The organism is Streptomyces sp. NPDC056738 (assembly GCF_042790435.1).
In the GTDB taxonomy this organism is placed as follows: domain Bacteria; phylum Actinomycetota; class Actinomycetes; order Streptomycetales; family Streptomycetaceae; genus Streptomyces.
The window spans coordinates 689290-745870 of the sequence record NZ_JBHTZF010000002.1; the positions used below are offsets into that span (position 1 = coordinate 689290).

52 protein-coding genes and 1 pseudogene (1 of these 53 cut by a window edge) are annotated in these 56581 nt (G+C 71.3%); 26 read left to right on the plus strand and 27 right to left on the minus strand.

Annotated features, from left to right (window positions below; genetic code table 11):
• Nucleotides 1–206: 206 nt before the first annotated feature.
• Nucleotides 207–1397, minus strand: a complete 1191-nt coding sequence (locus tag ACFRIC_RS06720) for an epoxide hydrolase family protein (RefSeq protein WP_382780420.1) — start codon at nt 1395–1397, stop codon at nt 207–209.
• Between the two features lie 190 nt (nt 1398–1587).
• Here ACFRIC_RS06720 and ACFRIC_RS06725 point away from each other — a divergent pair, with 190 nt between their 5' ends.
• On the plus strand, nt 1588–2991 hold the full coding sequence (locus ACFRIC_RS06725; RefSeq protein ID WP_382780423.1) for an FG-GAP-like repeat-containing protein: 1404 nt from the start codon (nt 1588–1590) through the stop codon (nt 2989–2991).
• A 34-nt stretch (nt 2992–3025) separates the two neighbouring features.
• Here ACFRIC_RS06725 and ACFRIC_RS06730 read toward each other — a convergent pair whose 3' ends face one another.
• Nucleotides 3026–3403, minus strand: coding sequence for a winged helix-turn-helix transcriptional regulator (locus ACFRIC_RS06730; RefSeq protein ID WP_382780425.1), 378 nt, complete (start codon nt 3401–3403; stop codon nt 3026–3028).
• A 107-nt stretch (nt 3404–3510) separates the two neighbouring features.
• Between ACFRIC_RS06730 and ACFRIC_RS06735 the strand changes: the two genes are divergently transcribed.
• A complete protein-coding gene (locus ACFRIC_RS06735) occupies nt 3511–3876 on the plus strand; it encodes a DoxX family protein (protein WP_382780428.1) in 366 nt (121 codons plus the stop codon).
• A gap of 116 nt (nt 3877–3992) precedes the next feature.
• On the opposite strand, the gene ACFRIC_RS06740 is transcribed toward ACFRIC_RS06735, so the two are convergent.
• Nucleotides 3993–5165 carry an amidase domain-containing protein gene (locus tag ACFRIC_RS06740; protein WP_382780430.1) on the minus strand — a complete coding sequence of 391 codons (1173 nt, stop codon included), beginning with the start codon at nt 5163–5165 and terminating at the stop codon, nt 3993–3995.
• A gap of 90 nt (nt 5166–5255) precedes the next feature.
• Between ACFRIC_RS06740 and ACFRIC_RS06745 the strand changes: the two genes are divergently transcribed.
• The 3 genes from ACFRIC_RS06745 (at nt 5256) to ACFRIC_RS06755 (ending at nt 7734) form a co-directional block, all read left to right on the plus strand.
• Nucleotides 5256–6212 carry a GlxA family transcriptional regulator gene (locus ACFRIC_RS06745; protein WP_382780433.1) on the plus strand — a complete coding sequence of 319 codons (957 nt, stop codon included), beginning with the start codon at nt 5256–5258 and terminating at the stop codon, nt 6210–6212.
• A gap of 117 nt (nt 6213–6329) precedes the next feature.
• Nucleotides 6330–7328 (plus strand): type I glyceraldehyde-3-phosphate dehydrogenase, encoded by a 999-nt coding sequence (gene gap / locus ACFRIC_RS06750; RefSeq protein ID WP_382780437.1) that lies wholly within the window; start codon nt 6330–6332, stop codon nt 7326–7328.
• A gap of 88 nt (nt 7329–7416) precedes the next feature.
• On the plus strand, nt 7417–7734 hold the full coding sequence (locus tag ACFRIC_RS06755; protein WP_151467267.1) for an antibiotic biosynthesis monooxygenase: 318 nt from the start codon (nt 7417–7419) through the stop codon (nt 7732–7734).
• Nucleotides 7735–7792: 58 nt separating this feature from the next.
• On the opposite strand, the gene ACFRIC_RS06760 is transcribed toward ACFRIC_RS06755, so the two are convergent.
• From ACFRIC_RS06760 to ACFRIC_RS06780, 5 genes are all read right to left on the minus strand, one after another.
• Nucleotides 7793–9169 (minus strand): hypothetical protein, encoded by a 1377-nt coding sequence (locus ACFRIC_RS06760; protein WP_382780441.1) that lies wholly within the window; start codon nt 9167–9169, stop codon nt 7793–7795.
• Nucleotides 9166–10461 (minus strand): glycosyltransferase, encoded by a 1296-nt coding sequence (locus tag ACFRIC_RS06765; RefSeq protein ID WP_382780444.1) that lies wholly within the window; start codon nt 10459–10461, stop codon nt 9166–9168. Before ACFRIC_RS06765 ends, ACFRIC_RS06760 begins: the two co-directional genes overlap by 4 nt.
• 153 nt (nt 10462–10614) lie before the next feature.
• A complete protein-coding gene (locus ACFRIC_RS06770) occupies nt 10615–11148 on the minus strand; it encodes a hypothetical protein (protein ID WP_382780446.1) in 534 nt (177 codons plus the stop codon).
• An 8-nt stretch (nt 11149–11156) separates the two neighbouring features.
• Nucleotides 11157–11672, minus strand: coding sequence for a SigE family RNA polymerase sigma factor (locus ACFRIC_RS06775; RefSeq protein ID WP_382780448.1), 516 nt, complete (start codon nt 11670–11672; stop codon nt 11157–11159).
• A gap of 129 nt (nt 11673–11801) precedes the next feature.
• On the minus strand, nt 11802–13139 hold the full coding sequence (locus tag ACFRIC_RS06780; RefSeq protein WP_382780450.1) for a flavin-containing monooxygenase: 1338 nt from the start codon (nt 13137–13139) through the stop codon (nt 11802–11804).
• A gap of 256 nt (nt 13140–13395) precedes the next feature.
• Here ACFRIC_RS06780 and ACFRIC_RS06785 point away from each other — a divergent pair, with 256 nt between their 5' ends.
• The 4 genes from ACFRIC_RS06785 to ACFRIC_RS06800 all read left to right on the plus strand — a co-directional run bounded on the left by ACFRIC_RS06785 (nt 13396) and on the right by ACFRIC_RS06800 (nt 17713).
• Nucleotides 13396–14046, plus strand: a complete 651-nt coding sequence (locus tag ACFRIC_RS06785) for a TetR/AcrR family transcriptional regulator (RefSeq protein WP_382780453.1) — start codon at nt 13396–13398, stop codon at nt 14044–14046.
• The gene (locus ACFRIC_RS06790) at nt 14046–15758 is read left to right on the plus strand and encodes a GMC oxidoreductase (RefSeq protein WP_382780456.1); all 1713 of its coding nucleotides are present in this window, start codon (nt 14046–14048) and stop codon (nt 15756–15758) included. The genes ACFRIC_RS06785 and ACFRIC_RS06790 overlap by 1 nt, the downstream gene beginning before the upstream one ends.
• Nucleotides 15755–16570: an acetoacetate decarboxylase family protein gene (locus ACFRIC_RS06795; protein ID WP_382780458.1), complete on the plus strand. Its 816-nt coding sequence runs from the start codon at nt 15755–15757 to the stop codon at nt 16568–16570. The genes ACFRIC_RS06790 and ACFRIC_RS06795 overlap by 4 nt, the downstream gene beginning before the upstream one ends.
• A 216-nt stretch (nt 16571–16786) precedes the next feature.
• Nucleotides 16787–17713 (plus strand): SGNH/GDSL hydrolase family protein, encoded by a 927-nt coding sequence (locus tag ACFRIC_RS06800; RefSeq protein WP_382780461.1) that lies wholly within the window; start codon nt 16787–16789, stop codon nt 17711–17713.
• A 75-nt stretch (nt 17714–17788) separates the two neighbouring features.
• Here ACFRIC_RS06800 and ACFRIC_RS06805 read toward each other — a convergent pair whose 3' ends face one another.
• Entirely contained in the window at nt 17789–19231 is a 1443-nt protein-coding gene (locus tag ACFRIC_RS06805) for a cellulose binding domain-containing protein (protein ID WP_382780464.1), read from the minus strand.
• A 298-nt stretch (nt 19232–19529) separates the two neighbouring features.
• Here ACFRIC_RS06805 and ACFRIC_RS06810 point away from each other — a divergent pair, with 298 nt between their 5' ends.
• On the plus strand, nt 19530–20417 hold the full coding sequence (locus ACFRIC_RS06810; RefSeq protein WP_382780467.1) for a GntR family transcriptional regulator: 888 nt from the start codon (nt 19530–19532) through the stop codon (nt 20415–20417).
• A 21-nt stretch (nt 20418–20438) separates the two neighbouring features.
• Here the strand turns inward: ACFRIC_RS06810 and ACFRIC_RS06815 are convergent, their stop codons facing one another.
• Both ACFRIC_RS06815 and ACFRIC_RS06820 read right to left on the minus strand, forming a co-directional pair.
• A complete protein-coding gene (locus ACFRIC_RS06815) occupies nt 20439–21212 on the minus strand; it encodes a crotonase/enoyl-CoA hydratase family protein (protein ID WP_382780470.1) in 774 nt (257 codons plus the stop codon).
• 64 nt (nt 21213–21276) lie between these two features.
• The gene (locus ACFRIC_RS06820) at nt 21277–21609 is read right to left on the minus strand and encodes a cytochrome P450 (protein ID WP_382780472.1); all 333 of its coding nucleotides are present in this window, start codon (nt 21607–21609) and stop codon (nt 21277–21279) included.
• Nucleotides 21610–22863: 1254 nt separating this feature from the next.
• Between ACFRIC_RS06820 and ACFRIC_RS06825 the strand changes: the two genes are divergently transcribed.
• Nucleotides 22864–23691 (plus strand): alpha/beta fold hydrolase, encoded by an 828-nt coding sequence (locus tag ACFRIC_RS06825; RefSeq protein WP_382780475.1) that lies wholly within the window; start codon nt 22864–22866, stop codon nt 23689–23691.
• 88 nt (nt 23692–23779) lie between these two features.
• On the opposite strand, the gene ACFRIC_RS06830 is transcribed toward ACFRIC_RS06825, so the two are convergent.
• Nucleotides 23780–26629: a SpoIIE family protein phosphatase gene (locus tag ACFRIC_RS06830; protein ID WP_382780478.1), complete on the minus strand. Its 2850-nt coding sequence runs from the start codon at nt 26627–26629 to the stop codon at nt 23780–23782.
• A gap of 253 nt (nt 26630–26882) precedes the next feature.
• Between ACFRIC_RS06830 and ACFRIC_RS06835 the strand changes: the two genes are divergently transcribed.
• Nucleotides 26883–28118: an AI-2E family transporter gene (locus tag ACFRIC_RS06835; RefSeq protein ID WP_382780481.1), complete on the plus strand. Its 1236-nt coding sequence runs from the start codon at nt 26883–26885 to the stop codon at nt 28116–28118.
• Nucleotides 28119–28280: 162 nt separating this feature from the next.
• On the opposite strand, the gene ACFRIC_RS06840 is transcribed toward ACFRIC_RS06835, so the two are convergent.
• Nucleotides 28281–28727: an SRPBCC family protein gene (locus ACFRIC_RS06840; protein WP_382780483.1), complete on the minus strand. Its 447-nt coding sequence runs from the start codon at nt 28725–28727 to the stop codon at nt 28281–28283.
• A 285-nt stretch (nt 28728–29012) separates the two neighbouring features.
• Nucleotides 29013–29591 carry a hypothetical protein gene (locus ACFRIC_RS06845; RefSeq protein ID WP_382780485.1) on the minus strand — a complete coding sequence of 193 codons (579 nt, stop codon included), beginning with the start codon at nt 29589–29591 and terminating at the stop codon, nt 29013–29015.
• A 138-nt stretch (nt 29592–29729) separates the two neighbouring features.
• Between ACFRIC_RS06845 and ACFRIC_RS06850 the strand changes: the two genes are divergently transcribed.
• The 4 genes from ACFRIC_RS06850 to ACFRIC_RS06865 all read left to right on the plus strand — a co-directional run bounded on the left by ACFRIC_RS06850 (nt 29730) and on the right by ACFRIC_RS06865 (nt 31823).
• Nucleotides 29730–30230, plus strand: a complete 501-nt coding sequence (locus ACFRIC_RS06850; protein ID WP_382780488.1) for a molybdenum cofactor biosysynthesis protein — start codon at nt 29730–29732, stop codon at nt 30228–30230.
• A 146-nt stretch (nt 30231–30376) separates the two neighbouring features.
• Nucleotides 30377–30739: an ArsR/SmtB family transcription factor gene (locus tag ACFRIC_RS06855; protein ID WP_382780491.1), complete on the plus strand. Its 363-nt coding sequence runs from the start codon at nt 30377–30379 to the stop codon at nt 30737–30739.
• Complete coding sequence (locus tag ACFRIC_RS06860) at nt 30736–31272, plus strand: SRPBCC family protein (RefSeq protein WP_382780495.1); 537 nt, start codon at nt 30736–30738, stop codon at nt 31270–31272. Before ACFRIC_RS06855 ends, ACFRIC_RS06860 begins: the two co-directional genes overlap by 4 nt.
• Nucleotides 31269–31823 (plus strand): TIGR03086 family metal-binding protein, encoded by a 555-nt coding sequence (locus ACFRIC_RS06865; RefSeq protein WP_382780499.1) that lies wholly within the window; start codon nt 31269–31271, stop codon nt 31821–31823. The genes ACFRIC_RS06860 and ACFRIC_RS06865 overlap by 4 nt, the downstream gene beginning before the upstream one ends.
• Nucleotides 31824–31877: 54 nt before the next feature.
• Here ACFRIC_RS06865 and ACFRIC_RS06870 read toward each other — a convergent pair whose 3' ends face one another.
• Entirely contained in the window at nt 31878–34181 is a 2304-nt protein-coding gene (locus ACFRIC_RS06870; protein ID WP_382780501.1) for an FUSC family protein, read from the minus strand.
• Between the two features lie 480 nt (nt 34182–34661).
• Between ACFRIC_RS06870 and ACFRIC_RS06875 the strand changes: the two genes are divergently transcribed.
• Nucleotides 34662–36731: a serine/threonine-protein kinase gene (locus ACFRIC_RS06875; protein ID WP_382780504.1), complete on the plus strand. Its 2070-nt coding sequence runs from the start codon at nt 34662–34664 to the stop codon at nt 36729–36731.
• Between the two features lie 91 nt (nt 36732–36822).
• Nucleotides 36823–37905 carry a MerR family transcriptional regulator gene (locus tag ACFRIC_RS06880; RefSeq protein WP_382780507.1) on the plus strand — a complete coding sequence of 361 codons (1083 nt, stop codon included), beginning with the start codon at nt 36823–36825 and terminating at the stop codon, nt 37903–37905.
• Between the two features lie 12 nt (nt 37906–37917).
• Here the strand turns inward: ACFRIC_RS06880 and ACFRIC_RS06885 are convergent.
• Nucleotides 37918–38172: pseudogene (locus ACFRIC_RS06885) on the minus strand (deoxyxylulose-5-phosphate synthase); the annotation flags it as partial.
• A gap of 370 nt (nt 38173–38542) precedes the next feature.
• On the opposite strand from ACFRIC_RS06885, the gene ACFRIC_RS06890 reads away from it, so the two are divergent.
• A complete protein-coding gene (locus ACFRIC_RS06890; protein WP_382780510.1) occupies nt 38543–39430 on the plus strand; it encodes a lamin tail domain-containing protein in 888 nt (295 codons plus the stop codon).
• 185 nt (nt 39431–39615) lie between these two features.
• On the opposite strand, the gene ACFRIC_RS06895 is transcribed toward ACFRIC_RS06890, so the two are convergent.
• From ACFRIC_RS06895 to ACFRIC_RS06915, 5 genes are all read right to left on the minus strand, one after another.
• On the minus strand, nt 39616–40638 hold the full coding sequence (locus ACFRIC_RS06895; protein WP_382780513.1) for an ABC transporter permease: 1023 nt from the start codon (nt 40636–40638) through the stop codon (nt 39616–39618).
• A complete protein-coding gene (locus tag ACFRIC_RS06900) occupies nt 40635–41597 on the minus strand; it encodes an ABC transporter permease (protein ID WP_382780516.1) in 963 nt (320 codons plus the stop codon). The genes ACFRIC_RS06895 and ACFRIC_RS06900 overlap by 4 nt, the downstream gene beginning before the upstream one ends.
• Nucleotides 41590–43152, minus strand: coding sequence for a sugar ABC transporter ATP-binding protein (locus ACFRIC_RS06905; RefSeq protein ID WP_382780519.1), 1563 nt, complete (start codon nt 43150–43152; stop codon nt 41590–41592). Before ACFRIC_RS06905 ends, ACFRIC_RS06900 begins: the two co-directional genes overlap by 8 nt.
• A 1-nt stretch (nt 43153) precedes the next feature.
• Complete coding sequence (locus ACFRIC_RS06910) at nt 43154–44254, minus strand: ABC transporter substrate-binding protein (RefSeq protein ID WP_382780521.1); 1101 nt, start codon at nt 44252–44254, stop codon at nt 43154–43156.
• Nucleotides 44255–44397: 143 nt separating this feature from the next.
• Nucleotides 44398–45411, minus strand: a complete 1014-nt coding sequence (locus tag ACFRIC_RS06915; RefSeq protein ID WP_382780524.1) for a LacI family DNA-binding transcriptional regulator — start codon at nt 45409–45411, stop codon at nt 44398–44400.
• A 159-nt stretch (nt 45412–45570) separates the two neighbouring features.
• Between ACFRIC_RS06915 and ACFRIC_RS06920 the strand changes: the two genes are divergently transcribed.
• Nucleotides 45571–48174, plus strand: a complete 2604-nt coding sequence (locus ACFRIC_RS06920; protein WP_382780527.1) for a PA14 domain-containing protein — start codon at nt 45571–45573, stop codon at nt 48172–48174.
• A gap of 237 nt (nt 48175–48411) precedes the next feature.
• Nucleotides 48412–49614, plus strand: coding sequence for an MFS transporter (locus ACFRIC_RS06925; RefSeq protein WP_382780530.1), 1203 nt, complete (start codon nt 48412–48414; stop codon nt 49612–49614).
• Between the two features lies 1 nt (nt 49615).
• On the opposite strand, the gene ACFRIC_RS06930 is transcribed toward ACFRIC_RS06925, so the two are convergent.
• Nucleotides 49616–50086, minus strand: a complete 471-nt coding sequence (locus tag ACFRIC_RS06930) for a hypothetical protein (RefSeq protein ID WP_382780533.1) — start codon at nt 50084–50086, stop codon at nt 49616–49618.
• Nucleotides 50087–50460: 374 nt separating this feature from the next.
• On the opposite strand from ACFRIC_RS06930, the gene ACFRIC_RS06935 reads away from it, so the two are divergent.
• Nucleotides 50461–50916 carry a hypothetical protein gene (locus ACFRIC_RS06935; protein WP_382780535.1) on the plus strand — a complete coding sequence of 152 codons (456 nt, stop codon included), beginning with the start codon at nt 50461–50463 and terminating at the stop codon, nt 50914–50916.
• Between the two features lie 253 nt (nt 50917–51169).
• On the opposite strand, the gene ACFRIC_RS06940 is transcribed toward ACFRIC_RS06935, so the two are convergent.
• Nucleotides 51170–51775 carry a hypothetical protein gene (locus ACFRIC_RS06940; RefSeq protein ID WP_382780537.1) on the minus strand — a complete coding sequence of 202 codons (606 nt, stop codon included), beginning with the start codon at nt 51773–51775 and terminating at the stop codon, nt 51170–51172.
• 197 nt (nt 51776–51972) lie between these two features.
• On the opposite strand from ACFRIC_RS06940, the gene ACFRIC_RS06945 reads away from it, so the two are divergent.
• From ACFRIC_RS06945 to ACFRIC_RS06955, 3 genes are all read left to right on the plus strand, one after another.
• On the plus strand, nt 51973–52500 hold the full coding sequence (locus ACFRIC_RS06945) for an SMI1/KNR4 family protein (RefSeq protein ID WP_382780541.1): 528 nt from the start codon (nt 51973–51975) through the stop codon (nt 52498–52500).
• A gap of 159 nt (nt 52501–52659) precedes the next feature.
• Nucleotides 52660–53076: a hypothetical protein gene (locus ACFRIC_RS06950; RefSeq protein WP_382780543.1), complete on the plus strand. Its 417-nt coding sequence runs from the start codon at nt 52660–52662 to the stop codon at nt 53074–53076.
• A gap of 111 nt (nt 53077–53187) precedes the next feature.
• Nucleotides 53188–53484, plus strand: coding sequence for a hypothetical protein (locus ACFRIC_RS06955; RefSeq protein ID WP_382780546.1), 297 nt, complete (start codon nt 53188–53190; stop codon nt 53482–53484).
• A 69-nt stretch (nt 53485–53553) separates the two neighbouring features.
• Here the strand turns inward: ACFRIC_RS06955 and ACFRIC_RS06960 are convergent, their stop codons facing one another.
• Entirely contained in the window at nt 53554–54084 is a 531-nt protein-coding gene (locus ACFRIC_RS06960; protein WP_382780549.1) for a GNAT family N-acetyltransferase, read from the minus strand.
• Nucleotides 54085–54138: 54 nt separating this feature from the next.
• Entirely contained in the window at nt 54139–54615 is a 477-nt protein-coding gene (locus ACFRIC_RS06965; RefSeq protein WP_382780847.1) for a MarR family winged helix-turn-helix transcriptional regulator, read from the minus strand.
• A 150-nt stretch (nt 54616–54765) separates the two neighbouring features.
• Here ACFRIC_RS06965 and ACFRIC_RS06970 point away from each other — a divergent pair, with 150 nt between their 5' ends.
• Nucleotides 54766–55140, plus strand: coding sequence for an HGxxPAAW family protein (locus tag ACFRIC_RS06970; protein WP_382780552.1), 375 nt, complete (start codon nt 54766–54768; stop codon nt 55138–55140).
• Between the two features lie 204 nt (nt 55141–55344).
• Here the strand turns inward: ACFRIC_RS06970 and ACFRIC_RS06975 are convergent, their stop codons facing one another.
• Entirely contained in the window at nt 55345–55857 is a 513-nt protein-coding gene (locus tag ACFRIC_RS06975) for an SMI1/KNR4 family protein (RefSeq protein ID WP_382780555.1), read from the minus strand.
• Nucleotides 55858–55951: 94 nt separating this feature from the next.
• Nucleotides 55952–56581, minus strand: partial view of a PP2C family protein-serine/threonine phosphatase gene (locus ACFRIC_RS06980; protein ID WP_382780559.1) — the 3' portion only. 486 nt of this gene lie beyond the right edge of the window; 630 of the gene's 1116 nt are visible here — the last part of the coding sequence; its start codon lies beyond the right edge, outside the window; the stop codon is at nt 55952–55954.

The following is a 56581-nucleotide window of genomic DNA, read 5'->3' on the forward strand; positions in this document are numbered from 1 at the left end:
GCGTCCTCCGATTGTGAGGGTCGGCGGGTTCCCGCGCGTATTGAATCCGCAGGGTTCTTCCTCCCGGAGCCGCGAGGTCCGTCCCGGCGTGGGCGAGCGCCGACAGAATGGTGAACAATGCCAAGTCGTTGAATAGGTGAGTAATCCCGCGGGCGAGGCGGTCCGTGCGAGCGGGCCGCCTCGCCGGGCGGGGTGGGGCCGGTTCGTCAGGTGGACCGCGGCCGGCCCTCGGCCGCGGCCCGGTAAGGGCGGAAGAACGCGCGCAGTTCCTCCGCGTAGAGCTCGGGTTCCTCGAACGGGGCGAAATGCCCGCCGCGGTCCGGCTCGGTGAGGCGTGCGAGACGCGTCGTGCGCTCCAGCCACGACTTCGGCGGACGCACCAGGTCGCCGGGGAACAGCGAGAAGCCGGAGGGCACCTCGACCCGGCGGGCCAGTTGGGCGGGCGGGATCGCCGCGTTGGCCCGGTACATGCGCATCGAGGAGCCGATCGTCTCCGTGAGCCAGTACAGGGTCACGTTCGTGAGGATCTCGTCCTTGGTGAAGGAGCGCTCGACGTCACCGTCGCAGTCGCTCCAGGCCCGCAGCTTCTCGACGATCCAGGCGGCGAGCGCGGCCGGTGAGTCGCTGAGCCCCACGGCGGCCGTCTGGGGCTTCGTGCGGTGCATCGCGGCGTACGCGCCCTCCCCGGCGCCCCAGGCCGCCGCCTCCTTCATCCAGGCGCGCTCCTCGGGCGTGAGCAGCGCCGGGTCTCCGGCGAACACGGGCAGACCACCGTCCATGCGGTGGACCGCCACGACGCGGTCGGGATGATCGAGCGCCAGGTAACGGCTCACATGGCTGCCGATGTCGCCGCCGGCCGCGCCGAAACGCCCGTACCCGAGGACGTCCATGAGCTCGGCCCACAGACCGGCGACGGCGATCGAGTCCAGGGGCGGACCGGTCGGCCGGTCGGAGTGTCCGTAGCCGGGCATGTCGGGCACGATCACGTCGAAGGCGTCCGCCGGATCGCCGCCGTACGCGCCGGGATCGGTGAGCAGCGGGATCACCTTCGTGTACCGCCAGAACGAGTCCGGCCAGCCGTGGCTGAGCACCAGCGGCAGCACCGGCCCGGCCGGTGCGACGGCCCGGGCGTGCACGAAGTGGATCCCGAGCCCGCCGAGCCGGACACGGAAGCGGGGGAGCCGGGCCAGCTCCGCCTCCCGCGCCGGCCAGTCGAACCCGTCGGCCCAGTACGCGACGAGCTCGCGCAGGTATCCGAGGTCCGTCCCCAGCGACCACCCGGCGTCCTCGGGGGCGTCCGGCCAGCGTGTCGCGCGCAGCCGCCGCCGGAGGTCGTCGAGCGCGGCCGGACCGGTCCGCGCGGTGAACGGCTCGGGGCGAGGCGGGAGATCGGGCATGGACCGCATCCTAGGGAGCACGCCCGGCGCTGCGCGGACGCCGCGGCCGTGCGCCCCACCGGACGGTCGCATCGCGGTGAATCGGGAGTGAAGGCACGGCGTACAACCTTCGGTGCCGGGTGCGGGTCTTGTCGGGCACCGGACGTCGGGACGCCCGGCGCGTGATCACCGTCCTCCTAAGGGGTATGCCTTGTCCTCGCGAAAGCTCCGCCTGTCCGTGGCCGCCGCGGCGGCCGTCGCCCTGTCCGCCACGGGCGCCGCCCCCGTCGTGGCCTCCCCCGACAACGCCTCGGCGAGCGCCGGCACCGCCGCCGTTCCGGGGTCGGTACGGGCCGACTTCGACGGCGACGGATACCTCGACGTGGCGATCGGCGCCCCCGGCGGCACCGTCAACGGCCGCGCCGGGGCGGGATACTTCACGGTCGTCTACGGCATGGGCCAGGGCCCCGACGGCGTCAAGCGCCAGGTGATCAGCCAGAACCGCTACGGAATCCCCGGCACGGCGGAGGCGGGCGACCGCTTCGGCAGCGACCTGACCGCCGCGGACCTCGACGGCGACGGCTACACCGACCTGGTCGTCGGATCCCCGGGCGAGGACGTCGGCAGTGCCCGGGACGTCGGACGGCAGACCGTGCTCTGGGGGAGCGTGGGCGGGCTCATCACCGCGGCCGTCGCCGGCGAGGGCAGGGCGGCGACCAGGGCCGGTGACTTCGACGGGGACGGCCACCTGGACCTCGCGACGGCGTACGAGACGCGGTACGGGCCCATCAGCCGTGCCGGCGTCCCGGCCCGCACCGGCCCGCTGGTCGACACGGACCTCCGTATCGGCGTGATGGCGGCGGGCGACGTGGACGGCGACGGCCGGACCGACCTCGTCGTCAGCGGCGGTTCGTGGGACTCGGACGGCGGGACGGTCCCGCCGCTCCACCTGCGACTGCTGCGGGGCACGAAGGACGGTCTCGTGGCGGGCCCGCTCATCGCGGCCGCCGACACCGTGTCCGCGGACAGCGTCGCCCTCGGCGACGTCGACAACGACGGCCGCCTGGACGTCGTCTTCGGCCGCAGCACCGCCCCGGGCGGCGGACTCGTGGGCGTCGTACGGGGCACGGAGGGCGGTTTCGCGGCGCGGGCCACCCTGATCGGCCAGAACACGCCGGGCGTGCCCGGCACGGGGGAGAGCGGCGACCGTTTCGGTACCGACGTCTCCGTCGGCGACGTCACCGGTGACGGATACGCCGACGTCGTCGCCGGGGTGCCGGGCGAGGACCACGCCGGACGGACCGACGCCGGCACCTTCGCCGTCCTGCGCGGTAGCCGCACAGGGCTGTCCGGCGCCGCGGTCCAGGTCTTCAGCCAGAACACGGCCGGGGTGCCCGGCACGGCCGAGAACGGCGACGCGTTCGGCGGCGGCACCGCCGTCGTCGGCGGGTACGTCGTCGTGTCCGCGCCGAAGGAGAACGGCGGTTCCGGGAGCGTCTGGGTCTTCCCGGGCACCGCCGCGGGCATCACGGCGACCGGATCGGTGAGTTACGGACCGCACACCCTCGCCGCGCCCGAGCCCGGCGCGCACCTGGGCGCCGCCTTCCAGCGCTGAACCCGGCGGCGACACCCCCTGACCCCCACCGGCGTCACCCCGCCCGGTCCTCGTAAGCGGCCCTGCTGGCCTCGATGTCCGCGATGTGCTCCATCGCCCAGCCGGCCAGCGCGAGGGCGGGCGGAATGAGGCTCTCCCCGGTGGGGGTCAGCGCGTACTCGACGCGGGGCGGGACCTCCGCGTACGCCGTCCTCGACACCAGGCCGTCGCGCTCCAGGTTCCGCAGGGTCAGCGTCAGCATCCGCTGCGAGATGCCGGGGATCTGCCGCTGCAGGTCCGTGAAGCGCAGCCGGCCCTGGTCGAGGGTCGTCACGATCAGCAGGGTCCACTTGTCGCAGATCCGGTCGAGGACGGCGCGGATCGTCCGGCCGCCGTCGCCGCGGATCATGCAGGTGTGCTCGTACTGCGACACGACAACTCCCTGTGGGTAGCGCACATCCATGTGCCTTTTGCAGGCCCCCCGACAGTGACTCATCATGGGGCAACTTACGCCTGGTAACCATTGTGCGAGGGGCCGCCATGAACATCGCCTACTGGATCGTCGCAGCGCTGCTGGCGGCCTTCTACGTCTACGCCGGAGGCATCAAGATCCTGCGGAGCCAGGAGCGGTTGCGGCCCATGATGGGCTGGGTCGACACCATACCGATGCCGGTGGTCAGGCTCATCGGGACGCTGGAGGTCCTCGGCGCGGCGGGCCTGATCCTGCCGCCGCTCACCGGGATCGCGCCCTGGCTCGCCGTCGCCGCCGCGACGGGGCTCGTCCTGATCCAGGTCGGCGGCATCACCGTCCACGTCTCGCGCGGCGAGGCACGGATGACCGGACTCAACTTCGCTCTGCTGGCCGCCGCCGCGGCGGCCGTCTGGCTCGGGACCACCTGGCTCTGAGGTCCGCGGTGAACGGCGGGCCGGAGCCGACCGCGATGAGCGCGACGCCCGCGGAACGCGAAGGGCGGGAGCCCGGCACGTGGTGCCCGGCTCCCGCCCCCTGAGGACGCGACCGCTCAGGTGCGGTAGGCGTAGTACGCGGCGTTCGGGTACGACGCGATGATGCTCGCCAACGACCGGTTGTAGGTGTTGGTCGAGTGGTACGACACGTACGGCACACCCTGCGGGCTGCGGTACGTGACGATCATCGTGTGGTCCTTGGACCCGTCCTTGTTGAAGTCCATCTGGATGACGTCGCCGACGTCCGCCTGATAGACGTTCGCGAGGTTCGTGGTCCGCTTCGAGGACAGGGCGAACCACGAGAACTCGTTGACGCCGACGAACGAGTCCGACTGGATGTCGGCGTTGCCGAACCACTTGTGGAAGTCGTTCACGTAACCGGGAACGTGCTTCCAGCCGCCCGCCTTCAGGGACTGGCTGACGAAGTTCGTGCAGTCTCCGCCCGCGCCCTCCCCGTTGAAGTTGGGGTAGGCGGGGTTGTAGTTCTTCCAGTACTTCGCGGCGTACGCGGCCATCGCCTTGTAGTCGTAGCCGGAAGCCGTGAAGTTCTTCGGCTTGGCCGGCGCCGGCCTCGTGATGGCGGCACGGGTCGCCGAGGGCGGCGTGGTGTCACCGGTCATCGGCGTGGCGACGAACGTCGTGGCCTCGACCTGGTTGACCGCGACCCCGTCGTCCGTGTCCTGGACACCCGTGAGCTGCCAGTCGCCCTTGCGGTCGGCCTTGAAGGTCAGCGTGTGGTGCGCCTCGAAGCCGGTGGTCTTCGGCTCGGTGCCCGTCGCCTTGTCGTAGGCCAGGGTCGTCGTCTCGGTGACGTCGACCGTGGCGTCACGGCCCTTCACGCGCGTACGGTCCAGCGACACCGTGGTGTTGGCCGAACGGTACTTCTCGCCGAGCTCCGCCAGACGGGCCTTGCGGCTCTCCAGCTTCGTCAGCGCGGACTTCTCGGCACGCGACTGGGCCGAGGACAGGCGTACGTCGCCGGAGAACCGCGACGTCTTCCGCTGCGTTCCGTCGTCGCCCACCAGGGCGTCGGTACGGTCGGTGAAGACCGCGTCCGCGAGGCGCTGGAAGGTCGCCTTCGTGGCCGCGTCCACCTTGGGATCGGCGTTGACACTCGCCGCGCCCGCGGACCAGTTGGGCAGCAGGGCTGCGCCGGCGACGACCGAGGCGGCCGCCGCGGTGACTATGGTTGCGCGTTGCCGCTTACGGCTCAGTTTCCTTGATTTCAATGGGGATCCCCTCTACACCGGTATTCGATACCGGAGCCGCATCCTCGCACGGCGTGTGTGTCTCCTGTGAAGGGGGTTACGCTCTTCACCGTGTCGGCATCTCCCTTGCACCGCGTCGCCGTTCTCGTGCTCGAGGGGGCCAAACCCCTCGATGTCGGCATCGCCGCACAGGTGTTCACGACCCGGGCGAGCATGCCGTACGAGGTCCGGGTGTGCGGCGCGGAGCCCGGACTCGTCACCGGCGGTGACGGCCTCTCGTACCACGTGGCCCACGGCCTGGAGCAACTCGCCTGGGCCGAACTCGTCTTCGTCCCCGGCTACCGGTCACCGGACCGCGATGACCCGCCGCCCGCCGTCGTCGACGCGCTGATCGGGGCCCACGAGCGGGGCGCCCGCCTCGCGGCCATCTCGACGGGCGCGTTCGCGCTCGCCGCCACGGGGCTGCTCGACGGCAGGCGGGCCACGACGCACTGGCACTACACACGGGCGCTCGCGGCGAAACATCCGCTCGTCAACGTCGACGAGAACGTCCTGTTCGTCGACGAGGGGAGCGTCCTCACGTCGGCGGGCGCCGCCTCCGGGATCGACCTGTGCCTCCACATCCTGCGCGGCGACCTCGGGGTGGCGGCCTCCAACCACGCCGCCCGCCGCCTCGTCGCGGCCCCCTACCGCAGCGGCGGCCAGGCGCAGTACGTCCCGCGCAGCGTCCCCGAACCGCTGGGCGAACGGTTCGCGGCCACCCGCGAATGGGCCCTGCACCGGCTCGACGAGCCGCTCTCGCTGGAGGCGCTCGCCGAGCACGCGGCCGTCTCGCCGCGCACCTTCTCCCGGCGCTTCGCGGAGGACACGGGATACACGCCGATGCAGTGGGTCATGCGCGCCCGCATCGACATGGCCCGCGAACTCCTGGAGCGTTCGCAGTGGAGCGTCGAGCAGATCGCCGCGGGCGTGGGACTCGGCACCGGGGCCAACCTGAGGCTGCACTTCCACCGGATCCTCGGGACCTCCCCGAGTGAGTACCGGCGCACCTTCACCAAGGGCGAATAGTCCGCCACGGACCGTCCCCGGCCGGCTGGCGCGATCCTTGCGGACCATGGCGATCTCGCCGCTGTCATCGCCCGTCGGCGCGCGCGAGTCTTGGAGGGAGCCGAAGGGACAACAATCATGACTCGTATCGCCATCAATGGATTTGGCCGCATCGGACGCAACGTGCTGCGCGCCCTGCTCGAACGCGACACGGACCTGGAAGTCGTCGCGGTCAACGATCTGACCGAGCCCGCCGCCCTCGCGCGGCTGCTCGCCTACGACTCGACCTCCGGCCGGCTCGGCCGCCCGGTGACCGTCGACGGGGACACCCTCGTCGTGGACGGCAGGCGCATCAAGGTCCTGGCCGAGCGTGAGCCGGGGCAACTGCCCTGGGCCGAGCTCTCCGTGGACGTCGTACTGGAGGCCACCGGCCGTTTCACCTCGGCGAAGGCGGCCGGGGCGCACCTGGACGCCGGTGCGCGCAAGGTGCTCGTCAGCGCTCCGGCGGACGGCGCCGACGTGACGCTGGCGTTCGGTGTCAACAACGACGCCTACGATCCGGCCCTGCACACGATCGTCTCGAACGCGTCGTGCACGACCAACGCGCTCGCCCCGCTGGCCGCGGTGCTCGACGACCTCGCCGGCATCGAGCACGGCTTCATGACGACCGTGCACGCGTACACCCAGGAACAGAACCTGCAGGACGGACCGCACCGTGACGCCCGGCGGGCCCGTGCGGCCGCCGTCAACATCGTGCCGACCACGACCGGTGCCGCCAAGGCGATCGGTCTGGTGCTGCCGAACCTCGACGGCAAGCTGTCGGGCGACTCGATCCGCGTGCCGGTGCCGGTGGGCTCGATCGTCGAGCTCAACACCACCGTGGCCCGTGACGTGACCCGCGACGAGGTCCTCGCGGCCTACCGCGCCGCGGCCGAGGGCCCGCTCGCCGGCGTCCTCGAATACTCGGAGGACGCGCTCGTCTCGTCCGACATCACGGGCAACCCGGCCTCGTCGATCTTCGACTCGGCCCTCACCCGCGTCGACGGCCGCCACATCAAGGTCGTCGCCTGGTACGACAACGAGTGGGGCTTCTCCAACCGCGTCATCGACACGCTCCAGCTCCTCACCGCCGGCTGAGCCGGGACGGGAGCGACGGGGGCCGTCCGGGCAGGGCATCGGGCGGCCCCTGAACCGTCCGCCGCCCGCGGTGCGGCAGGATGGGGGCATGAGCGTAGTCAAGATCAACGTCCTGACCGTTCCCGCCGAACAGCGGGAAACCCTCGAGAAGCGCTTCGCCTCGCGCGCCGGCGCCGTGGAGAGCTCCGACGGCTTCGAGTGGTTCGAGCTTCTCCGCCCCGTCGAGGGCACCGACGACTACCTGGTGTACACGCGCTGGCGTGACGAGGAGTCGTTCCAGGCGTGGATGGAGGGCCCGATGAAGTCGGCCCACCAGGGTGGCGGCGACCGCCCCAAGCCCGCCGCCAGCGGTTCCTCGGTGTGGTCGTTCGAGGTCGTGCAGCAGGCGGCGCCCAAGAACGCGTGACGCCGCGCCACGAGCGGTACGTGCCCCGCACCGCGGATCGCGTGCGGGGCACGGTACGTCACGGGATCCCGACCTCGAAGAGCACGTAACCGGCGTAGGAGCCCGAGGCGAGCGCCGCGACGGTGAGGACCGCGCACAGGACCGGTGTGCTGAGCCGGCGCATGGCGGTGGCGCAGGGGATCAGGAGCGGGAACGCGGGGAGCAGGTAGCGGGACACGTTGCCGAAGATCTGCTGGCTGCCCAGGACGAGCGCCATGGTCAGCAGCGTGCTGACGGTCAGCACGAGCGGCGGCCGCAGCCGGAACAGCAGGGGCAGGGCGAGCAGCGCCAGCAGGACGGTGGCGGCGGCGATGACGTCTTCGTGGGGGTAGGCGAACAGGTAGTCGTAGTGGCCGACCATCAGGGACGAGAGCACCTTGACGGTGTGCCGGCCGTAGTCGAACGAGTGGGCCCAGGCCTTGTCCTGGAGCGTGAAGTACCCCCCGTAGTCGCTCATGCGGTGCCCCACCCAGCCGAGATAGCCGACCAGGCCGACGGGTGCGATCAGCACGGCCGCCACCGGGCGAAGGACCGCGTCCCGGCGCCATGCCCCTTCCGGGGCGGGGCCGTCCCCCCAGCGGCGTACCCGGCGTCGGTGCCGGACCACCTCCACGAGCGCGGCGAGGGCGAGTGCCGCGATCAGCGCGGTGGCCGTCGGCCGGGTGAGGCCCGCGAAGCAGGTCAGCAGGCCCGCGGTGAGCCAGTACCGGCGCATCACGGCGTAACAGGCCCAGGCGGCGAGGGCGACATAGAGGGACTCCGAGTAGCCCGACCACTCCACGCCGGAGCCCGGCCACACCGCCCACAGCCCGGCGGCCGCCAGCCCGGCGCGCCGGCCGCTGACGCGGGCGGTCACCGCGTGGATGCCCAGTGCGGCCACGAACGAGGCGGCGACGGAGACCACCAGGCCCGCGCCCAGCAGACCCAGCCCGGTGCACGAGGACACCAGGCGCATCAGCGCCGGGTACAGCGGGAAGAACGCGGCGGAGTTGCCCTCCAGGGTGATCAGACCGGTGGCGCCGGGCACCGGGACGAGCGCGGGATGGTAGCCGTGCGCGGCGATCTGCTGGTACCACCAGCCGTCCCAGGTGGCCAGGACGTCCCAGACATGGGCGCCGCCCCCGAAACGGGGGTTCTTCCGGCGGAAGTCCCCGGAGGAGTCCAGCAGGCACAGGAACACGCAGAAGCCGACGAGCTTCGTCGTGCCGTACAGGGCGAGGACCGGCCCGTGCCGCCGCGCGGCCCGGGCCAGCCGCTCCCGCGGAGTGGGGCTGCAATCCGGGCGTGTGCCGTCCGGGGCCGGGGTGTCCGGCCCCGCGGTCCGCGGCCCGGGGGCGGCGGTCCGGGGCTTGTCGGCCCGGCGGGCCCAGGTGGTCGTGAGGCCGGGCTCGTTCATCGGGGCCCGCTTCCCGCGCCGGCGCCCCGGGCGGCGGTCGTGAACACCCAGGTGCGCATGAGGAGGAAGCGCGCCAGCGTCGCCGCCAGGTTGGCGGTGACGAGCACCGCGATCTCGGCGGAGCGCCCCGGTGCGCGCGTCCAGTGGTGCAGTGCGGCCAGCGATCCGCCGGTGAGCGCGAGTCCGAGGCCGAGGACGGCCAGCCCCTTGGCCTGGTGGCGCAGGACGCCGCCCCGGCCGCGCAGCCCGAAGGTGAGCCGTCGGTTGGCGGCCGTGTTGGCGACGGCACACACCAACAGCGCCCAGGCGTTGGCGGCCTGAGGTCCCGTCACCGGGCGCAGCGCCGCGTACAGCAGGACGTACCCGATCGTGCTGAGCACGCCCACGGCACCGAACCGCAGCAGCTGAGCCGTCAGGGAGGTGGGTGGCGTGCTCTCGGAGGCCCGCCCGAGGCGTGCCGTGGGCAGCGTGCCACGGGCCAGCGCGCGGCCGATCCGCGCGATGCCGCGCAGGTCGGCCACGGCGGTGGAGACGAGGTCGACCCGGCTGTCGGGGTCGTCGACCCAGTCGACCGGTACTTCGTGGATGCGCAGCCCGGCCCGTTCGGCGATCACCAGCAGCTCGGTGTCGAAGAACCAGCCCGAGTCCTCCACCAGCGGCAGCAGCCGCTCGGCGACATCCCTGCGGACGGCCTTGAAGCCGCACTGCGCGTCGGAGAAGCCGACGGCGAGCGTGGACCGCAACAAAGCGTTGTAGCAACGGGAGATGATCTCGCGCCGGGGGCCGCGGGTCACCCGGGAACCACGGGCGAGCCGGGTGCCGATGGCGATGTCGGAGTGCCCGGATATCAGCGGCGCGACGAGCGGCAGGAGCGCGTTGAGCTCGGTGGACAGGTCGACGTCCAGGTAGGCGAGCACCGGCGCCTGAGAGCCGGACCACGCGGTGCGCAGGGCCCGTCCGCGTCCCTTCTGGTCGAGTCGTATCCACGTCGTCTCGGGCAGCTCGGCGGCCAGCCGGGCGGCGATCCGCGGGGTCGCGTCGGTGCTCGCGTTGTCGGCGACGGTGATGCGGAAGGGGTACGGGAACGTCTCGCGCAGATGGGCGTGCAGCCGGCGCACGCTCGGCTCCAGGTCGGTCTCCTCGTTGAACACGGGGACGACCACGTCCAGAACGGGTTCCGTGTGGTCCGCCGGAGACGGAAGCCGGACAGGGCGCCGGACGGGGAGCCGGTCCGAGAGCACACGGTCGGATTCCGCGCAGGCCGTCGGGGCGCACCGCAATGCCTTCGTCATGGTCTGTCCTGTTCTGTTCGCTGTCGCGGGGCAGGCCGAAGACGCTCACGGCCGGACCGCGCTGACGGAGTGCGGATCGTGCGGATGGGGCGGATGGGGCGGATGGGGATGCCGGGTGCGGACGGCGGCGCCGCCCGCGGAGGCCGTGCCGGGCTACCCGGTGCTGCTCACCTCGACCGACGAGGGTTCGGGGTTCGAGGCGGGAGGCGAGGACGTCGGGGTGTTCCTCGGGGTCGCCGTCTCTGTGGCGGGCGCGCTGGTCGTGGCCGTGCCCCTGCCCCCGGCGTCGGAGGCCACCGACGTCGAACTCTCCGTCGACGTGGGGGTCTCCGGAGGGCCGGAGGTCCCGGTGGTGGTCTCGGCCGTGCCGGTGGCCGACTCGGTGGGTGTCGTCGTCCCGCTCGGCGGCGGGGTCGGCGTCGGGGTGACGTACGGGGTGGTGGGGGTGTCGGTGGGCCGCGGCACGGGACCCAGGGGGCGGTCGCGGTCCGGGGCGTGCGGCAGCAGGAACAGTCCGACGCTGATCCCGGCGGCGGCCAGGACGCAGCTCGCGGCCCGCTGCGCCGCGCGGATCCGGCGGCGGACGCGGACGCCGTCGCGGAGGCTGTTCTGCTGTGCGGGCTCGAAAGGGGTGTGTTCCTGGGCGTCGCGCATCATCCGCGCCAACTCCCGCTCGAAGTGGTCCATTCTTTCCTTCACCCCACCGGCTCGATGACATCCGCCAGGAGTTGGCGCAGCCGCGCCACACCCCGTGACGCGTGGGAACGGGCGGTGCCGAGCGGACAGCCCAAGACCTCCGCGACCTGTTTCTCGGGCAGATCCTGGTAGTAGCGCAGCACCACGGCCGCCCGCTGCCGGGGCGGCAGTTGGGCCAGCGCCGCTTCGAGGCGCGAGCGTTCCACGACGGCCGCGGACTCGTCGCCGGTGTGCGCGAGATCGGGCAGCGTCTCCACGGGGCGCTCGCCCCACCACCGCCGCCGTGCGGAGCGGGCGGCGGCGCGCGCCATGACCTTGCGTACGTAGGCCTCGGGTGCCTCGTCGGCCACCTTCGGCCAGGCGAACCACAGTTTGACCAAGGCCTCCTGGAGCAGATCCTCGGCGCGGTGCCGGTCACCCGCGCAGAGCAGGCGGGCGAGGTGGAACAACGCCGACCAACGGGCCGCGACGAACCCGTCGAACCCGCCTGTCCCCTCGGCTCTTGCCTGTCCCATCCGCACCCGTCCCCGCACTTGCCGGCTCGTACACCTGGGGAAAGACGCTGGCGGGCGCGTCACTATGCACTTCGGGCGCGTGATCTGGGTCACGCGTGCAGAGATCGAGGGTCGTCCGGGGCGGGACCGTCAGCGGCCGGCCGCACTCCTGCGGGCTCGGGCCGCGCCCCTGCGGCGTTCTCTCCGCAGCTCGCGGAGGTAGGCCTGCGCGTCCACCTGGATGGTGTGCCGGGTCGAGGCGACGTAGCGGCGCGCCAGCCTCTCGCGGTACGCGCCGGTCTCCTGGCGCATCCGCTCGGGCCCGGGCAGCGCGCACCGGTCCTCCAGCAGGTCGGCCACCCAGTGGGACTGTGCCTCCGCGAGCGGCATGATCGCGCCGAGCGGCTGGACCAGCCCGATGAAGTAGAGGCCGGGACGGTCCGGCGCGACCACGCGGTGGTAGAGCGCGATGTCGTTGTCGGACGGATCGATCACGTCGTCACCGAGGAACGGGAACGCGATGTCGTAGCCGGTGCAGTACACGATCGCGTCGATCACCTCCGTGCTCCCGTCCTCGAACGTCACCCGGTCGCCGGCCAGTCGTACGGGAGCGGGCTTCACGGTGAGGTCGCCGTGACCGAGGCGCGAGAGCAGGTCGTCGGAGATGGTGGGATGGGCGGCCAGCACGCCGTGCCGGGGCGTCGGCAGCCCGTAGTCCTTCAGCCGGCCCCGGCTGAGCCGCAGCATGAGCCGCAGACCCTGTGCCTGCACGGACAAGGGGGCCCGGGCCAGCCAGGAGCCGGTGAGATGGTCGGTGGGCACGCCGAAGAGGTACTTGGGCAGGATGTGCGCGCCGCGGCGCATGGCGAGGACCGTGCCGCGGGAGACCCGCGAGGTCTCGACCGCGATGTCGCAGGCCGAGTTGCCGATGCCGAGGACGAGGACACGCTTGCCGGCGAAGGGCGCGGGGGTCCTGTAGTCGTGCGAGTGGATCTGCGTGCCGGTGAACTCCTCGGCTCCCGGAAGCGACGGCCGAGGCCAACGGGCCTTCCAGTGGTGTCCGTTGGCGACCAGGACGGCCCCGTAGACCCGTTCGGCGGTCTCGCCGGTGTCCACGTGGCGCGCGGTGACACTCCACGTGCCGTCGGGCAGCGGTTCCACGCGCGCCACCTCGGTGCGGAAGGCGATGGACGGCCGCAGCCCGAAATGGTCCACGAAGCTGTCGAAGTACCGGGCGATGTGGAAGTGGCCGGGGTAGACCGGACAGTCCTCCGGCATGGGGAAGCTCGCGTACTCCATGATCTGGCGCGAGGTGTTGATGTGCAGCGAGCGGTACGCGGACGACATCCCGTTGTCGTTCAGATAGCGCCAGTTGCCGCCGACCTCCGACCCGGTCTCGTAGCAGTCGTACGGGATCCCGCGCGCCGCCAGCACCTGGCAGGCGGCGATCCCGGACGAGCCCGCCCCGATCACGCACACCCTGTCCATGCCCGCCCCCTCGTGTGACCGCCCCCATGACCACCCGGTCACATGACCAGGTGGTCACAGGCTGCTGTCCGGCGGCCCCGTGTGTCAATGACCTTGACACGAAGCAGAGTTCGGGTCGAGAACGGCCCAATGCCGTTGTATCCCCGATCCGTTGACCAGCGGTCCCATTTCCGCCGGACTCGTTGACAGGGCGTCCGCACCGCACCGACCATGACCGGACGGTCACATGACCGCCCGGTCATACCCAGGAGTACGCATGCCCACTTCCACCTGGACCCGCCTGTCACCGGTGCGGCGCGAACGGGTCCTGGTCGCCGCGATGGACGAGTTCGGCACCCACGGCTACTCCACCGGAAGTCTCAATGTGATCGCCCGTGAGGCCGGCGTGGCCAAGGGCTCGCTGTTCCAGTACTTCGAGGGCAAGCTCGACCTGTTCGCCTACGTGGCCGAGCAGACCTCCCTGCGCGTCTACGCCGCCATGGAGCCCTGGCTGGACGGATACGACGGCTCCACGGAGTTCTCCCGCTACCTCACCGACGCGCTGGAGGCGTGGTTCGACTACTTCGCCGGCCATCCGCTGGAACGAGGGGTCACCGCGGCCACCAACATGGAGCTCGACCCCGCCGTCCGCAACGCCGTACGGGCCCCGGTGCAGGACCTCTACCTCGCCGGTCTGCGCCCCCTGGTCGAGCGGGCGGTCGAGACCGGCGACCTGCGCAAGGGCGCCGACGTCGACGCCCTTCTCTCGCTGCTGCTCGTCCTGCTGCCGCACCTCGCGCTCGCGGCCCACACCCCCGGCTTCGAAGGGCCGGTACGCCTCGCGGGCGAACACCCGGAGGTCCGCCGGGCGAACATCGCCCGCCTGGTCGGCCCGGTCCTCGCCGACTTCGTACCGCGGGCTCCCTGATGGACACACCCGACTACGACGTCCTCGTCATCGGCTCCGGATTCGGCGGCAGCGTCACCGCGCTGCGCCTCACCGAGAAGGGGTACCGGGTCGGGATCCTGGAGGCGGGGCGCCGCTTCGCCGACGCCGACTTCCCCCGGACCTCCTGGCACGTGCGCGACTACCTCTTCGCCCCCCGCCTCGGCTGCACCGGCATCCTGCGCATGACCCTGCTCGGCGACGTCCTCGTCCTGACCGGCGCGGGTGTCGGCGGCGGCTCCCTCGGGTACGCCAACACGCTCTACGAGCCGCCCGCGTCCTTCTTCCAGGGCTCGCCGTGGGCCGGCATCACCGACTGGCGCGGCGAACTCGCCCCGTACTACGCGCGGGCCCGCCGCATGCTGGGCGTCACCCCCAACCCCCTGCTCACGGAAGCCGACCGGCTCCTCAGGGACACCGCGGACGATCTCGGCTGCGCCGACACCTTCAAGCCCGTGCCGGTCGGCGTGCATTTCGGGCCGCCCGGCACACAGCCCGGCGCCCGCGTCGCGGACCCCTACTTCGGCGGCGCGGGGCCGGACCGCAACGCCTGTCTGCACTGCGGCGCCTGCATGACGGGCTGCCGCCACAACGCGAAGAACACCCTGCCCAAGAACTATCTGGGCCTGGCCGAACGCGCCGGCGCCGAGGTGCTCGCCCTGCGCACGGTCACGGACGTCACCCGCGACGGCGAGGGCTGGGCCGTCACGTCGGTACGCACGGGCGGAGGCCCGCTGCGACGCCGACGGACCCTGACCGCACGGCACGTCGTCTTCGCGGCCGGCGCCCTCGGGACGCAGCGGCTGCTGCACCGGCTGCGCGAGCGCGGCTCCCTGCCCGAGGTGTCACCCCGCCTCGGGCTGCTGACCCGCACCAACTCCGAGGCGATCCTCGGCGTCAGGGCCAGGGACCGGGACACCGACTTCAGCCGGGGCGTCGCCATCACCTCCTCCGTGCACCTCGACGAGAACACGCACGTCGAAGCCGTCCGGTACGGCCGCGGAAGCAACCTGCTCGGGCTGCTCGGCGCCCTGCTCGTCGACCCCGTCCCCGGACGGTCCCGGCTCCTCACGGGTCTGGTCGCGATGGCACGCAACCTGCGGAACCTGCCGGGCCTGCACAACCCGCGCCGCTGGTCCCAGCAGACCGTCGTCCTGCTGGTCATGCAGTCCCTCGACAACTCCGTGACGACGTACCTCCGTCGTGGACCCACCGGGCGCGTGCGGCTGACCAGCCGGCCCGGCGAGGGCACCCCCAACCCGACCTGGATACCCGCCGGACACCGGGCGGCCCGCCGGGCCGCCGAGCGCATCGGCGGCCAGGCCTGCGGCACCTGGGCCGATCTGTTCGACATCCCCACCACCGGACACCTCATCGGCGGATGCGCGGTCGGCGAGACCCCGGAGACCGGCGTGGTCGACCCGTACCACCGGCTGCACGGGCATCCGGGCCTGCACGTCATCGACGGCTCCACGATCTCGGCGAACCTCGGCGTGAACCCCTCCCTCACCATCACCGCCCTGGCCGAACGGGCCGTCGCCCTGTGGCCCAACCAGGGAGAGGAAGACCCCCGGCCCGAACCAGGCCTGCCCTACCGCCGCGTGCGCCCGGTCCCCCCGAGGCACCCCGCCGTGCCCGCCGGCGCACCGGCCGCGCTGCCGGCGGAACCTCCCACCGGAAAGGACACCCCGTGACGCGCTACCCCGAGGAACCCTGGCATCTGGCCGGGCGGATGTATCTGTCGCTGTGGCTGGTGCCGGCCCGCGAACTGCCCCGGGTGGCGGACGGCACCCGGCCCGTCACCGTCGCCGGGCGCGGAGCGGTGGGCGCCGCCTGGGTCGTCTACGAGAACGACAGCGTCCTGCACTACAACGAACTCCTCCGCGCCGTGCTCGTACGGGACGGCGGCCGTCCGCGCGTCTGCATCACCGACATCTGGGTCGACAGCCCCGCCTCGATGACGGGCGGCCGTGAACTGTGGGGAATCCCGAAGGAGTTGGCGGAGTTCGCCATCGACCGGACCGCCATCGACCGGACCGCCATCGACCGGACGGCCGTCGACGGGACCGCACATGTCGGGAGGGCCGATCTCGGGAGCGCCGAGGTCGGGACCGGCGGTGTCGGGACCCGCGGTGTCGGGACCGGCGCGGCGGCGGACAAGGGTGTCCGGGGCCGTGCGGCGACGGCCGAGGGCGTCGTGGCCACGGCGGCGACCGACGAGGGTGTCCTGGCCGGTGCCGTCTTCGACCCCGGCCGTCGGCTGCCGGGCCGCTGGCCCCTCACCTATCGCGTCACGCAGACCCTCGACGGCGCGCTGAAGACCAGTTCCGTCCGCTCACGCTCGGCCGTTCGCGCGGCCCGCGCCCGCTGGATCACGCAAGAGGGCAGCCCGCTGGGGGAGTTGGGCCGACGCCCGCCCCTGCTCAGCCTGGTCCTCGACGACTTCACCCTCCGCTTCGGGGACGCCGACCTCACCTCGTCCGCACGGCGGGCGGCCACGCCGTAGACGGCACGCGACCGACCGAACCGGCCGGTCCGCGGACGAGAAATGGACAAGTGGAGGGCGATCAAACTCTGTTCCGGCGGCCTACCGGCCGGTATACAGACCAGGTTGGGTCTGCCGGGCAGGAGCCGTCCGGCCTGTCGCGGCGCCGCGATCCCGTGCGCCGTGAGACGCCGGTACCCGTTCAGCAGGCTGTCACGGTTTCAGGGGAGGGGCACGATGAACGATCACACGCGTCCGGAAAACGCCGTTCCAGGGCGGCGGGGCGCCCTGGCGCTGGGGGCCGCGCTGAGCAGTTGCGCGCTCGTCGCGGGCGTCGCGGCGGCAGCCCCCGCCCAGGCGGGCGAAGGGCACAAGGGGCACGGCGTGAACTACGTCGCGCTCGGCGACTCGTACACGTCGGGGCCGCTGATCCCTCAGCAGGTCGACGCGAACTGCGCGCGCTCCGACCACAATTACCCCTCGATCACCGCGGCCGCCCGCAAGGTCGCCTCGTTCACGGACGTGAGCTGCTCGGGCGCGAAGACCGACGAGATGTGGAAGGCGCAGGGGACCAACGGACCCCAGCTCGACGCGGTGAAGCGGGACACCGATCTGGTGACCGTGCAGATCGGCGGCAACGACATGGGCTTCGGCCCCATCATCGCCACCTGTGCCGGGCTCAGCTCGAAGGACCTCGCGGGCAACCCCTGTCAGCAGTACTACGGTGCCGCGGGCTACGACCAGCTCACCCTGAACATCCTCCAGACGGCGCCCAAGGTCGCCCGGGTACTGCGGGAGGTGCATTCCAGGGCGCCGCACGCCCGCGTGGTCGTCGTCGGCTACCCCGACCTGCTGCCCGACGACGGCAGCGGCTGCTACCCGACGGTGCCGTTCGCCGCGAAGGACTTCCCGTACCTGCGCGACACCGGCAAGCGGCTCAACCTGATGCTGCGCACGGTGGCGTACCTGAACCGGGCCGAGTTCGTGGACACGTACGCGCCGACCGTGGGGCACGACATGTGCAAGGCGCCCGCCGACCGCTGGATCGAGCCCCTGCGACCGACCGCACCCGCCGCTCCGGCCCACCCGAACGCCGCGGGTCAGGCGGCCATGGCCCGCGCCGTGCTGGCCGAGCTGGGCCACGGGGCCGGCCACCACCACTGACCGCTCCGGTCCGACGCCCGGTCCCTGTCGGCGAACGCCCCCGCGTCCGCCGACAGGGTCCTCGGACCGGCCGGGTCAGGAAGCCGGCACCTCGTCGACGAACGTGGTGCCGGCGCCGCGGTAGGCGCTCACCTTGGCGGCGACCTGGGCCGGGGTGAGGACCTGGTCCTTGACGTGCAGGACGTAGTCGACCTGTTCGTCGTACGCGCGCGCCCCGGTCGAGGTCTGTCCGGCGAGGTCGATCAGCCACTGGTTGAAGTTGATCGACATGGGCCGCTCGGGCAGGTACTGGGCGTCATGCGTGCCGAAGAGCTGCCCGTCGATGTAGTACTTGATGCTGCTGTTGTCGATCGTGAGGACCAGGTCGTGCCAGCCGGCGTAGCTCTGGCGGGCCTCGGTGTGCTGGTTGACGGCCTGCCAGGGGTCGGGGTTGTAGGTCTCCCAGGACGTCGTGTACAGGATGTTGCCCGTCTCGCCCCAGCCGCCGTTGGGCAGGTACTCGAAGTCGTACTCGGCGTAGTCGTCGGCCATCGGCGCCGTGAGGTCGTTGATGGTGAAGAACGTCTGCACCAGGTGGTCGCCGTCGGGGCCGGACGCGGGCGCGTCGGCAAACTTCACCCGTGCCGCGTAGGTGCCGTTCTTGAACTTCATGCTCTTGGAGACGACTTCGGTCTGCCGGGTGGACTCGGCGGTGCCCGAGGTCGACGTCTGGAGGTTCATCACCGTGTTGCCCGACACCACGGGGAACGTCACCTTGGACGGGTCCCAGGTCGCGCCGGGAACACCGGGGCCGCCGGAGTTGGAGCGGACGTTCCAGCCGTGCGCGGAGATCGCGGGGTCGGTGGACGACGCGTAGGAGAAGTCGTCGAACAGCGCCTTGCCGCCGCCGGGCGGGTCGGTCGGATCGGTCGGGTCGGTGGGGTCGGTCGGATCCGTGGGGTCGTTGCCCGCGGGCGCCGTGCCCCACACGGTGGCTCCGGCGAGCTGGGCGGTGACCTTGTTCCAGTCCGCGTACGAGGTCTGGGCGCCGTTGAAGGAGTAGTCGTCCGCCTGGTTCAGGGTCTGCCAGCTCGACTGGTAGAAGCGAAGCTGCATGTCACCGGTGTCGGCGCCCGGTGCCAGCGTGCCGGCCGTGGAGGTGAAGCCGATCTCCAGGTACCGGTCCGCGGTGGCGGTGGGGTGGGCCAGGGTGCCGAACGTGCCGGTGACGTTCGCGCATCCCTTGACGGCCCAGGAACAGGCGAAGCGGTAGCCGGCGCTCGCCGAGTCCGCCTTGAAGTAGTAACGGATCCTCACCTGGCTCAACTGCACCGTCGTGGAGCCGGTGTTGCGCACCTTGAACCAGGGCTCGCTCTGGTCGGCGGTGGCACCGCTCGCGCTGGTGCGGTACTGGACGGCGATGCCCCCGGCCGCGGCGGCGGGGACGGACATCGGGACGGCCACCAGGGCGGTGCCGCCCAACAGGGCCGACAGGGCGAGGGCCACGCGACGGCGGCCTGACAGGGGGCGGTTGCTCATGTGGGTTCCTTTCGATGGGCTCCCGCCGGCCGCGGGAGGTGGGGGTGCTCAGGAACACGTGGAGACGGGCCGTGCTTGACCAGTTGGCCGCTGGGCCTTACCAGTTGACGTCGCCTGAAAAGTGGCATAGACCAATGCGTCCGTCAACCCCCTTGTGTTCGAAGGAAGTTGGCCGGAGGGAACGGATGTGCGTGACTGTTGAGTCAAGGCCAAGGGGAGCAAGAGGCCGGACCAGCAGACCAGTTAGGGTCAGGGGCCATACCAGTTGCCCGGCACCGACGACGAGCGAGGGTCAAGCATGGAGATCGATCCCGCCGCCTCCCGCGCGGTACTCAAGCGGGAAAGGGTCCGGGACACGATCCTCGAACTCATCGAGGAACGCCGTCCCGGCGACGCCATCCCGTCCGAGCGCACGCTCTGCGCGCAACTCGGGGTGTCACGGCCGACCCTGCGCGCGGCCGTGGACCAACTCGTCGTCGCCGGACTCCTGGTGCGCGAGCACGGGCGGGGCATGTTCGTGGCCGCCGAGAAGATCACCCAGGAACTCGTCCCCGACCCGGAGAACTTCAGCCTGCCCCGGGCCGCGGGCACCTGGACCAGCCGGCTCCTGGAGTTCAGCACGGTGTCCGCCGGTGCCCGGGTGGGCCGCCGCCTGCGCATCTCCCCGGCCGCGGACATCCGTTACGTGGCCCGGCTCCGCCTCGTCGACGGCTCACCCATGGCCATCGAGTACCTGCACGTCCCCGCCGGCCTGGTGCCCGACCTGACCAGTGACGAACTGGAGAACGGCGACCTGTACGAGCACCTGGGCGAACGGCACGGGATCCAGGTCAGCGAGGCGTTCCAGTCGATCGAGCCGACGGTCCTGACCCGTGACGAGGCGGACCTGCTCGACGTGCCGGAACTGTCCCCGGCCCTGCTGTTCGAGCGCCTCACCTCGGACGCCTCGGGCCGGCCGGTCGAGTACGTCCACTCGATCTACCGAGGGGACCGCTACCGCATCGTCTCCCGCCTGGCCCTCGGGCCCCGTTCGCAGCGCCAGTCGCCCCACGACGGACACCACCCCGGGATCCCGCCCGGCGACTTCCTGCCGGGCGAACCCGTCACCTTCTCCACCCGCGGCGTCGTGGCCGGCGGCCTCTTCGGCCAGGGCGGCGGACCGGGGGAGGACGGTCCGGCGACGTGACGGGGGCGGACGCCTCGTCGCTCACCGCCTCCAGGCAGGGGGGCGCTTCTCGGTGAACGCCCGCGCTCCCTCGGTGGCGGCGTGGGTGGTGAAGACCGGCGCGCTCAGCGGATCCTGGACGGCGTAAGCGGTGTGGTCGTCGAGTCCGCGGGTGTCCTGGACGACGCGCTTGGTGACGTGGACGGCGTCGCGGGAATGGGCCTGGACGCGTTCGGCCAGGGCGATCGCCGCGTCGAGGGCTCCCCCCTCGGGGGTGAGCCGGTTGACGAGTCCGTATCGCGCCGCGTCGGCGGCCGGCAGCGGAGCCGCGGTCAGCAACAGTTCCATGGCTACGTGGTAGGGGAGCCGGCCGGGAAGACGGACGGCGCCGCCCTCGGCGGCGATCAGCCCACGGGCGACCTCGGGCAGGGCGAAGAACGCGGTGTCGGATGCGGTGATGAGGTCGCAGGCGAGGGCGAGTTCGAAGCCGCCCGCGACGGCCGCGCCCTCCACGGCGGCGATGAGCGGCTTGCGGATCCGGGCGCGGGTCAGTCCGCCGAGCCCACGGTCGGCGACGAGCGGAACTCCATGGTCGGGGAAGGCCTTGAGGTCCATCCCCGAACAGAAGTGGCCGCCCGCGCCGGAGAGGACGCCGACACCGAGAGAGGGCTCGGCCTCCAGCCGGGCGAGGGCCGTGTCCAGGGCGTCGGCCAGCGCCCGGTCGACGGCGTTGCGGACGTGGGGCCTGTTCAGCGTGATGAGCAGGACGCCGGGGCAGGGTTCGGCCGTCGTCACCACGGGTTCACTCGTGTCCATGAGATGTGCTCCTGGTCGAGGGTCGTTCGGCACGCGGGCCCGCGCGCCGTAGGACGGGGGCGGATCAGATCTGTACGACAGGGAGTTCGGCCAGCCCGCGCATGACCCGGGCCGGACGCCAGGGGAGTTCGTCGTAGGGCTTGGCGAGCCGGACCGGGCCCAGTCGTTCGAGCAACCGGGGGAAGGCGACCGCGCCTTCGAGGCGGGCGAGAGCGGCGCCGATGCAGAAATGGGGGCCGTGGCCGAAGGCGAGATGGTCGTTGGGGGTCCGGCCCACATCGAGCCGGTCGGCGTCCGCGAAGCGGGCCTCGTCCCGGTTGGCGGAACCGATCAACAGGCTGACGATGTCCCCCCCTGTCGATCGACTGGCCGTGCAGGCGGATCGGTTCGGCGGCACACCGGAAGGTCGCGTCCCGCACGGGGGAGTCGTACCGGAGCAGTTCCTCGACCGCTGTGCCGACGAGCTCGGGGCCGGCTTCCGGTCCGGTCAGCAGGGCCGCCTGGTCCGGGTTCCGGAGCAGCGCGAGCGTGCCGTTGCCGATGAGGTTCATGGTGGTGTCGTGGCCGACCAGCAGCAGGAGGTAGGCGGTCGAGCGCAACTCCTCCTCGCTCATCACCCCGCTGTCGTCGCCGGCCCGCACGAGAGCGCCCAGCAGGTCGACCCCACTGCTTTCGCCGCTCGTTCGTTTTCCGGCGATCAGGCGGTCGAGGAGGGCGTGCAGTTCTCGTGCCACCCGGGCCGGATCCCGGCCCGGATCGGGTGCGATCGTGGCCATGAGCGTGTCCCGGGTGGCCGCGTCGTCGAGCTCCGCGGGGACACCGAGGATCGCGCAGATCATCCGGAAGGTGAGAGGAGCCGCGAAGGCCGCGATCACGTCGACGTGGGTGTCGTGCTCGATCCGGTCCAGCAGGCGGTCGGCGGTTTCCGCGATGAACGGTTCGAGACGGGCGATGCGGCGGGGTACGAACGCGGCGTTCACCAGGGTCCGCAGACGGGTGTGGTCCGGAGGATCGGCGTGCACCAGATGCCGGTTCAGCCCGGGCGGCCCCGGAACGTAACCCGGTACCCGGTCCGGGTCCTTGCTCAGTCGCCCGTCGGTCAACAGGGCTCGTACGTCCGCGTGGCGGGAGATCTGCCACACCGTGGGCCGGCCGGGCCTGCGGTCCGCGTGAGCGGGCGCGTTCCGGCGCAGCCAGGCGAAGTACGGATAGGGGTCCCGCACTCGCTCGGCCAGGAGGCGAGGGGGCGGGGACGGTACGGGAGGAGCGGGCACGCTGGCTCCGGATGCGGTGATCGACAGGGACACCGCGCCAACGCCGGGACGTGACCGGAGGATGCGGAAACCATCGCGATCGCACGCGCCATGGGATGCAAGATCGCTCTGACGGCTCAGTCCGGCCCACAGGTGTGGAGGTGCGCTCCGCCCGCCGCGACGCCGCGTGGCAGTTGGGCTAGTGTGAGCTGGACAACGTACTCATTCCGGGCGATTCGCGCTGCCGATCTCCCTGTCGCGCGGACGGACAGCGTGCGAGGCCGACGGTGTGGATGCCCGACGGCGTACGCGGTCGGCGGCACCGCCGGCAGGACCGAGGAGTTCGCCGACGGCGCGCGAGGCGCCGGGATCCGGACCAGATTCGAGAGGACCCGTACATGCCCTTCGCCACCGCCAAGGACGGCACGCAGATCTTCTACAAGGACTGGGGATCCGGCCAGCCGGTCGTCTTCTCGCACGGCTGGCCGCTGACCGCGGACGCCTGGGACGCCCAGATGAAGGTGATGGTGGACAACGGCTTCCGGGCCGTCGCCCACGACCGCCGCGGCGGCGGACGCTCCGACCAGCCCTGGGACGGCAACGACCTCGACACCTACGCCGACGACCTGGCGGCGGTCATCGAGGCCCTCGACCTCCGGGACGTCATCCTGGTCGGCCACTCGACCGGCGGCGGCGAGGTCACCCGCTACATCGGCCGGCACGGCACCGGCCGGGTGGCCAAGGCGGTCCTCGTCGGCGCGATCCCGCCCCTCATGCTCAAGACGGCGGAGAACCCCGAAGGTCTGCCGGTCGAGGTGTTCGACGAGATCCGCAAGGGCGTCGAGACCGACCGGTCGCAGTACTACCAGGACCTCAGCGCGCCCTTCTACGGCGCCAACAGGGACGGATCGACCGTCACCCAGGGGACACGGGACCAGTTCTGGCTCTGGGGGATGACCGTAGGCATCAAGGGCGCCTACGACTGCGTCAAGGCGTTCTCCGAGACCGACCTCACCGAGGACCTCAAGAAGATCGACGTCCCCACCCTCATCGTGCACGGCGACGACGACCAGATCGTCCCCATCGTGGCCTCGGGCGACAAGTCCTCCAAACTCGTCAAGGACGCCGTCTACAAGGTGTATCCGGGTGCTCCCCACGGCCTGGCGATGGTGCCGAAGTTCGCCGAGGTGTTCAACGCCGACCTGCTGGAATTCGCACGTGGCTGACGCTTGGCTGACGTCGGATCAGCGGCTTTCCCGTAGAGCCTCGTAGAGCCTCCGTGGCGCGGTCGCATCGACCGCGCCACGGAGGCTCTTATGGGCGTCGAGACCGGCTCGGGGCGTCCTGGTCCGGATCCTCGCCGGGCGCCTCCGTACCGCCGGGAAGGGCCTGTTCGGTCCAGATGGCCTTGCCGTCAGGGGTGTAGCGGCTGCCCCAGCGCTCGCAGAGCGCGTTGATGAGCTGGAGCCCGCGGCCCCCCTCGTCGGTGTCCGTGGCCCGGCGGATGCGGGGCATCGTCAGACTCGCGTCGGACACCTCGCAGACCAGCGTCCCGCTGCACAGCAGACGCAGGCCGATGGGGCCGCTGGCGTGCCGGATGACGTTCCCGACGAGCTCGCTGGCCAGCAGCTCCGTCGTCATGACCAGGTCGTCCAGGTGCCATTGGGCGAGCTGCTCGCGTACATGGCGGCGGGCCTCGCCCGCCGCCTCCGGGCCCTCCGGCAGCGCCCAGGAGGCCACCTGGCGGTCGGCCACGTGGTGCAGGCGCGCGATCAGCAGAGCCGCGTCGTCGGCGGTGGGCCCGCCCGGGAGCAGGCCCCCGGTCACGGAGTCGCACAGCTCCTCCGGGTCGGCGGACCCCGCCGCACCGCGGAGCAAACCGGCGAGCTGGGCCATGCCCTGGTCGATGTCCCGCCGCGGCGACTCCACGAGCCCGTCGGTGTACAGGACCAGGAGGCTCTCGGCGGGCAGTTCGAGCTCCGTCGTCTCGAACGGGGGGAACGCGGCGCCCAGGGGAGGGTTGGCGGCGACCTCGGGGAATTCTGTGCTTCCGTCCGGCCGGACGACGAGCGGCGGCGGGTGACCAGCCCGCACCATGGTGCACGAACCGTCGGTGGAGTCGTACAGCGCGAACAGACAGGTCGCGTAGGCGTGGTCGCCGAGGCCGCCCACGATGTCGTTCAGATGGCCCATGATCTCGTCGGGGGGAAGTTCCAGGGCGGCCAGCGTGTGCAGCGCGGTGCGCAGCCGCCCCATGGTCGCGGCCTCGGACAGACCGTGGCCCATCACGTCCCCGACGACCAGGGCCACCTGGCCCGCCGACAGCGGGATCAGGTCGTACCAGTCCCCGCCCACGTCCAGGCTCTGCCCGGCCGGCAGATAGCGCGCCGCGGCCGTCGCCTCCGGAACGGTGGGCAGTCCCCGGGGCAGCAGCGCCTGCTGGAGCTCCTCGGAGCGGGTGAGCTCGGCCTCGTAGAGCCGTGCCCGCTCCAGCGCGTGCGCCACCAGGGCGCTGATGGTGATGAGGAGCGTGCGGTCCTCCGGTGTCAGGCGCCGTGCGGTGTCGAAGGCGATGACGCACACGCCGAACGTGTGGCCGGACGCCGTCAGAGGGAGGAAGGCCCAGGCCTCCATGCCGGTCGGCGGCAGGCTCCCGCCTTCGGGGAAGGCCGTGCCCCATTCCTCGCGGGAGGAGTAGAAGCGGGGCTCGCCGGTCAGGATCGCCTCCCAGGCCGGGCCCGCGTCACCCACTTCCCTGCCGTGTTCCCCGTGCATCCGCCGCAGAAAGGAGTCCGGGTAGCCGACGGACCCGATGTGCACCAGCTTCTGCTCCTCGATGACGAGAACGAGCAGGCCCTGGGCGCCGAACGGCGGCAGGACCCGCTGCGCGACGGCGGCGACCACGTCCGAGGACGTGGTCGCCGCCGCGAGCTGCGTGGTCAGTTCCGCCGTACGGCTCGCGCGCTCGGCCGCGGCGCGGACGGCCGCCGCCTGCTCGGCCTCACGGCGGCGGCGGTCGGTGACATCGGTGAAGTACACCGTCAGACCGCCGGGGACGGGGACGATCCGCAGGTCGTAACAGCGCCCCGTGTCGGCCAGCGTGATGTCGAAGGCGGCCGCCGTGGACTCCGCGGCACCGCGCCGGCACCTGTCCTCCAGATCCGGCACATGGCTCAGGGCGGGCAGGTCCCACAGGTCCCGGCCGAGGAGCTGCTCGCCGGACGTGCCGAGAATGCGTTCCGCCTCCAGATTGGCGAAGGTGATCCGCCAGTCGTCGTCCACGGACAGGAAGGCGTCGCTCATGTGCCTCAGGGCACGGCTGAGCGCGTCGCGGGTCGAGCGTGCCGCGTCGCTCGCCCAGCCCTTGCCGACGATGCGCGCGACCTGGCCCTCGTCGTCGAGCACGACATGACCGGAGGCGCGGGTCCACGTGTATCCCCCGTCGCTGCGCCGGACGCGGTACTCGGCCTCGAACGGCGCGTGCGTGCGGATGGTGCGTTCGGCGGCGGCCAGTGTGCTCGGGAGGTCGTCGGGGTGGACCACCTTCATCCAGGTCTCGACACCGGGCACGAACTCTCCCGGCCGGGTCTGGTAGACCTTCATGGCCACCTGGTCCCACCGCAGCTCGCCGGTGCGTACGTCCCACTCCCACGAGCCGACCGGAGTGGTGTCGAGGTCGGTGCTCATGCGCTCCGGCTCCGGCATCTTCTGCAACCGGTTCATCGTCCAGTCCGCGACCGCGCCGAGGAACGCCCGCTGATCGGGCGCGGGCTCCTCGTTGTCACCGGTGAGACAGGTGATCGCCCCGACGGCACGGCCCTCGTGGACCAGGGGTACGGCGAACCAGCCGGACCGCGACAGCAGCGGCGCGGTGGGCTCCTCCAGGTCGGAGGGGAGCGCGGCCACCCATACGTGCTCACCGGAGCGCACGGCGCGGGCGGTTGCCGTGGGACCGTCCTGGTCGAGGATCTCCCAGGCGCGGGTGACCGACGACGGCAGTCCGGTGGAGGAAACCAGACGCAGGGCCGACATCGGGCCCCGCAGGTAGACGGCCCCGCCGACGCAGCCCAGCTCCGCGATGGAGTGCTGAAGGGCGAGCCGGAAGACCTCGCTTTCCGTGATGCCGTCGTCAGCGGTCTCGAGTAGGTCCAGCCGCCTGATCACAGACCCAATATAGGGGTGAATGTCTTAAATGACATTAAAGGGATGAGGTGCCGACGAGAGTTCCCGAGCCGGGGACGCGACGGCCGAGGACCGTGCGCCTCCCGGGTTGCGGGGCGTCGGGCGCGACACCACGCTGGCCAGGACGCCCGCGTGATCGACGACCGGGGGTCGCCCGCTTCCCGAGGTCGCGCGGCGGTCCGCGGCCGGCGCGCGGGGCGGGCGGGCACGACGACGGGAGGACGGTGGCACACAGGTGAACGCCGGATCGCGTCGTCCTGACCGGCCGCCGGGCGAGCCCGGCACGGGCCGCGGCGGGCGCCGTGCGCGTCCCGTCGTCGGGAGCCGTTCCTCCCACGGAGCCCGGACGGTCACGCGGACCCGTACGGCCGCCGCGTACGGGCGGCACGGCAGCGGGGACCACCAGGGCGCGCTGGTGCATCACGGGCTGCGGGTGGCCGCTGCCTACGCGTGGCGGCTGATCGTCGTCGGCGTGGTCGGCTACACGGTCTTCGCCCTGCTGGGCAAGCTGCAACTGGTCGCCGTGGCCCTGTTCCTCGCGCTCGTCGTGACGGCCGTCCTGCGTCCCCTCGCCGATCTGCTGGCGCGGCGCCTGCCGCGGACCGTGGCGGTGATCATCAGCATCCTCGGCAGCATCCTGCTGGTGCTCGGCGTGATGGCGCTGGTCGGCGGTGTCGTGGCGAGCGAGTCAGGCGACCTGGGCCACGAGTTCGCCGGAGGGCTGGGCCGGATCGAACGATGGCTGGAGGGCTCACCCTTCCATCTGAGTCACGCGGTGCTCTCGAACCTCCAGGGCAAAGTGGCCACGTTCGTCTCCGACCACCGTGCCGTGGTGATCAGCAGCGCCCTGAGCGGCGCGGGACGCGCGGTGGAGTTCGTCACCGGCCTCGTGCTCGCGCTGTTCTGCTCGCTCTTCTTCATCCGTTCCGGGGACAGGTACTGGCGCTGGTTCCAGGAACTGATGCCGGAGGGCGTTCGGGACACATGGGACCGCGGCGGCCGGGCGGCCTGGCGCACGTTCGCCGGTTACACCCGCGGCATCATCATCGTGGCGGCCACCAACGCCGTACTCGTCGGCATCGCCCTCACCCTCCTGGGCGTCCCGCTGGCGCTGCCCCTCACGCTCCTGGAGTTCTTCGCCGCGTTCATCCCCCTGGTGGGCTCGCCCGTCGCGCTCGGCGTGGCCACGGTCGTCGCGCTGGCCAGCAAAGGGCCGGTCGTCGCGATCATCGTGCTCGCCCTGATCGTCGTCATCGGCCAGATCGAGGGGCACGTCCTGCACCCGCTCGTCATGAGCTGGGCGGTCCGGCTCCACCCCGTGGTCGTGGCCCTCTCCGTCATCGCGGGGAGCATCCTGGCCGGGGTGACCGGGGCGGTGGTGGCGGTGCCGATGGTGTCGGTCGCCTGGTCCGTGATCACCGAACTGCGGTCACGCCCCGAGCCGGAACCCCCGGGGCGCCCACCGCGATGACGTCGTGAACCTGGATCGGCCGTGATCAGCGGGCCTCGACGGCCGCCGGATCCTCCAGGCCGGGAACCTCGGCGGCCGCCTTGATCCTCCAGGTTCAGGAGGCCTCGACGGCCGCTGGAAACTCCAGGTCAGGAGGCCTCGACGGCCGCTGGAAACTCCAGGTCAGGAGGCCTCGACGGCCGCCTTGATCCGCCGGCCGAAGGCGTCCGCGTCCTTGCGGGCCGCGCTCAGCGCGAAGCCCACCAGCAGCTTGCCGATGCCGTGGCCCTCCAGGACGTTGAAGATCCGCACGCGCGTGGTCCCGGGGCCGGTGGACTCGAAGTCGTAGCCGCCCTCCGCCGCCATGACGACGTTCTTCGAGATCTCCGCCCAGCGGATCCGGCGCGACGGCTCGAACTCCGTGATCCGGAACTTGCGGCCCGTCTTCATGCCGGCGTCCTTGACGGTGCTGGTGAAGACGGTGCCGACGGCCGTCGGGCCCTCCGGAGTTTTCGTGATCGCCTGCACCCGCGGGCTGAACTCCGGGTCGTTCGTGCCGGCGGCGAGGTAGGCGAAGACCTCCTCGACGGGTCGGTTGATCTCGGTTGTCGCCTCGAACTGACCGGACACGGTTCCTCCTGTGCTGCGATCACGGACCGCCCGCTGAGGGCGCGCGGGGCTTTGCCGCGCCCGATCAGACTAGGGCCTGTCTGACAATTCGCGTCGTCGCCCGAAGGGCGGCCCGGCGGCGTCAGGTGCGTGCTCTCGGTGCGCCGGCCCCAGGCCTGCGTACTGGACGTACTCGGGTCTGGGGCCGGTGTGGCGAGAGGGCGTGCATGGCGTCGCCGGGCAGACGGGAATTGTCTGACAGGCCCTAGGGGGCCGGGAACTGGGTGGGCGCGTCGTACGGCCGGTTCAGTGGTCGAAGACGTCGGTCAGGCGCACGGTGTAGCCGTCCTCCTCCATCAGGACGACGGTCACCCCGAAGGGATTGGGGTGGTCCAGCTCCATCGGAGTGAACGCGTACTCCACGGCGGCCTTGACCGGGGGCGGCAGTTCGCCGTCCGGCCGCGGCGCCGGCGCCTGGCTCCAGTCGAGTCCGGCCGCCGGCTCGTCCGTGTTCCCGGTATCGGGGGACGAGGACTCCCCGGTGTAGGGGAACTGGTGCAGCACATGCCCGTCCGGGGTGGCGCGCACCATGTTCAGACACGGGGCGGGCCCCACGACGGGAAGCTCGCAGGCCGTGGCGACCTCCTGGGTCTCCCAGGCCAGGACGACCTCGTCCGCCCCGGCCGCCGCGGCGATGTTCGACAGCGCCGCGATGCCGGTGAGCGCGTCGGCGCCGGGCTCGGTCGGGCGCACCCAGACCAGCCCGACCAGCTCGCCCCGCACGAGCGGCATGATGACCGGCCGGGGCACCGCACCCTCACGCACTCCCTTGACGTAGGTGCTCTTCATCGAGCTGACCAGCGTGTCCCACGTTCGCGTGTCCACGGAAGCCCCTTTGCCGCTGTCGTCTTCGATCACCGCCGACCCTGTCACGCGGGCCGGCCCCGTGTCAGGCGGACCTCCCCTACGCTCGATGAGACGGGACGTGTGGGAGAGGCGGGGCGTGTGGGAGAGGCGGGGCGTGTGGAGATCCTTCAGCTGCTGGTCTCGCCCGTGCACCGGTTCGAGGGCCGTCCGGGCGACGGAATACCCCCGCTGCCCGACGCGGACCTGGTGACGACCGCCCGGGTGCGCGCCGGACTGGGGATCGTCGGCGACCGTTACTTCAACCATCCGGCCCATCGCAACGCGTCGATCACCCTCATGGCCGTCGAGCGCTTCCCACAGGGAGGGGCTGCCGAGCCGGATCTCCGGCTGACCCGGCGCAACGTCCTGCTCCGCGGGGTGGACATCGACTCCCTGGTCGGGGCGACGATCTCCCTGGACTGCGGCACCGGGCCCGTCGTCCTCGCCGTGCGCAGTGCCGCCAGGCCCTGCGGCTGGATGGACGCCACCCTGGGCCCCGGCGCGCGACGGGCGCTGCGCGCCGGTGGCGGAATCCGCTGCCGCCCGCTGACGGACGGCACGCTCGCGGTCGGGCCGGCCGAGTTCGCGGTCCTGGAGCCCGCACCCCCGAAGGACTGACACCCGGGTGGAGAGGGCGGCCGGAGGCGGCGTGAGCAGCGGACCGGCACGGCTCACCCGCCTTACTCAACCAGTTGGTTGACTAAGCCGTCGGCCCGTCGTACGGTTATTCAACCGACTGGTTGAGTAAGCGAGGTGAGTGAGAGGTGCCCGACGACCGGCTGTCCCGGGTGTTCTCGGCCCTGGCCGACCCGACGCGGCGGGACATCGTGGCCAGGCTGGCCACGGGGGACGCCACCGTCAACGAACTGGCCGAGCCGTACGACGTGACGGTGCAGGCCGTGTCCAAGCACATCAGGGTGCTGGAGGAGGCCGGCCTGGTCAGCCGCAGCAGGGACGCCCAGCGCCGGCCCTGCCATCTCGAAGGCGAGGTCTTCGACCTGATGACGCGATGGATCGAACGCTACCGCCGTGAGGCGGAGGACCGTTTCCGCAGGCTCGACGCCGTCCTCGATGAGATGGCGGACCGGCCAGGGGATACCACCCCGGGGAAGAAGGCGGCATCGTGAGCACCATCCACCGCGGGCACGAGACCCTGATCGAGGCCGATCCGGCGCTGCCCACCATCCTCATCACCCGCGAGTTCGAGGCGCCCCCGGAACGCGTGTTCAGGGCGTACACCGACCCCGATCTCGTCGTACGGTGGCTCGGCCCGCGCCGGATGACCATGCGGATCGACGTGTACGAGGCGCGCACCGGTGGCTCGTACCGCTATGTGCACCGCGAGGACGACGGCACCGAGTACGGCTTCCGCGGGGTGTTCCACGAGGTGCGCCCCGACGAGCGCATCGTGCAGACCTTCGCCTACGACGGCTTCCCGGACGGCGTCAGCCTGGAGACCACCCTCTTCGAGGACCTCGGCGGCCGGACCCGGGTCACCACCACCTCGCTCATGGCGTCGGTCGACGCCCGCGACGCGATGATCAGAAGCGGTATGCGGCGCGGTGTGACCGAGGGGCACGAGCGCCTCGACGAACTGCTCGGCGGCGGCCCGAGCGGAAACCCCGGATCACGGACCGAGACGGAAGGCTTGAGATCATGACCAGCGCAGCAGACGAGCACCGCACCATCGCCGAGGGCTTCACGGAGCGGGTGCGCGGGGTGAGCCCCGAGGCCTGGGACCACCCCGCGCCGGTCGAGGGCTGGGTCGCCCGCGACGTGGTGCGCCACCTCGTCGAGTGGTTCCCCGCCTTCCTGAAGTCGGGCGCCGGGGTCGAACTGCCGAAGGGACCCTCGGTGGACGAGGACCCGGTGAAGGCGTGGACGGTGCACAGCGACGGGGTGCAGGCACTGCTCGACGACCCGGCCACGGCGCACAAGATCCTGTCGAACCCGCACATCGGGGAGGTCCCGCTGGACCAGGCGGTCGACCGCTTCTACACCGCCGACGTCTTCATGCACACCTGGGACCTGGCACGGGCCAGCGGCCAGGACGAGCGCCTCGACCCCGCCAGGTGCGCCCGGTTGCTCGACGGCATGCTGCCGCTGGACGACGTGCTGCGGCAGAGCGGGCAGTACGGGCCGCGGGTGGAGGTCCCGGAGGACGCCGACGTCCAGACGCGCCTGCTTGGCTTCATCGGCCGCACGCCCTGAGGACCCCCTCTTTCAGGCGGTTCGGCGAGGACCCTCTCCCAGGGTTCGGCCCCGTCACCCTCCCTTGCGTGCGGTGGCACCGTGGCCGTCGGCCGGTCGTGTCCCGTCGCCCCCGACCGCGGGCGGCGGACCGTCCGGACCGCTCCCGCCGATCGCCGTCAGCTCCGCCGCGAGGGTCCGCAGCCAGGTGTCGATGTCGACCAGCTTGGGCAGGACCGGAGCCGGGGCCGCCGCGGCGACCTCGTGCGGAAGGGGTACCGGCGTCGCCCGGACGCCGTCGGACGGGAAGGCCGCCGCGCTGTCCATCGCCGCGGCCAGCCGCCCCGCCGACTCGCTCGCCCACCGGACCGCTTCGGGCGGCGCCGGACCGTACGCCAGCCGGGGCAGCCAATGCGATCCGACCACCGCGTGGGAGACGCAGTTGAGCGCCAGATGCCAGTCCGGACCGCTGTCGACGACATCCCGGCCGCCCTCCGTCCGGTACTGCGCGTAGGCACCCTCGGCGATACGGAGCCGGTGCCGGGTCAGGCGCAGCGCGTCCTCGGCGGCGCGGCGCCGGGGCGGCGGCTCGCCGGGTCCGCCGGGCTCCCCTCGTCCGCCCGGTACGCCAGGCGCCCCGGATCCGCCAGGCTCCCCGGATCCGCCAGGCTCCCCGGATCCGCCCGGCACCCCGGACGGCACGGGTGCCCCGACCACCGCGGACACGGTGGCCCGCACCAACGGCCCCGTGGAACGCAGTACGTCCGACACACCGCGTCGCACCTCGGCGTGGGCTCCGGCGGGCCAGGCGAGCACGCCGCACACCAGGCCGATCGTGCAGCCCGCCAGGACGTCGAGCAGCCGCGTCTCCGCCAGCCGCCAGTCCGCCGTGGCGAGCTGGCTGAAGGCGGCCGACACGACCAGGGTGAACAGGCCCTGCGCCCAGGCGGGCCCCGCGATCGGTCCCACCGCGAACGCCACGAACATGGCCGGCACCAGCACGGCGGCGTACACCTCGACATGGCCGCCGGCCCCGTAGATCAGCGCCCCGGCGGCCAGCGCGCCCACGAGCGTGCCGACCGCCGCCGAGCGCACCGTGGACCAGGTCGCGCCCGCGGTCGTGCGCCCCAGTGTCAGCACGGCCAGCAGCACCCAGAAGCCGTGGGACAGGTCCAGTGCCCCGGCCACCAGCCGGGCCGCGCCGAGGCCCAGGGCGGTGCGGACGGCGTTCTGGAACAGGACCGAACGCAGCGTGAGGTTGCCGGTCAGACGCAGCACCAGGAGCCGGGCCGTGGACGGCCTCGCGTACCAGAACTGCTCGGGCGGCAGTCCCGCCGCGTCACGGCGCCCGCCGATCGCCACGGCCACCGCCGCCTGGGCGGTCAGGGCCGATGCCGCCACCACCAGCAGGCCGGAGCGGAACTCCAGCAGCCGGTGCGAGGCCTTGGCGTCCATGTCGAGCCCCGTACCGGACGGCCGTCCGCGGTCGGCGACGAAGCCGGCGACCATCTCCTCCAGGGTCTCGGGCGCCGGCACGGCGCGTGCGCCCCGCAGCGCGCCCGCCGTCGCGGCGCAGCCGTCCGCGACACCGCGCAGCAGCTCCTCGGAGGGCGGATCGGCGGCCGTCGCGGAGTCCGGGCGCTCGGCCATCCGGGCGAGCTGGTCCAGTACCCGCCGTGTCGCGGCCCCGGCCTGCGCCAGTCCGCGGTCGGTGCGGCCCGCCCCCGTCGGACGCGAGGCCGGCGGCGCCTGTGACAGCCGCAGCCCCAGCCCTTCCGCGCGCAGCCGCCGGGCCCGCTCGGGAGCGTGCCGGTGCCCCCGGGCGAACGCGAGCGCCGAAGCGGCCGCGAGATCCAGGGCGGCGGCGATCCGCGCGCGGTAGGGCTGAACGGCCGGGGCGGGCAGGAGCAGCAGTTCGCACAGGACCAGCAGGGCGACACCCGTCAACAGCCCGCCGAGGCGCTGCGGCAGGGTGTCGGGCGCGTAGGGCGGGAAGCACGCCAGCACGTAGAAGAGCAGCAGTCCCGGGACCACACCCGCCGCGGCGGGTCCGTACGCGGAGACGAAGGAGACGGCGAAGCCGATCACCAGCATGCCCGCGACGGCGGACGCGGTCGTCACGGCGAGAGAGGTGCCCAGCGCTGTCAGCGCCACGGCCGCCGGCAGCGCGAACAGGACGGTCCGCGCCCGGTCCCGGCCGCTGCCCGGGACCGGGGACAGGATGCCGAGCGCGATCGGCGCGAACAGGGCGTAGATGGCGACGACCGGTCGGTCCAGTGCGTAGAGCGCCCAGTAGAAGCCCGCGGCGGACGCGACCGTGACGCGCGCGGACTGCCGCGCGGCCCGTACGCGACCGGGGGAGAGGGGCCGCTTCGGCATGGACGTTCCTTCCCCGGCGCCTCCCCGGGTCCGTCCCCGCCGTACGCCCATTGTCGGCCGGGACGGGATCGGGGGCACGTCCGGCACGCCTCCGCTCCGGCGCGTGACCGGCTCTCTCGCGCCCGACGGCTCCACCGTGCGCCCGGCACGCTCCGGAGACCGACGAACCCCACAACAAGGCTTCCGAATAAGCCAGTTGAAGGGATCGATGACCGGATCCGGTCTGCTGTGGGCCACGTCCGCGACACGGTCCGCAAGCGCCTCGTCACCGGGCGCGCGAGAGCCCGCCGCCTGATCAGGGGTTTCTCTACCCAGGACGCGGGTGAGCGCATAACATCCGGACGGGAAGTCACCCGGAAGGCATGTCGGGGCAACCTGCCGGGACCCGGGACCGCCCCCGACCGCGGGACCGCACGGCTCCCGACCGTCCGTCACCTCTTCACCTGCTCAACCGTTCAGTCCTGCACGAAGGAACCATCAGTGAGCGAAGCCGGATCCTCCGGAAGAGTCCAGCCGGCTCAGGCCGGCGATCCCTCCCGAATAGGTCCGTACCGGATCGTCGGTCGTCTCGGCGCCGGAGGCATGGGCACCGTCCATGCCGGAGTAGCCTCCGACGGAACGCGCGTGGCGGTGAAGGTGATTCACCCCTCACAGGCCCAAGACCCGCATTTCAGGGCCCGTTTCAGGCGTGAAGTGGAAATGTCCTCCCGGGTCACCGGCCCGTACCTGGTCCCGCTGCTCTCCGCCGACGCGGACGCCGCCACTCCCTGGCTCGCCACCGAATACGTCGCCGGGCCGACACTGAACCAGCAGGTGTTCGCCCAGGGACGGGTCACCGGACCCGCCCTGTACGCCTTCGCGGCCGCCACCGCGCAGGCGTTGGCAGCCGTCCACGCGGCCGGCGTGGTGCACCGCGACGTGAAACCTCAGAACGTCATCCTCACCCCCTCCGGACCCCGCGTCCTGGACTTCGGCATCGCGCACGCCGACGACGACACCCGGGCCACCCGGCCGGGAGCCACGACCGGCACCCCCGGCTGGATCAGCCCCGAGCAGTACCGCACGGGAGACGCGGGGCCCGAGAGCGACGTGTTCGCCTGGGGCGCGCTCGTGGCGTACGCGGCCACGGGAAGGTCGCCCTTCGGGACCGGTGCCTCCGACGCGGTCGCGTTCCGCGTGACGTCGGGCGAACCCGACCTGGACGGCGTCCCGTTGCCCCTGCGCGAGATCGTGCGACGGGCGCTGGCCAAGGAGCCGGGGGACCGTCCCCAGGCCGCCGACGCCGCCGAGGAGTGCTTCGAGCTCCTGGCCGCGCAGCTCATCCAGGCGATGCGGGCCGACACGTTGTTCACGCGGGCCGAGGACATGATCACCGCGGTCTGGGACATGCCCCCCGTGGACGATCCGGCGTGGCCGCGGCCGGCCAGGCGAGGGCGCAAGCCGTGGGCGGGCATGCTCGTCGTCGCGGCGGCGGTCATCGGGGGCATCGCGGGGGGAGTGGTGGCCCTGATGCCCGGCAAGCCGGAGGGCGACCGCCACGGCACCTCGAACGCCTCCTCCCTCCCCGCCTCCTCCGGCCCCGTCACCTCCACCCCCGCTTCCACCCCTCCCGCCTCCTCCCCGGCCGCGATCCCGCGGCCGTCCGGCACGGTCCTGAACACGGACGCGAAGACGAAGGCGGGCACGGCGGAACAGTCCGGGCAGTCCACGGACGGCCCCCCGGCGAGTGTGGTGAGCTGGGCCGAAGCACGGTCGGCGCGGGGCGAGGGCGAGCACGAGGTGGCCCGTGCCGTCCTGCGCGACCAGGCCGCTCTCGGTCGGCAACTCGGCGACGCCATCGAACTCGCCCCGAGGACCGTGAGGTTCCACGCCTCGCGCGGGGAGGTCTACCTCTCGTACCGGCTCACCTCCGACGAACCGGGAACGCTCTACGCGGAGACGGAGGTCGCCGCTCTGATGTGCCGGACGCTGCGGAACGTCGTCGTGGGTCTGCACCCCGAGCTGCCGTACCGCACCTTCGTCATGGTGAAGGAGACGCCCGGCCGCGACCCGCTGGTGACCTGGGACGACGACTTCCTCGCCGACGCGCGGTGCACGTCGGCCGACGAGGACAACCTGAGCCGCGCCGGAGTCGGGACGGCGTGGGAGCCGGACGAACAGGGCCTGGGCCAGGCCATGATTCCCAGCACCGACAGTGCCGAGATCAGGGTCGCGGACCGCGCCACCCGGAGGATCGTCGAACGGACCAACGGGATGCGGACGGAGCTGGGCACGGATCGTGTGCTCGGCAACGCGGAGCTCAAGATGGGCTTCGACCCGGACCACGCGGCCCTGTACACGTGGTCGGCGTACGGGTCGTGGAACCAGCGGCAGGTGGCGGCCTGGGCCGACATGGCGGCGGGCGAGGCGTGCCGGGCCCTGGTGCGGCAGCGGGACAGAGCGGGCGACGCGTGGCCGTACACCCGCTATGCCGTGGCGCAGCGCGACGGCTCCGGCTATGTGATGATCCGTTGGGGTACGGCGCGGAGTCTGGCCGACTGCCCGGCCTGATCCGATCCCGGCCGGGTCGAGTCGCCCGAGCGGGACCGGGGTTGACCCTCGACATGGTCGAGGGCCCAGGGTTCCGGGTGTGGAGAGCGAGATGCGCAGCATCGGCGAGATGGCCCGGGACTGCGGACTGAGTGTGAGCGCCCTGCGGTTCTACGACCGCGGCGGTGTGCTGGTGCCCGCCTGGGTGGACCCGGTGAGCGGATACCGCTGGTACGGCCCGGAGCAACTGGAGGAGGCACGGCTGCTGGCCCGGCTGCGCCGGGCCGCCATGCCGCTCGCGGACATCCGGCTGGTGCTCGCGGGCTGGGCCGGCGCGGACACCGAACTGGTGCGCAGGCTCCTTGAGGAACATCTGTGCCGTCTCGAGGCGGGTCTGTCCGACGCCCGCGACGAGTTCTCCACGCTCCGAGCACTACTCGACAGCAGGGAGAAAACCATGACGTCGCCCCGTACAGAGGTCGTCCGTCTGAGCGTCCCGGCGCCGGAACTCGCCGGTGCGCTGGACGCGGTCCGCTTCGCCGCCGGCCGGGACCCGGAACTGCCCATGCTCGCCGGTGTCCTGTTCGACATCGAGGGCGAGAAGCTCGACGTCGTTGCGACGGACCGGTACCGGATGGCCGTCGCGCGGGCGTCCACCAGTGGACACGCCGACACGCGTGTCCAGGTCATCGTTCCGAGCCCGCTGGTGGACGCGATGCGAGCCCTGCTGAGCGGCGAGGAGCCGGTCCGGCTCGCGGTCGACGGCGACCGTGTGACGCTGGAGAGCTCGGACGGACAGACGGCCGGCCGCTGCCTCGACCACGACTTCCCCGACTACCGCCGGCTCGTCCAGGCGCCGGACGGGCACAGGGCCGCGGTCGACGCGGGGACCTTCCGGGAAGCGGTGGAGACGGGACCGGTCGTCGCGAGCGACGCGAGCGGGCCGGGCGGGACGGCCGCCGACCTCACCCTGCTGAAGGTGACGGGGGACGGGACGGTGACCATCGGCGACGACCGGTGGAGCGACCAGAACCAGGTCGCGGTCAACCGCGAGTACCTGCTGCACGCCCTCACCGCCGGGGCCCGTGACGAGCTGACCCTGGAGATCGGCGCCCCCACCGCCCCCGTCGCGATCCGCCGCCCCGACGACGAGCACACGTTCTCCCTGCTGATGCCGGTCCGTCTGGAGAACTGAGACGACGCCCCGTCAGGGAATCTCGGGGCGCGAGAGCGACCGGGCGAAGGGCTCGCCGGTGTGCCGTGCGTACGCCATCCGCTCACGGACCTCGCGCAGCGTCCGCGGGCGGTAACCGGGCCCGCCGCAGCAGGACTTGTGGAAGCCGACACCCGCGTGGAGCAGCACGGAGAGCGTCCTCCAGGCCGCGGTGTCCCGCCGCCTGGGCGCGGCGAAGGCCGAACCCGCGTGGATCAGCCCTCCAGCGCACCGGGGGCAGATCCGCCGGGGCGACGCGCTCGGTCGGGCCCGGATCGGACCGGAGGGGTGTTACTCACTTTCGGGTGACGTGCTGGTGACGTGTGCTGACGCTCGACATGACCCGATACGCCCTAGATGTTGTGTACGTAAGGGAGTTGAAGGTGTCAGTCCATCACTTTTCAGCTTTCCGTAGTTAAAGGCCATATACAGACGCCTGTAACTGAAATGTCCGTAATTGGTAACAGCCGTCGGGTGTCGCCCGGCATGGGCGGGGATGTGCAGCAAGTTATGAGTCCTCGGCCACCGGGCCGGGACTCGCACAGGGTCGCACCGTGCGGGTTCCCCGAAAGGGGCGCCCGCACGGGGTGTGCCGGCTCTCGAACCTTGAGGAGCTTTCATGTCCGTTTCCACGTCTGTCACTGCTCGTCGCGTGGCGGCCGCGGCCATCGCGGCCGGCGCTCTGGTCGGCTCGGCCTCCGTGTCGGCCTCGGCCGCCGCGCCGCGTTTCGACCGCACGCACGTCGCCATCAGCAGGGTCCAGAGCGACGCGCCGGGCTTTGACGACCGCTCCGCCCGTTCCCTGAACGCGGAGTGGGTGGAAATCACCAACTCGGGTCGCCACGGAGTGAACCTGAACGGCTGGACGCTGTCCGACGAGGACGGCAACCGCTACACGTTCCACCACTACACCCTGGGCGGCCGTGCCACCGTCCGGGTCCACACCGGCTACGGTCGCGACACCAGCCGCGACGTCTACCAGGACCGCCGCAACGAGGTGTGGGACAACCGCTCCGACGAGGCCACGCTCCGCACCGACCGCGGCCGCTTCGTCGACAGCGTCTCCTGGAACCGGCGCTGGGACCGTGACGACCGCCGCGGGCACTGGGACGACCGTGGTCACGGCCGCCACGACCACCGTGGACACGGGGACGACCGCGGCCACGGCCGTGACGACCACCGTGGGCACTGGGACGACCGCGGCCACGGCGACCACCGGGGTCACGGCGACGACCGCGGCCACGGCCGTGACGACCACCGCGGCCACGGCGACCACCGCGGGCCCGTCCTGGGCCAGCAGGGTCAGCAGGGTCCCCGCCAGGGCCAGCAGGGCCAGCAGGGACCGCGTCAGGGTCAGCAGGGTCAGCAGGGTCAGCAGGGTCAGCAGGGCCAGCAGGGCCAGCAGGGCCAGCAGGGTCCCCGCCAGGGTCAGCAGGGCCAGCAGGGCCAGCAGGGCCAGCAGGGACCGCGTCAGGGTCAGGGCCTGGGGCACCTCCTCGGTCACTGAACCTCGGCCCCTGACTCACCCGCTCGGGGTGTACGCGGGTGCCAACCGGTCCGCTCGTGGAGCTGACCGGGCGTAGTCCCGGGCCCGCCCGGACCCGACGACGTACGCATCCGCAGGACGGCATCACCGCGAAAGGCCCGCACCGATCGGTGCGGGCCTTCCGCTGTCCGGACGGGTCGCGCCCCTCACAGCACCCGGCGTCTGCGTCCCAGCCAGGTCTGCGCGATGACGACGACGGCCAGGAAGGCTCCGCTGACGACCTGTTGGTAGGCGGAGTCCAGCGAGCCGATCTGGTTGATGACGTTCTGGATGACCTTCAGGAGCAGCACTCCGACGAGCGAACCGCTGATGAAACCGAACCCGCCGGTGAGGAGGGTGCCGCCGATGACGACCGCCGAGATCGCCTCGAGTTCCATGCCCGAGCCGAGGATCGTGACCCCCGACGCGAGCCATGCCGCGTTGAGCGCTCCGGCGAGTCCCGCGCACAGCCCGGAGAGTGTGTAGACGGAGATCTTCGTACGAGCCACGGGGGCGCCCATCAGAGCCGCGGCGTCCTCGTTCCCGCCGACCGCGTACACGTACTGCCCGAACCGGGTGCGCCGCAGGACCACCGCGCCGAGCACGAACAGCGCGACGGTGATCCACACGGGCACGCCGATGCCGAGCAACGACCCTTGTCCGAGCTTCGAGAAGAACGACCCCTTCTCCACGAGATACGTCTTGGAACCCTCGTCGGTGACGGAGAGCAGGATGCCCCGCGCGCCGAGCATCGAGGCCAGGGTGACGATGAACGGAGCGAGCCGCGAACGGGCGATCAGCAGACCGTTGACGAGGCCGATCAGTCCGCAGACGGCCAGCGGCAGCAGCAGCGCCGCGACCACTCCGTACTGCGACGCCCAGGCGGCGAGCACACCACCGAGCGCGAACAGCGAGCCCACCGACAGATCGATGCCGCCGGTGATGATGACGAAGGTCATGCCGAGCGCGACCACGGCGAGGAACGCCGAGGAGAGCGCCATGTTCTCCAGGTTGTCGCCGGTCAGGAAGGTGTCGAAGCCGATCGACGCCGCGGTCATCGCGACGATCAGCGTGACGAGCGCGCCGTGCTGCTGGGCGAGGGCGCTGAGCCGTTCGGAACGGCCGGCGCCGGTCGCCTCCTCCTGCGTCGTGTTCTTCGCGCGCACCGGTATGTCCACGTCGGTCGTCATCGCTTTCCTCGTTCCCGGGCCGCGTAGACGGCGAGGACGATCACCACGGCCTGGGCGATCTGGGTCCACGACGGCGGCAGGTCGTGCTTGATGAGCGTGGTGGTGAGCAACTGGATGAGGACGGCGCCGGCGACCGTGCCGCCGATCCGGATACGGCCACCGCTCAGCGGTGTCCCGCCGACCACGACCGCGGTGATGGCGGACAGTTCCATCAGGTTGCCGAGCGAGGAAGGGTCGCTCGCGGTGAGGCGGGCGGTGGCGAGCACGCCCGCGACCGCCGCGAGGACGCCCGAGCAGACGTACACGAGGATGAGGACGCGGCGCACCGGAAGTCCGGCGAGCCGGGCCGCGGGGCGGCTGTCCCCGATCGCGAGGAGACTGCGGCCGAAGGTCGTACGGCGTACGACGAAGCCGACGAGCAGGGCGAGAGCCGCGGCGATCAGGACGACGTACGGGACACCCAGGACGTCGCCGGAGCCGAGTTCCGCCATGGCCGGGTCGTGGACGTCCTTGAGCTGGGGGAGGAGCACCAGGGCCAGCCCGCGCCCGGCGACCATCAGCGCGAGGGTCGCCACGATCGGCTGGACGCCGACGAACGCGATGAGCGAGCCGTTGGCGACCCCGACCACGGCGCCGCCGACCAGCGCGATCAGGACGGCGATCCCGGGCCCGTAGCCCAGATAGAGGGACAGGAGGGAGGTGGACAGGGCCATCACCGAGCCCACCGCCAGGTCGACGCCCTCGCTGCCGATCGCCAGCGCCATGCCGAGCGCGACGATGAGGACCGGGGCGACCTGGACCGCCTGGGTGCGGAAGTTCTCCGTGGACAGGAAGTGCGGGGTGAAGACGGTGTTCACCAGGAACAGGACCACGACGCCCAGGTAGACGCCGTACTCCTGGAGCAGGGCCAGCAGACGGTCGCGGTCGGCGGTGACCCGGCCCAGTGTCAGTTCAGTCATCGTGGCCTCCCGGTCCTGTGCCCTCGTCGACGGCCGCTGCCGCGACGGTCGGGGCGGCGGGTGCGGCGGCGATGGCGCGCATCAGCCGGTCCTCGGTGACGGCGTCGCCGGTCAGCTCCTCCACGACCGCGCCGTCCTTGAGGACGATCACCCGGTCGCTGCCCTCGATCAGTTCCTCGGGGTCGGAGGAGATGAGCACGACGCCCAGCCCGTCGTCGGCCAGTTCGTCGATCAGTTTCTGCACCTCTGCCTTGGCGCCGACGTCGATGCCCCGGGTCGGCTCGTCGAGAAGCAGGACCTTGGGCTGCATGGCCAGCCACCGGGCCAGCAGCACCTTCTGCTGGTTGCCGCCGGACAGTTCGCCCACCTTCTGCTGGGGACTCGCCGCCTTGATCCGCAGCCGCTTCATGAACGTCTCCACGATGCGGTCGATGCGTGCCTCGTCGACCAGACCGAAGCGGGAGAGGCCCGGCAGCGCGGCGAGCGCGATGTTCTCGCGCACCGAGAGACCCGGTACGATCCCCTCGGCCTTGCGGTCCTCGGGCAGCAGACTGATGCCGGCCCGGATCGCGGCGGGAGTCGAGCCGGTGCGTACCCGCACGCCCCCCACCACGACCCTGCCGGAGTCGGTGGGCAGCGCCCCCGCGATGGCCTTGGCCGTCTCGCTGCGCCCCGAACCGAGCAGCCCGCCGAGCCCCACCACCTCGCCGGGCCGCACCGAGACGGACACGCCGTGCAGTTGGTGACGCACGGTCAAGTCGTGTGTCTCCAGGACGGGTTCGGCCTCGGTGTCATGGCCGCCCGCGAACTTGGTCAGGCCCTCCTGCCGTACGTCCGCGATCTCCCGCCCCAGCATCAGCGCCACGAGCCTGAGCCGGTCGAGTTCGGCGATCCGGCCCGTGTGCACGACCTTGCCGTCGCGCAGCACGGTGACCGCGTCGCAGATCTCGTACAGCTCGTCGAGCCGGTGGCTGACGTAGATCACCGCGATGCCCCGCTCGCGCAGCATCCGGATCACCCCGAACAGGGTCCGCACCTCGCGCGGTTCGAGCGAGGAGGTCGGCTCATCCATGACGACGACCCGGGCGTCGACCGAGACGGCCCGGGCGAGCGCCACCATCTGCTGTGCCCCGACGCCCAGTTCGCGCAGGGGCCGGCGTACGTCGACCCGCAGGCCGAGCTCGCCCAGGGCCGCCTCGGCCTGCCGGTGCATGCTCCGGAAGTCGATCAGGCCGAGCCGGCCGCGGGGTTCACGGCCGAGGAAGAGATTGCGGGCCACGCTCATCAGCGGGACCAGGTTGACCTCTTGGTAGATGGTGGAGATCCCCGCGTGCTGCGCCTGGAGCGGGGTGGCGAAGCGGACCGGAGCCCCGTCGTACGTCACCTCGCCCTCGTCGGGCTGGTAGACGCCGGTGAGGACCTTGATGAGCGTCGACTTGCCCGCGCCGTTCTCGCCGATGAGGGCGTGCACCTCCCCGGCGCGGGCCGTGAAGTCCACGGAGGACAGGGCCTTCACGCCGGGGAAGGTCTTCGACAGGCCGTTCACTGACAACATGTCAGTAGGCCTTGCCCAGGTCGGTCTTGGCGTTGTCCTTGGTGTACGCGCTGTCCTGGATGACGATGTCCTGGGAGACCTTCTCGCCCTTGGTGAAGGTGTCCAGGGTCTGGAATGCGAGCGGCCCGAAGCGCGGGTTGGACTCGACGACGCCGTCGATCCAGCCGTCGACGATGCCCTGGACGGCGTTGCGGGTGCCGTCGATCGTTACGATCTTCACCGCTCCCGGCTGCTTGCCCGCCCCCTTGAGGGCGTTGACCGCGCCGAGGCCCATCTCGTCGTTCTCGGCGTAGATCCCGGTGATGCCGGGCTTGGACTGGATGAGGTTCTCGGTGACCGACTGGCCCTTCTCGCGGGCGAACTCACCGGTCTGCTTGAAGACGATCTTCAGGCCGGGAGCCTTCTCCTTGATGCGGTCCTCGAAGCCCTTGGTGCGTTCGGTCGTCACGTTGTTGCCGGCGGCGCCCAGCAGGATGGCGATCTCGCCCTTGCCGCCGGTCGACTCGATCATCTGGTCCGCGGCCCGCTTGCCCTGCTCCACGAAGTCGGAGCCGATGAAGCTCACGTAGTCCTTGCAGGCGGTGGCGTTGATCTTGCGGTCGATGGTGATGATCGGGATGTGCTTGGCGGACGCCGAGCGCAGGACGGGCTCCCAGCCGTCGGAGTTGAGCGGCGCGATCACCAGGAGGTCGGCGCCCTTGGCGATGAGGTCCTGGACGTCGCTGATCTGCTTGGAGAACTGCGACTGGGCGTTGGCCGTCAGCAGTTTCACGCCCAGCTTGTCCGCCTCGGCCTTGATCGACGCGGTCTCGGCGATCCGGAAGGGGTTGGCCTCCTTCTCGGACTGGGAGAAGCCGACGGTGGCCGACTTGAGGTCGATCTTCTTGGCGCCGTAGGCGTCGATGGCGCAGGTCGGGCCGGACCCGGTGGACGGTGAGGCGACGACCTGGCCCTGGTCGCTCGCTCCGGCGGAGCTCTTGTCCTTGCCTGCGGTGTCGTCCTCGGACTTCGCGCACCCGGAGACGAGCGCGAGGCTCGTGATGAGGCCGGTGGCGAGGAGGGTCCTGGCGGAGGTGCGGTGACGTGGTGCGAGCGGCTTCATGGAGTCCCCAAACGGCACGGCCCCGGCGCTGAGAGCGCTCCCGGGGATGATCGGCTCTTGCGGTCGGCTCGGTGTACTCGTCGTTCCGGGGAGGTTTTTACATCGTTGGAAGAGGCCTGTAAACCCCTCCGCCCGAAATCCCGTCAGCGCCGCCCCAGCGTGCTCTCCCGCTCGACCAGCCTGAAATCGGCCGTCAGTTCACGTCCGCCGGGCTCGGTCCGGCCCGACAGGCTGCGCAGCAGGGAGGCCACCGCCATTCGCGCGATGGCCTGCTTGTCCGGTGAGATCGTCGTCAGGGTCACGGCCCCGAACCGGCCTTCCTCGATGTCGTCGAAGCCCACCACCGCCACGTCCCACGGCACCCGCAGACCGCGTTCGTGCAGCACCCGCATCGCACCGATCGCGACCAGGTCGTTGTACGCGAAGACGGCGTCCGGGCGCACCCCGGAGTCCAGCAGCCTGGCCATCGCCCGAGCGCCCTCGTCGCGGTCCCAGCCGCCGACCGGCACCACGAGTTCGTCGGGGGCGGGCACCCCGGCCTCCGTCAACTCCGCGCGCCAGCCCGCCAGTCGCAGATGCGCGGGCCGGTTGGCCGAATCCGTGCGGGCCCCCAGGTAGGCGATCCGCGAGCGCCCGCGGCTCAGCAGGTGACGGACCGCGCTGCGCGCGGCGGACACGTTGTCGATCGCGATGTGGTCGTAGGGAAGTTCGTACTGCCGCTCACCGAGCAGCACGAGGGGCACGTCGTCGGTGCGGGAGCGCAGATCGTCGTCCTCCAGCTCCAGCGGGCTGAGGATCAGACCGTCGATGACGTTCGCCCGGAACCCCTGGCTCACCAGCACTTCCTGTTCCCGGTCGCCGCGCGTGTGGTCGAGCAGGACGGTGAACTCGTGCTCGGCGGCGGCGTCGATCACGGCCCCCGCCAGCTCCGCGAAGTACGGGTTGCCCAGCTCGGGGACGGCGAGGGCGATGATGCCCGTGCGGCCTTTGCGCAGGTGGCGCGCCGTGAGGTTCGGCCGGTAGCCCAGCTCGTCGATCGCCTCCTGGACCCGGGCCCGCATGGCCGGGGTGACGTGCGGATAGTTGTTCACGACGTTCGAAACCGTCTTGATCGAGACGCCGGCGTGCTCCGCGACGTCCTTCAGGCTGACCCGCAAGGGATCTCCTCTTCATCGATGTGCGCCTCTGTCACCTGGCCGTTTGTCATGATCCTGGACAGAGGCCGGGACCCGTGCTGTGATGCCCACTCCCGCTACTTCCAACGTTGTACAGACTGAAGCAACGAGCCGCCACCCTTCCTCAGCCAAGGAGGATCCGTGCGCATCAGAACACTCCGCCCCCGACTGACACTCCTGGTAGCCGCGTTACTCGCACTGACGGGGCTCACCGTGGCCCCGACCGCCACGGCCGCCGACGACCCCGTCGAGGTCCACGGCCTGAAGGGCGAGTACTACACCCAGTCCGCCCCCGGCGCCTTCGACTTCCACGAGCTCAAAGCGACCGGACTGGACACCAACCTCGACTTCGACAACCTGGAGCCCCGGCTCTCCTTCGCCACCGGACAGGCGGACGACGTCAACGTCCGCTGGACCGGCCGGATCGTCCCCGAGAAGACCGGCCCGCACACGTTCTCGATCATCGGGGACAACGGCTTCCGGCTCTGGGTCGACGGGCACCTCGCCATCGACCACTGGGTCGACGACTGGGACCGCGAACAGACCTCCCAGCCCCTCGACCTGACCGCCGGACAGGCCTACGACATCAAGGTCGAGTACTTCGAGCACTTCGGCGGCTCCAACCTCCACCTGCGCTGGACCCCGCCCGGCGGCACCAAGACGGCCGTCCCGCAGTCCGCGCTCCGGCTGCCCGACGGATACGCCTACGACGGCGCCGTCGCCACCACGGTCCAGGCCGACGGACGCAGCCTGCGCCTCGACTTCGCCCAGCCGCTCACCGCACCCCCGGCGGGTCTGACCGACCACGTCGAGGCCGTCATCGGCGGCGCCAAATGGCCGCTGGCCACGGCCAAGCTGGACCCCGCCGACCCCAAGTCCCTGATCGTCGGCCTGAAGGAACCCGTCGTCGGCAACAAGTCCGGTACGGCGAAGGGCACCGCCGACCTGCGCTACGACGGCCAGGGCGGCCTCTCCGGGACGAACGGCAACGTTGTCAACGCCTTCTGGAGCAGCGGACCCAACCGCTCCACCCACGAACTGCGGACCAAGTGGGCCGACGCCGTCGACGCCGGCAAGACCAAGACCGAGTACCCCCGGCCGCAGCTCACCCGGACCGACTGGCGTGACCTCAACGGCTCCTGGCAGTTCGCCCCGGCCCAGGCCGGCGAACAGCCCCCGGTCGGCAAGAAGCTCGCCGAGAAGATCCGCGTGCCCTACCCGGTGGAGTCCCAGCTCTCCGGCGTCGAACGGCACGAGGACCGTATGTGGTACCGCCGCACCTTCACCGTGCCCGCCGACTGGAAGGTCGGCTCCGGCAAGCACCTCCAGCTCAACTTCGGCGCCGTCGACTGGCGGGCCGAGGTCTACGTCAACGGCACCAAGGTCGCCGAACACGAGGGCGGCTACGACAAGTTCAGCGCCGACGTCACCGCGGCGCTCAGGCCCGGCCGCACCCAAGAACTGATCGTCGGCGTCTACGACCCGACCGACGCGCAGAACGGCGAGAACCCGCCGGTCGGCAAGCAGCGGCTCGACCCCAGCGGCATCTGGTACACCCCGTCCTCCGGCATCTGGCAGACGGTGTGGATGGAGCCCGTGGCCGCCGACCACGTCGACTCGCTCAAGTTGACGCCCGACGTCGAGAACAGCCGGCTCACCGTCGAGCCGAAGGGCGTGCGGGACGGAGTGCCGGTCACCGCGACCGCGTACGCCGGACACCGCAAGGTCGCCACGGTGAAGGGCCGTACCGGGCAGCCGCTCGTCCTGAGGATCACCGACCCGCACCTCTGGTCACCCGACGACCCGTTCCTGTACGACCTCAAGGTGAGCGTGGGCGCCGACCACGTCCGCAGCTACTTCGGGATGCGGTCGATCGCCGTGGAGCAGGTGAACGGCACCCCGCGCACCGTCCTCAACGGCAAACCCGTCTTCATGATGGCCACCCTCGACCAGGGCTTCTGGCCCGACGGCCTTTACACCGCACCCACGGACGAAGCCCTCGCGTACGACCTGAGGATGCACAAGCAGATGGGCTTCAACGCCGTCCGCAAACACATCAAGGTCGAACCCGACCGCTGGTTCTACTGGGCCGACCGCCTCGGCCTGATGGTCTGGCAGGACATGCCCGCCATGATCGCGGGCGTCAACCCGAACGCCGCGTCCCGCGCCGAGTACGAGCGCGAGATGAAGCAGATGATCGACGAGCACATCAGCAGCCCCTCGGTTGTCATGTGGGTGACCTTCAACGAGGGCTGGGGCCAGTACGACGAGGCCCGCATCGCCGACCAGGCCAAGGCCTGGGACCCGACCCGCCTGATCAACTCCATGTCGGGCATCAACCTCGGCGTGGACGGCGGCACCGGCGACATCATCGACGAACACGGCTACCCGAGCCCCGCGCTGCCACCGAACCCGGACGGGAAACGGGCCCTGGTCAGCGGCGAGTACGGCGGACTCGGACTCGCGGTACCCGGACACGCCTGGTCCGTGCAGCAGTCGTACGTGGACGTCGACCCCTCGGCGTACACCGACGACTACCTGGCCCGCCTCGCCGAGGTTCACAAGCTCGCCTGCAAGGGCGGCAACGGCGCCGTCTACACCCAGATCTCGGACGTGGAAGGAGAACTGAACGGCCTGATCACCTACGACCGCGCGGTGGTCAAGCCCGACGTGGCCCGGCTGAAGGCCGCCCACGAGGCGCTGATCCACGACGCCTCCCAGGCGGCACCGGCCAACTGCTCCTGACGACGAGGCGCCCGGAGCCCGCCTCCCCGCAGCTCCGGGCCCGCCTCGCACCGGACCCCTGACAGGCCGTACGCGGGTGTCCGCCCTCCCTCCGCGGGAGGGCGGACACCCGCCCTCCACCATCGCCGAGCACCCGAACCACTGAAGACCACCGCGTCGCCCCCTCCGGTTCCCACCGCCCCTCGCGGCGGCACGTCGGGCCGGGATCACGACGGCCACGACGCTACTGTCGGCGGCATGGACGGTGATCGCCGAGGGTGGCGCCAGTGTTTGCTCAGCGGGGCGGTGTTCGCCGTCTGCATGGCCGGCACCACACTGCCGACCCCGCTCTACGGCCTCTACCAGGAGAAGTTCGACTTCTCCGAGCTGACCGTCACCGTCGTGTACGCCGTGTACGCGTTTGGGGTCATGGGCGTGCTGCTGCTCGCGGGCAACGCGTCCGACACGGTGGGCAGGCGCCCCGTGCTCCTGTGGGGCCTCGGCTTCGCGGCGGCGAGCGCCGTCTGCTTCCTGGCCGCCACCGGGCTGGGCTGGCTCTTCGTGGGGCGGCTGATGTCGGGCCTGTCCGCGGGCCTGTTCACCGGGGCGGCCACCGCCTACGTGATGGAACTGGCCCCACCGGGCGGCGCCGCCCGGGCCACCTTCGTCGCCACGGCCGCCAACATGGGCGGACTCGGCTGCGGTCCGCTCATCGCGGGTCTCCTCGCGCAGTACGCGCCCTGGCCGCTGTATCTGCCGTTCGTCGTCCACCTCGCCCTGGTGGCGCTCTCCGCCGCCGTGGTGCTCCGGCTCCCGGAGACCGTCCGCGAACGCCGCCCGCTGAACACCGTACGACCGCAGCGGCCCGGACTGCCCCCGCAGGTCCGGCCGGTGTTCACACCACCCGCGATCGCCGCGTTCGTGGGCTTCGCCCTGTTCGGGGTGTTCACCTCCGTCAGCCCCGCGTTCCTCGCCGAATCCGTGGACGTGACCAACCACGCGGTGAGCGGACTGGTCGTCGCCCTCGCCTTCTTCGCCTCGACCGCAGGACAGCTCGCCGTCGGCCGGGTCGGCGCGGGACGGTCCCTGCCCCTGGGCTGCGCCGCACTCCTCGCCGGCCTCGCCCTGCTGGCAGGCGCGCTCCGCTGGGACCTCCTGGTCCTGGTGGTGCTGAGCGCGATCGTCGGCGGCGCCGGTCAGGGCCTCGCGTTCCGCGGCGCCCTGACCACGGTCGCCCAGGCCTCCCCCGAACACCAGCGAGCGGCGGTGATCTCCACCCTGTTCGTGGTCGCGTACGCGGGCATCTCGGTGCCGGTGATCGGAGTGGGCGTCCTGGTGGGCCCGATCGGCCTGGAGGGCGCCGGGCTGGTGTTCATCGCGTGCATGGCGGTACTGGTGTCGGTGGCGGGGGTGTATTTGCTGAGGCGGCCGGTTCCGGTCGGGTCCGCTCGCGACGCGTGACTCACCCTTGGAGCTTCAAGCCCCTCGGCGAGGTGAGGCCCTTGTCCGGGTGAGCGCGGAACGTGGCTGTCCAGACGGTGGGCGGGCACGATGTTCCGTTGGGGTGCTGTTCGTTCAGCCGGGCGCGGGCGCTGTCCTCGACAACAGTCTCACCACTCCTCGCGGACGTCACGGTGAGCCGCACCGGCAGGGTGGACGCGCCGACGTCATCAGGCAGTCGGACCGACAGCGTGGCGAACGGATCGTCGGGACGCCCCGACCTGCCCTCCTCGCAGTGACGGTTCACGCAGAGCCTGATGCTCGCCGCGTCCCGGCCGCCGAAGTCGGCGGGCCGCCACACGACCGAGACCCGCGAGGCGTCATCGGCCAGGGTGCACGGCGCGTCCGGACCGAGGAGCGAGCATCCGGTCAAGGCAGCGGCCAGCACCGGTATGAGGAGGATTCGGAGCAGGGGAGTGCCGTCTCGCGTCATGTCCGCTCCGTGCCGAGATCCGTCGGGAAGGACGGACTCTACGTGCTGTTCCGCGAACGATCTACGCGCTTCGCGATCACCCGCTGACAGAGTCCGGCCCGCTCCAGTGGACGCAAAGACAAGTCACCGTCCACACGGAGCTAACGACAGCAGTCGAGCGCCCCGGCATTGTGGTGCGCGGCCGGTTGATCCACCCACCATCGGCACCGCCGGCTTGGCGAACGGTGCCACGGCCGTCCAATGGACGGGTGAATCCGTCAGTACCAACCCGGAGCATGAGTGGCTCCAAGCACTGTGGCTGTCCTGGAGAGGTCACGCACACCCATGAGCACGAAGCGCAGCGCACCAGTCACATGTAGGGAAAGGGAGGGCACATGAGGTTACGTCGGGTTGCACGCGTCGCCGGCGTATTGACCGCGGGGCTGCTGACCGTGGCGGTTGCCACCGCGCCGGCGAGCGCCGCCACCGTCAACTGGAAGGAACTCGATCCGAGCATCCCGTTGTTCTGCGAGTCCACCATCCCGCACGCCACCTACCCCGACGTGTATTTCCAGGGGTGTCTGGTGGCCAACCAGAACGGCGACGCTCAGGTCATCATGGTCGTCAACAATCAGGGCCCGAAGGCCGTCAACATCGGCGGGTGGACGTCCTCCCAGTTCGGCAGCAACGTGACCTGCGCCGACTCCGTCCTGAACCCGAATTTCCAGCGTGCCTGCTTCGGCCCGACCGTTCACCTTCCCGCGGCCGGCGTGACCTACAAGAGCTCGGTGCACCTTACGGTGAACGGTTCGACCAAGATCGCGCCCGCACCGGACATCGGTCGCATCTGAACACGGCGGCTGTCGCGCAAGGCGAACGGCGGCTGTCGCGCAAGGCGAAGGGCCGGCGCCTCCACCGCGGTCGTTCGTCCTTGCCGATAGTCCGCACAGGTCTGGAGCACCGCCATGCCGACGATCAGGTGCCCCCGATGGCAGGACGTAGGCCCTTACGACAAGACCGCCATCTCCTTCGAGCTCCTTCGAGGTAGCGGTCAGGCTCGCGTCATCTCATCCCGCGCTCGGCAAGATCCGTTCGAAGCCGGACCTAGTACGGACCGCCGCGGAAGAGCAGGCTGCCGTGACGGCGTGGGCGGTCGCCGCGTTCGTGGGCCGCGTCGGAACGGTCCGCGGGAGCCGAACGGGCCGCCAGGGCGCGGAGGGTCGCAAGGCCCGCGAGCACCTCGTCGCGACGCGCGGCGGACTTCATCCAGGCCGGAAGGCGGGCGAACATCGCCATCGTCGGGGAGGCGCGACGCTCGCGCAGCCGGGCGCCCACGAAGGCGCTGAGGGCGTCGACGTGCTCCTCGTCGTAGGCCCACAGAATCCGTCCGGCACAGCGGGTCTGAAGCCAGAGAGGGCGCCCGAAGAAGGGGTCCTCGGTGCCGCCGGGCACCGCGCCGATCAGGGCGTTGTCCCGCTGTCCGGCCGTCCAGTCGGCGACCGCGCCGCAGCCGGCGCACGCGAGGCGTCGGGGTCGGAAGAGCAGGTCGCTGACGTACTTCGACGGAGGCCCGATGTCCGGCCGAGGGACCACCAGAGCGCGGCCACCGCACCCGGGGCAGACCACGAGGATCCGGCCGGTGTACCGGACGAGCCACGTGCCGTGGTCGCGGTGGCGGACCGGATCGGGCGGCGCGGACTCGGAGTTCATACTGCACACCCTGCCAGGCTCTGCTCGTCCCCGGCGACCGAGATACGGCGCGAGACCGACGTACGGGCCGACGAGCCCGTACCGCTGCCGCCTCCGCAGCGAGTGTGCGCTCGCGGAACGCGGCTCTCCCGACCGGCCGCCGGGCGCCGATCTCCCCTGGGCGATGCTCAAGATCCCGGCCGTGGCACCCTGTTCGGGTGACGTCCACAGAAGACCGCCAGTTCCCCGCCGCACTCGCCGCCGCCCTGGCGGTCCGGTTCGACTACGACGGTGGTGACGGTGTCGACTTCGAACCCTTCGAGGCCTTCCTGTCGGCCGACGACACGACCGACTGGTTCCGAGCGTGGACGGGCAACGCCGACCTGACCGGCGACGACTTCCGTGTGTTCGGGCAGGACGGCACCGGCGGATACGCGGCGTTCTGGCTGGTCCGTGACGGCCGGCCCCTGGCCGAGCAGCCTGTCGTCTTCATGGGTTCCGAGGGGGAGACCGGCGTCGTCGCCCCCAACCTGGGCTCGTTCCTGTGGGTGTTGGCCGACGGCCTCGGACCCTTGGAGGCGGCCACCTCGTACGAACCCGACCGGGTTCCCCGCCCTCATGGTGAACTGACCGCCATCGCGGAGCGATGCGCAGCGGAGCACCGCGCACCGGCAGGCTCCGTGATCGAGGAGGCCGCCCGGGAGTTCCCCGGCTTCGACGACATCATCATGGAGCTCTGCCGCTAGCCGCGAGCCCTCCCACCTGCGGTGATCGTAGGGTGGGCGCTGCCCTGTTCGGCGACAGCGGCTCGTCGAGCAGCAGCGTGCTGTGGCGGAGCCGGTCGACGGGGTGCTTCGTGTCTTCGTGCCCGTTCCGGCCACCCGCCCGGTCAAGAGGAGTTCGCCGTGCCACCCCGTTTCGAGACCGCCCGCTTCCATGTCGAGTCGGGCCCCGAGTCCCTCTTCGTACGGGTCCGTCACATCCTGCGCGAGCCGGTACGGCTGGCGGCCCGCGGCGGCCATGTCACCGAGCGGATACGTCAACGTGAGGCCCCGGTGGAGGAGTTGGTGTCCTTCGACCCGACGAGCTGGGACCTGGTCTCGGCCGAGGTGCGTATGGACACCGGCAGGTGGGTGAAGTCGACCTGGCGCTTGCGGGCGGACGGGCGGGACTGGTGGGTCGTCGTCGGGTTGGGCAATGCCCTCGTCACCGTGATCGACGTGGACCCGTGGCGGCGGGGGAGGGGCCAGGACGTCGTGGTCGAGGGGCCCTTGTACGCCAAGGTCGACGCCGTCAACGCGGAGCTCATGCGGGGCGCCTGAAGGTCGGGTTGGAGCCGGTGCGGGAGCCTGCCCTCGAACCGTGAATGTCCACGCGGTGCGGGCCAGTTGCGGATTTCACGGGTGTGCGGGCGACTGATTATGATCTTGGCCATGTCTGTGCAGAACTCGAACTCCGACAGAGCCCTGTCGCGCAAGCAGCGCCTTCAGGAGAAGCAGCGCCGTCAGTTGGCGGTCGTCGACACCGTGGACAAGGCCGAGGCCAAGGTGCGCAAGGCCGAGGTCGAGGTGGCCATGGCCGTCGCCGAGGCGGTGCAGGTGTTCGGCGGCATGCAGGAGGCGTCGGAGGGGCTCGACATGCCGATCCAGACGGTCCAGCGCTTCCTCGGCATGGCCCAGGACGAAGCGGTGAGCGCCGGGAACGTCGTGGAGTCCGTAGGCGCATCCTGACCTTGACCTTGATGGCGGGCCCTCGCGGGAGAGCGGGGGCCCGCTCGCTGTGAGAAGTGTCAGACAGGCCTAGGGCTCCGCGCCGTGAACCGGCGCGGCCTTCTCGAGAAGGGTGAACGACTTCCGGATGCCGCCCGGTTGGGGCTTGCCCGCCTTGTGGCCGACGACCTGATAGCCGGCGTTCAGGTAGTACGCGTTAAGGCGGGCATTTGCGGCGAGACAGTCCAGGCGTACCAACGCCCGTCCTGCCGAAGCCACTCGACGCTCGGCGGCCTGGAGCAGTAGCTGCCCTGTTCCCGGCGGCGCGTTGGTCCGGTCCACCATGAGGCGGTGGACGTACCCGGCCAGGGGTGGTTGTGGCCCCCAGGCGTCCTCATCGGCCCACCACAGCTCCCAAGCCCCGACCAAACGGTCGGCGTCTTCCGCGACCCAGACCTCTCCACTCGTCATGACCCGGCGGAAGTGCCCCTCGTCCAGCTCACCCGGCTGCCACTGGCCGGTGATCCCCTGAGCGAGCATCCATCGAGCGGCATCGTCACGCAGACGAACGACGGAAGCCACGTCGGGCTCAGTGGCGAGGCGAAATCGTATGCCGTTCACATCGTGATCTTTGCACGGCCACGACAGGTGCAGCTTTGACGGGGCGCGTGATCGTCACCCTCGGTGAGGAGCAGCCGCGCCGGCCGAGGGTGAAGCGGGTGCTCCTCCCTCCCGGATTTCGTGCAGCGCCTCGTCGAACATGGTGCGGGCCCTGGTGAACCAGTCCGCCAGCACGGCGATCTCATCCGGTCCGTAGTCCGCGAAGAGGGTCGCCAGTCGCTGGTAGACGGGGCCGTAGATCTCCAGAATGCGCTCCTGAGCGGTCTCCTCCATGACCACGTACACCCGTCGGCGGTCGCCCGGGTCCGCGGTACGCCGGATGTAGCCCGCCTTCTCCAGGCGGTTCAGCACTCCCGTCACCGCTCCCGTGGTCAACCTGGCCCGTTCCGCGAGATCGCCCGCGACGAGTGATTCGCCGGCCATCGACGCCTCCATGAGGAAGCCCAGGCAGGTGAGGTCGGTGACGTTCAGGCCCATCCTGCGGGCGATGTCCTGCTGTCCGAACTGGGCTGTGGCGATCATCCGGTCCATGGCGTAGAGCGCATGATCGGCCGTCGCGGCCGGGCGAGCCTTGTGATCACTCACGGTTCCTCTTAGGATCTAAGATAATTAGCTCGCGAGGTAAGGGATCTCGCGACAGGGTCATCCCTACCATTTTCACAGCTCTCGAGGGGCGAGATCATGTTCATCCACGGTGACGACGACCACGACTTGGGCCACACGGTCGCCGGCTGGAGCGGTGCGGGCATCGCGGTCCTGGGATTCGGACTGTGCGGACTCGCGCTGATCAAGGCATCGGGGCTTCTCGCGCTCGCCGGAGTGGCGGTACTGGTCCTGGCGCTGCTGACCACGTGGCTGCTGCACCTGACGGGCTGGGGCAAACCGAGTGGTCCTCGTCCCGCCTCCCAGTGGGACTGGCGGGTCAGGGACGTCACCGCCCGCGACGGTCACAGCGACTGCCTCGGCTGCCGGCTCGCGGGGCGGCGGACGTCTCGTGGGCAGGTCGCGGAGCGTCCCGCTGAGGGTGTTGTCGCCGATGCCGTTGCCGACGTCTGAGCCGGGCGGGTTCCTGCGGGGACCCCGCGGTCAGGGGATCTCCCGGATCACGGCATCTTGGTCATCGGGGCATCCCCATGCCATGCGCCTCCGTGGCCCGGCGCCTCCCGCGACCTCGGAGTCTCCCGGACCTCAGAGGCTCCCGGACCCCGGGAACTTCCGGACCTCGGTAACTTCCGGACCTTAGTAGCCTCCGGACCTCGCCTAGCTCAGCGACTCGAAGTACGGCCGCTCCGGTGCGGAGGCGCCCGCCATCACGTCCTCGCCCTTCAGGTACGCCAACAGCCAGTCGCTGAAGGCCATTTCGTAGAGGACGAACTCCCCACTGTCCATCTCCTGCACGCCCACGGCCCACGGTGCCGACGGCTCGTGCGGTACGCGCAGGAAGACCGTCTCCGCCGATGCGCCCGTCGCGATCGGCAACAGTTCCCCGGGGCGAGATCCCGCGCGGCTGGGAAGGAACTCCGCCGAATCCTCCTCCAGCCAGAACTCCATCGACTCCTTGATCTCTTCGCCGAGGTTCCTCGTCGGGTGGCCGGGGTGGTCGAGGACCAGCCCGCCGCTGATCAGGACGGGGCCGTAGGCGTCGGCAACGGCCCGGAAATCGGCGGGGAAGGCGACCCCGAGTTCCTGTTCCAGGCGCGTCCAGGGAGCGGGATCGGACCAATGGAAACCGGGTTCTCCCAGTAGCGCCTTGATCTCCTCGAGTGTTGCCATGGGTCTCCCCTAACGGGTACGGATGTGATCACCGGAGCATCCCATGCCCGGCCGCGGCCGGAAGCGGACCCCCGGCGTCGCCGACCCTCGCGGGTCATGCGGTCTCGGGTTCGTGGGTGATCGCCAGCAGCGCCATGTCGTCGGCCCGTCGGCCGCCCGTGTGCCGATGTACGTCGGCCAGCAGGGCGTCGAGGAGGGCGTCCGGACGGGCGTACCGCAACAGGTCGGACCTGGCGGCCGGCTCGTAGAACTCGCCCTTCGTGTTCCGGGCTTCCGTGAGTCCGTCGGTGTAGAGCAGCAGAGTGGCTCCCTTCGGGAACGTGACCGTGTCGACGTGCTCCGGACCGGCGGCGAGGGCGGTGAGGCCCAGGGGCAACGCCGGCAGGCTGGGTTCGATATATCGCACGGCATCCGGCAGCAACAGCATGGGTGCGGGGTGACCGCGGTTGACCAGACGGACCTTGTCCCCGTGCCGGGGGAACTCCGCCACCACGCTGGTGATGAAGCCTTCGAGTTCGGTCACGCCCCCGGACTGCTCGATCTCGAGAGCCACGGCTCGCTCCAGCCGTTCCACGAGCGCGGTGAGGCTGGGCTCCTGCAGGGCCGCCTCACGGAAGGTGCCGATGCTGTCCGCGACGGCCCTGACCGCGTTCAGACCCTTGCCGCGCACGTCGCCGATCACGCAGCGCACGCCGAACGGCGTATCGACCACGGCGAAGAGATC

Coding starts and splice junctions, on each gene's coding strand:
- ACFRIC_RS06785 (WP_382780453.1), top strand. CDS start 13,396: ATGCCCACTTCCACCTGGACCCGCCTGTCACCGGTGCGGCGCGAACGG.
- ACFRIC_RS06800 (WP_382780461.1), top strand. CDS start 16,787: ATGAACGATCACACGCGTCCGGAAAACGCCGTTCCAGGGCGGCGGGGC.
- ACFRIC_RS06720 (WP_382780420.1), bottom strand. CDS start 1,397: ATGCCCGATCTCCCGCCTCGCCCCGAGCCGTTCACCGCGCGGACCGGT.
- ACFRIC_RS06805 (WP_382780464.1), bottom strand. CDS start 19,231: ATGAGCAACCGCCCCCTGTCAGGCCGCCGTCGCGTGGCCCTCGCCCTG.
- ACFRIC_RS06895 (WP_382780513.1), bottom strand. CDS start 40,638: ATGACGACCGACGTGGACATACCGGTGCGCGCGAAGAACACGACGCAG.
- ACFRIC_RS06930 (WP_382780533.1), bottom strand. CDS start 50,086: ATGACGCGAGACGGCACTCCCCTGCTCCGAATCCTCCTCATACCGGTG.
- ACFRIC_RS06935 (WP_382780535.1), top strand. CDS start 50,461: ATGAGGTTACGTCGGGTTGCACGCGTCGCCGGCGTATTGACCGCGGGG.
- ACFRIC_RS06870 (WP_382780501.1), bottom strand. CDS start 34,181: ATGCCGAAGCGGCCCCTCTCCCCCGGTCGCGTACGGGCCGCGCGGCAG.
- ACFRIC_RS06970 (WP_382780552.1), top strand. CDS start 54,766: ATGTTCATCCACGGTGACGACGACCACGACTTGGGCCACACGGTCGCC.
- ACFRIC_RS06815 (WP_382780470.1), bottom strand. CDS start 21,212: ATGGACACGAGTGAACCCGTGGTGACGACGGCCGAACCCTGCCCCGGC.
- ACFRIC_RS06770 (WP_382780446.1), bottom strand. CDS start 11,148: ATGGACCACTTCGAGCGGGAGTTGGCGCGGATGATGCGCGACGCCCAG.
- ACFRIC_RS06865 (WP_382780499.1), top strand. CDS start 31,269: ATGACCAGCGCAGCAGACGAGCACCGCACCATCGCCGAGGGCTTCACG.
- ACFRIC_RS06775 (WP_382780448.1), bottom strand. CDS start 11,672: ATGGGACAGGCAAGAGCCGAGGGGACAGGCGGGTTCGACGGGTTCGTC.
- ACFRIC_RS06765 (WP_382780444.1), bottom strand. CDS start 10,461: ATGACGAAGGCATTGCGGTGCGCCCCGACGGCCTGCGCGGAATCCGAC.
- ACFRIC_RS06965 (WP_382780847.1), bottom strand. CDS start 54,615: ATGGACCGGATGATCGCCACAGCCCAGTTCGGACAGCAGGACATCGCC.
- ACFRIC_RS06780 (WP_382780450.1), bottom strand. CDS start 13,139: ATGGACAGGGTGTGCGTGATCGGGGCGGGCTCGTCCGGGATCGCCGCC.
- ACFRIC_RS06810 (WP_382780467.1), top strand. CDS start 19,530: ATGGAGATCGATCCCGCCGCCTCCCGCGCGGTACTCAAGCGGGAAAGG.
- ACFRIC_RS06735 (WP_382780428.1), top strand. CDS start 3,511: ATGAACATCGCCTACTGGATCGTCGCAGCGCTGCTGGCGGCCTTCTAC.
- ACFRIC_RS06975 (WP_382780555.1), bottom strand. CDS start 55,857: ATGGCAACACTCGAGGAGATCAAGGCGCTACTGGGAGAACCCGGTTTC.
- ACFRIC_RS06880 (WP_382780507.1), top strand. CDS start 36,823: ATGCGCAGCATCGGCGAGATGGCCCGGGACTGCGGACTGAGTGTGAGC.
- ACFRIC_RS06940 (WP_382780537.1), bottom strand. CDS start 51,775: ATGAACTCCGAGTCCGCGCCGCCCGATCCGGTCCGCCACCGCGACCAC.
- ACFRIC_RS06890 (WP_382780510.1), top strand. CDS start 38,543: ATGTCCGTTTCCACGTCTGTCACTGCTCGTCGCGTGGCGGCCGCGGCC.
- gap (WP_382780437.1), top strand. CDS start 6,330: ATGACTCGTATCGCCATCAATGGATTTGGCCGCATCGGACGCAACGTG.
- ACFRIC_RS06790 (WP_382780456.1), top strand. CDS start 14,046: ATGGACACACCCGACTACGACGTCCTCGTCATCGGCTCCGGATTCGGC.
- ACFRIC_RS06755 (WP_151467267.1), top strand. CDS start 7,417: ATGAGCGTAGTCAAGATCAACGTCCTGACCGTTCCCGCCGAACAGCGG.
- ACFRIC_RS06955 (WP_382780546.1), top strand. CDS start 53,188: ATGTCTGTGCAGAACTCGAACTCCGACAGAGCCCTGTCGCGCAAGCAG.
- ACFRIC_RS06825 (WP_382780475.1), top strand. CDS start 22,864: ATGCCCTTCGCCACCGCCAAGGACGGCACGCAGATCTTCTACAAGGAC.
- ACFRIC_RS06900 (WP_382780516.1), bottom strand. CDS start 41,597: ATGACTGAACTGACACTGGGCCGGGTCACCGCCGACCGCGACCGTCTG.
- ACFRIC_RS06910 (WP_382780521.1), bottom strand. CDS start 44,254: ATGAAGCCGCTCGCACCACGTCACCGCACCTCCGCCAGGACCCTCCTC.
- ACFRIC_RS06760 (WP_382780441.1), bottom strand. CDS start 9,169: ATGAACGAGCCCGGCCTCACGACCACCTGGGCCCGCCGGGCCGACAAG.
- ACFRIC_RS06905 (WP_382780519.1), bottom strand. CDS start 43,152: ATGTTGTCAGTGAACGGCCTGTCGAAGACCTTCCCCGGCGTGAAGGCC.
- ACFRIC_RS06925 (WP_382780530.1), top strand. CDS start 48,412: ATGGACGGTGATCGCCGAGGGTGGCGCCAGTGTTTGCTCAGCGGGGCG.